This window comes from Pseudomonas sp. E315, assembly GCF_055406205.1.
Map to the genome: position 1 here is coordinate 1 of NZ_JBUZPJ010000002.1, position 57,671 is coordinate 57,671.

Genomic DNA, 57,671 nt, shown 5'->3' on the forward strand with positions numbered 1-57,671 from the left:
CGTCCGAATATGGCCCTCGGCGGCATCACCCCTAAACAGAAATTGGCCCTGGTGGCCTGACCTCTATTTCTGACGTGTATTAGAAATGGGGGGATTACCAAAGCAAAAAATCGGTTGGTAGTTATCTCAGGTTAACAGGCACCCAGATTGTGCCGGGGCCCCTGACGAATCTCCCTCGACACGGGACGAGTAACCCGCAGGAAATCGTTAGTGGCTGGGTTCCAAGGTTTGTTGACCACACTTGACCGGTTGACCCAGTTGACTCACCTAGGTGTTCACTATCAGCAACACATCCAGTGCCCTGCTGCGGGCCAAGACCCACCCCTCCTATTTTCTTCAATACCTTTCAATTTCAACGATTGAAACTTCAATAAGCTGGGTGCCCTGCTGCTAAAAAAATCCCGCGGGTTTCCTGCCCCGTGTAACTACAAAGCTCACAGGGTCCCCGGCACCTTATTAGGACTCAAGATCGGATGACCTCGGAAATCAAAACCCGGTAGGGCCCGCTCTAAATAGCCAACGGTGAGCGATTCTAAAATGGCTTTGGCATTAGGCAGCAGTGCATGTACCTCCCCCAGCGTGGGTGCTCTGTCCAACCGCTTGTCCTTCACCAGCTTAGCCAGCTCATGACGAAGACGATTAGCTGCCTGTTTTGGACCAATCCTCGCATAGACCGAATCTCTCACCAGAAATGTCGGGAACGCATCTTGGTAGACTTCAATCAACGCAGTCCAACGTGGGTCATGAAACTCTTTACCTACTAGTTCTTTCACTATTACAAACGCCTGCTTGTGCTTCTCTTGTGAAGCTTCCCAAGCGGCGGAGCTATCGGCCATGTACTGCGCATTCTGTTCGTCTTCAAGCTGACGACTACGGTTAATGCTGGCGAGGACCTCTTGTGCCTGGGTGATCAGTAAGGAGTCATTCGTAATGATTCCGACGTCCAAAGCAAGAAGAGCGGCGCCATGGGCGATGTCTTCGCTTTCGTAATCATCCTTGTCGTGCCGTTCGAAAGCGGCGAATCTAATTTGCAAAGCTTGGCTTACTGCCTGGTTGGAATGCATTGCTGAACACTCTTATCTTGATAATTGACAAGCGCCACACGGGCAGTGACCGGTTATAGCAGAACCGATCACCGGCGCAGCCACATTCGCTCATCCCTAAAAGCACGAGAGGGCCGCCATGCAGAAAAAACTCGACAGCTACAAAGGCCCGCTTTCCATTTCTCAAATAGCAAATGGAATGAACGCAGCATTACAAAACGCGGCACGGCTTACCAAGGATGCCAGACTGCTTCTTGATTCTGATCGGCTTCCGTCAGCTGTATCGCTAGCAATCCTATCCATTGAAGAAGCCGGAAAGATTTCAATTCTTCGCGGATTGGCCTTTGCCAAAAACGAGCAAGATCTGAAAGCGGAGTGGAGGAGATATCGGTCTCATACCAGCAAAAATCTAAAGTGGATTCTTCCACAACTGGTGGCAGCTGGAGCTCGATCTCTCGATAACATGCGCCCACTGTTTGGCGAGGAATCAGATCATCCACAGCTTCTGGATCAACTGAAACAAGTCGGTTTCTACACTGACTGTTTGGGGAGCAAAGCTCATTGGTCAATCCCGGATGAGGTCATCGACCTCGATCTGACAAAAATGCTCGTCAACACAGCAGAGACCTTAAGCTCCGGCGCTTTGACGACTGAGCGAGAGATCGCATTGTGGGTTGAGCATCTTGGGCCTGCTTGGAAGCAGAATGACCGACACATGAAGCAGGCTTTGGTCGATTGGTATGGAGCTATGCAAGCGGCAGGCTTGAAAGATGCCGGACCAAACAAAATGGAGCAGTTCGCTCTCGGTGGCATGGACAATTGACCTGTTCTCACGCCCAGCTCAGCCTTTTGTGTAGTACAGCACTTACGACTATGTATCCCTACCTGTATCCCTAACCGACAAATATCGCTACAGACCACGTTCTATATAGAACACACGAGTCTCCCTCGGGCACCATCTTAAAAAAAGACCTTGAAATTCAAGGTCTTTTTTTTCGCCTGTAGAAAAGTGAGTATTGTCGCCCAGCGGCACAACACAGGAACCTGCACCTTGGAAACGTCACTGGAGACTGTTGCCCTTTTCTCTTTGAAGTTGGCCTATGAGACAGAAGGTCAAAGCCCGATTCTGCGCGATGACTTAGTCATGGGTGACTATCAGAAAGACGTTTTTGCGTTGTTAGTACGTAATAGCGACGTCGAAGCCATTCAGCAAAAAGTCGCTGAGTGCATGAAGTTGGCCATGAACGCTTTAGGCGGCGAGGGCACGGTCATGGGGCGCGAGCTGCAAAAGCTGTCTACTGACGTCGACAACGCGCAAACCATTGCGCAGATGGCCGCCCCACTGGCTCTGCTCAAGGATTACTTGAAAGCCATTCAGTGATCATTGCGCCTGGAATGTTTCAAGGTAGGCCAGTAAGTTCTCGATTTTTTCCGGGTCGCTAATACCCCAAAAAATCATTCGTGTGCCGCTCACGACTTTCTTCGGCGCCTCGATGTAGGCGGCCAGCTTTTCCCGCGTCCAGACCACGCCTGAGTTTTTCATGGCGTCCGAGTATTGGTAGTCCTCAGTGGCGCCAGCAGGCCGCCCAATCACGCCCGTGAGCTGAGGGCCAAAACCACCCCGCGCATCCGGCCCAATGCTATGGCACCCGCCACAAGTTTTGCTGAATAACTTCGCGCCCGCCTCAGCATCACCCACCCCCGCAGCCGAGACGCTAAAGAGAGTGGCCGTGAGGGCCAGTGCGCTGGCCATTAAGGCGATGTGCTTCATTAGGGGGCGACTCCACTTCACGTTTTACATTCAGGTTCCGGCGGGGATTATGCCTGCTGGCCTGCACGCCTCCAAACACATGAAGTGACTTCTGCTTCTTACTCACCAGCGGCTAAGCAACGTGCTTGATGACCTGCTCGGTGAGCAATACTGCCGCGATGATGACCATCGCAACCCCCGACACGCGGCTGACATTTTTTGCGGCACTTGGCCGAGTTTGTAAAACCGCTTTGGCACCAAAGCCCACTAACAGATAGATCACGCCACAACTGAACGCATGCAGCGCGCCTAACGCGAAAATTTGCGTCGGGATAGACCACGTCGACAACGGGTCAGTAAATTGCGGCAACAGGGCCAAAAACAACAACAAGACTTTGGGGTTTAACCCACTGACACACAGCCCTTTCCAGGCACAGCGCGACCAGGAATCCGATGCCTGACCTACCCCCGACTCCGGCACGGGTGGATGCCTGAACATGCCGACGCCCAACCACAACAGGTACAAAGCCCCCGCCAAAGTGAGCACCGTCAAAATCATTGGATTGCGGCTCACCAGCCCTCCCACACCGGCCGCCACGATAACTGTGGCCAGCAAATGCCCCGAGAGCAAACCCGCCACGGCAGGCGTAACCAGACGCCCGCGCATCCCGGCAGAAATCGCATAGGCCCAGTCTGCGCCGGGCGTGATGATGAACAAAAACGACACCACCCAAAAGGCGGCCAAGACACTGAGAGTCATCGGATCTTTACCTTCTACGCTGCAAAAACGACGATTTTTTAAACAAACGAGCGGCGCGCGCCATGCCAGTAACAGCAAAGGCGGACAAGAGAAGAATAAGGAAATACTGCTAGGATTATCTTTCGTTTATCCCAATCAGCGTCCTACATAGAAGAAGGCTCTTCCAAATGGATCGAATAGACCGAAAGATTCTTGCTGAGCTGCACACGGACGGCAGACTCTCGCTCACCGAACTCGCAGATCGCGTAGGGCTGAGCCTTTCACCTTGCCATCGCCGCGTGCGGGCGCTCGAAGAGGCGGGTGTGATTCTGGGCTATCGAGCCGTATTGGCACCCAGTGAGTTAGGCCTGAATTTCTCGGCCATCGTTTTCGTGACGCTGCGCGAAGTGACTCGCCAAGCCATCGCAGACTTTGAAGCGGCGCTGCCTAATATTGCGCAGATCGTGAATGCACAACGGTTGTTCGGCGACCCGGATTACCTGCTGCATGTGATCACCAAAGACCTTCCCGCATTTCAACAACTCTACGATGAGCATCTAACCTCGCTACCCAGCGTGCAACGTCTGGTCTCAACCTTGGTGATGAAGCAAGTCATCCACGACCGCGTGCTCCCGCTCTAGCCGCACGAGGCAGCCTCTCCGCATGCTAATGCGCTTGATTAAGATAAACTGCGCCCCTCTCAACAATCGGCCAAGGCACGGCCCCTGCCAACGCTCATACAAGGACCGTAATGTTTAAGCTCCTCGCTCCCCTTATGCTCGCATCGCTCATGCTTGCGGGCTGCCAGTCAACCTCCCATGAACCCACACTCACGGCACAGCAAAAACAGGATCGCAAAAAAGCTCGCTCCCTGTTTGAAGCCAGACTTTCGTATGCGCTCAAACAAGCCGCTGATCCTGCCAACACGCAAGGGTTGAGTGGGGGATTCAACTTGTTGCTCACCGTTAACGACAAAAATGAAGTCATCGGCTGCGACACTCAGCCCACCAAATGGGTAGCACCGCAACATTTTCCTTACAACCCGCGCTTGGCCAAACAGCTGATGCCCATCTGCTGGACCACAGTACTCCCGGAAATACCCGCGTTCTTTTTCGACAAAAACAACCCAACACAGCAGGTCGTGGCACCGGTGCTGGTACACCCCTTGTTCGGCATGACTGCACAGAACACTGCTTTGCGTGCGGCCAAGCTTGAGGTGCAAGCCCAAAACGACTTTATGTTCAAACACCTGCTGGCCAATCAGCCCGTCGACAGCATCGGCATTGCCACGTTGCTTTTGATGACAGACAGCACAGGCCGCGTGCAGGAATGTGCCGCCAACCTGAGCCCTCACCCCTGGCGCCCAGAAGCGTTCAAGCAAAACGCGCCTTGGCTCGGTGACCTGATCAAGCAATGCAAACAACTGAATCTCAATGCTATGCCGGGCTTCTCGGCCAACCCCCAAGGCCTGACCAGCGTGGTCAAACAGGTGGAATACACCCCTTGGAAGGCCGGACTGAAAACCACGCCCGTTAAGTGCGACCCCGCTCAATCGCAAAGTTGCTCCAGGACTGACTGACAGGCATTAGCTCAAGGCTATTGATGTTGATGTGTGCCGGTTGGTTGAGCAGCCAGAAGATCGTTTCGGCAATATCTGCTGGCTGAATGGCTTGGGCACCCGCGTATAAAGCGTCGTATTTGCTCTGATCTCCGGCAAATCGCACCTGAGAAAATTCGCTCTCGCACAACCCTGGCTCAAGATTGGTCACGCGAACGCCAGTGCCTTGCAAGTCGCAACGCAGGTTCAGTGAAAACTGGCGCACAAAGGCTTTGCTCGCGCCATACACGTGGCTGCCGGGATACGGCCAATTGCCCGCAATCGACCCCAAGTTGACGATGCCCGCCCCTGCGCCGTGGGCAATCAAGCGCGGCAATAACAAGCGCGTGCTGTACAGCAAGCCCTTGATGTTGGTGTCGACCATAGTCTCCCAATCATCCAGCGAACACTGCTGCGCGGGCGTGGTGCCCAGTGCTAGCCCAGCGTTGTTGATCAACCCGCGCAAGCGGTTGAAGGTCGACGGTAGTTGTTCGATAGCCTGCTGCATGGCAACACGATCACGCACGTCAACGATCAGTGGTAGCACCTCGGTCTGTGCGCCAAGCTCATCGGCCAACGCTTGCAAACGCTCTGCCCGACGTCCGGTCAGCACCAACGCCCAACCTGCTGCCGCAAATCGTCGGGCACAGGCTTCACCAAAGCCGGATGTGGCGCCAGTGATAAAAACAGTCGCTTTCATACATCGCTCCTTTAACAATTCAGGACCACGCACGCCCCAACAGGCCTGCGCCTGCCAGCACCAGCAATAGCCATTGAGTAAAGCGGGCGGCTTGTTCGGGCTGAATGCGCAAAAACAATTGCTGCCCGATCCACAACCCAAGTAGCAACGCCGGCAGCATCAGCAACGCTTGCCAGCCCGTGTTGGCGGGGATCGCCCAAGCGCTTGCCAGCCCGACCAGCGCCGCAAGATCCACGGCGAAAAAAAACATAATCAGCGTTGCCCGCAACACGTGCGCCCGCAATCCGCAGTGGCTGAGCCAGGCCACCACTAAAGGCCCGCCAATGCTGAACGCGGCAATCAATGCGCCACTGCTGCCCCCCACCAACCATGCACCTGCGCGCCCCTCGCTCATCGGCAAGCGAATGCGTGCCAGGCCAAGAATCGCCAGCACCCCGACTAACAGGTAAACACCCACAGTCAGGCCGCCGCTGTCGATGCCAGTCAACAACCAAATCCCACAGGGCACGCCGCACGCGGCCGCCAGCACCAAGCGTCTGAGCAGCCGGTAATGCGCCGCACGCCAAGCACCGCGCAACAGCATCACGCTGGAGGCAACTTCTAAAATCAGCACCAGCGGCACGGCCTGTTTCAACGAGCCAAGCATCGCTAGCCCGACCACCGCAATCGCCGCAAAACCGAACCCTGTGAGCCCTCGCACCACAGCGGCAAGCAACACACACAGCGCGCTTAATGCCCAACTTGTTTCAAGGTTCATACGCGGCTCCGAAGTGCTCAGTGGCGCCACTTTAGTCAGGCCGGCACCCGCAGGTTTAGATCCAACCAGCGCTTTCGATGGTGCCAGAACTGGCTCTATCGAAAAGCTCATCTGGATCTAAGCCCTCGCCTTTACCGTGGCTAGGCTGCGAGCAACTGGCCGGTCTGGCCCCCTCAGGAGTGACACGCATGGCGACGAATCTGAATCACCAATGGATGCCTTTCACCGATAACCGCGAGTTCCAGCGTGCGCCGCAGTTGTTTGTCCGCGCCGAGGGCGTGCGCTACTGGAATGCTGAAGGACGCACGTTGCTTGATGGCAGCAGCGGTTTGTTTTGCTGCGCGGCAGGCCACGGCCGCACCGAGATTGCAGAAGCGGTATGCAAGCAGTTACTGACCCTGGATTTCACCCCTCATTTTCAGCGTGCTAGCCCTCTGTCCTTTGAACTGGCCGAACGCTTGAGCGAATTGTTGCCGACAGGTCTGAACAAGCTGTTTTTTACTAACTCCGGCTCCGAGTCAGTGGACAGCGCAATGAAGATTGCCCTTGCCTATCACCGTGCCCGAGGCGAAGCACAGCGCACGCGCTTTGTGTCTCGCGAATGGGCTTATCACGGGGTAAATTTTGGCGGCGTCGCACTGTCCGGGATGATGCGTAACCGGCAGGCATTCGCAACCGGCGGCTTACCTCACGTCAGCCATATGCGCCATACCTGGCAAGAAGACCAACGCTACCAATTAGGCCAGCCGCAGCAGGGTGAAGACTTGGCCAACGACCTGGAGCGGATCATCGCCATGCACGGTGGTGACAGCATTGCCGCCTGTTTCGTTGAACCCATCGCCGGGTCCATCGGGGTGTATGTGCCGCCTGTGGGCTACCTCAAACGCCTGCGCGACATCTGTGACAAACACGGCATTTTGCTGGTTTTCGATGAAGTTATTACCGGCTTCGGACGCACCGGCCAAGCGTTTGCAGCGCAAAGTTTCGAGGTAAAACCTGACCTCATCACTATGGCTAAAGCGTTAACCAACGGAGCCATTCCGATGGGGGCCGTGGCGGTCGACGAATCGGTTTATGACACTGTGGTCAATGCCAGCAAAGGCGCAGGCCCGGAGCTGTTTCATGGCTACACCTATTCTGGGCACCCAGTGGCCTGTGCGGCGGCATTGGCGTCGCTGGACATTTACCAAGACGAGGATTTGTTCAACAAAGGTGCACAGATGGCGCCTTATTTTCTGGAGTCCTTGAGCGCGCTGAAAGGCTTACCGCAAGTCAGCGACTTACGAGGTTACGGGCTGCTCAGCGGGATACAACTGACACCCGATCAAGCGCCGGGTGCTAAAGGCGCACGGGTTCAGCGAGCGCTGTACGAGGCTGGGCTACACGTAAAAACCACCGGTGATGCGATCATCTTCGCCCCCGCCCTGGTCACAGCCCGAGCCGATCTGGATTCGATGTTTGCAGTGCTCAAAGACACCCTTGGGCGTGAGGCTTTATAAACCGTCGAGCATTGCCCTCAAGCGCTTGAAGGCAGCGGCCACTTGATTGCCAAACAATCAAATGGCCGCGGCCCTTGGCTGCTCTTGCGGGTGTTGCGCAAGCTGCATCTGTCGCCAAGCCGCACCCAATGCTGCGATCCCCGGCTCGATCAGTTCCTCGGCAATCGCCCCGAACCCCAGCCGAAAACAGTTCAAGGGCCGCTTTTCACTCAAGTAGTGAATATCGCCCGGTTCTATCAGCACCCCATGTTTGGCGACCAGGCGCTGCAAAATCCACGCATCCACACCAACAGGGCAATTGACCCACAACGAAGACCCTCCCGCCATGCCACTGGCATGAAACTCGGGCAGGTGCTCAGCCATAGCACGGCTCATCACTCGCCATTTACGCGCCAGTCGGTCACGTAAACGTCGCGCATGAGCGTCGTAATACCCCATCGATAAAAACAGCGCCAAGGTTCGTTGGTTGTTCGATGGAGGGTGCCGATAAATGTAACGCCGCAACGCCCGCAACTCATGAATCAACTCCGCATCGGCCGCAATAAACCCCAGTCGCACACCCGGCAGCAGGCTTTTGGTCAGACTGCCCAGATAGATCACCCGCCCACTGTCATCAAAACTTTTGAGCGCCGGATGGTTGCTGCCCAAGAAGTTTTGCTCGTTTTCATAGTCGTCCTCGATGACTAATAAATCGCGTTCACGGGCGCTGGCCATCAGCTCCAGACGCCGATACAGCGGCATGGTCACGCCTGTGGGCGATTGATGGCTGGGGGTACAAAACACCATTTCGCAACCATCGAGCTGCTCATTGACCACTAACCCCTGACGGTCTATGCGCAGTGGTTTGAGTTCACAACCACTCAAACCAAAGATGTTGCGCGCATCCACATAACCAGGCTCTTCCAGGCCCATCACCAACCCCGGCCGCGCAAGCAATTGCGCCAGCATATACAGCGAGTTTTGGGTGCCGATGGTCACCAGAACTTCTTGGGGCGATACGCTGATGCCACGCTTGGGCAGCACGCGCGTGATGATTTGCTCAATCAACAACGGGTCATCGAGCATGACCTGATCATCGACCCAACTGCGCATATGCGCGCCAGTGCTGGCGATGCGCGAGCAGTCACGCCAGCGTGCCGCGGTTTGCTCGTCAGCCTCAACCTGCCCATAGATGAACGGGTAACGATATTCACGCCAATTACGCGGTTTGACGATAGCCCGCAACCTAGACGAACTGCTGTGCAGGCGTGCTTCCCAGTTTGGCGCGTGATCGCAGCGTTCAAAGAGTTGAGCCGTGGCCGGTTTAAGGCTGACGTTGAGTTGCTGACGCAGGTATTTCTCGTTGATGAAGTAGCCGCGTCGATCAGATGGGATCAAATAGCCATCCTGCACCAACTGCTCATAGACCAACACCACCGTGTTGCGTGACACCTTAAGCAGCTCACATAACTTGCGCGATGACGGCAATGGCTCGCTGGGCGGCAGTGCGCCGTCCAGAATTGCGCTGAGCAAGCTTTCGCGCAGTTGCTCCTGCAACCCACGCCCCGTTTCGAAGGGACGAAAATAGCGCTCCAACATAGTTCAGCCTCCTGACCCAACGCCCCGTTATGAAGCATCCAATGCGCTGTACCCCTCGGCCCATAAGGCTTGCATCGCCCTCTGGCACCACAAATTGCAGCAACTGGATCTAAAGCAAGCCGCGGGCCACCCCCTAAGATCGGGCTGACTTAAATAACGCCTTCCCTTCTCGGAGCCTCACCATGCTCAAGCCCCTGAATAAATGGATTCGTCGTGCTGTCTTGTTGCCGCTCACCGCTTTGACATTAGGCCTGACGGCCCATGCACAGGCGCAAACCGTCACCATCGGCGTGCAAAGCATGTTTGCCCCCTGGAAAGATGCCATCGCCCAGCAAGCCTTCGAGAAAGCCACCGGCTGGGATATTAAGTGGCGTAATTTCGACAGCGGCGGCGACGTGATGATGGCTATGGCTTCGGGAGACGTGCAGATCGGCGTGGCTGGCAGCAGCCCGATTGCAGCGGCCGTCAGTCGCGGAGTAGACGCGCAATTGTTCTGGATTCTCGACAACATCGCCGACGCCGAAGCGCTGGTGGTGCGTAACGGTAGCGGTATCGTTGCCCCACAGGATCTGGCGGGCAAAACCCTGGCTGTGCCGTTTGTTTCAACCACTCACTTTCACGCGCTGTTTGCACTGGAGCAATTCGGTCTGACGGGCAAGGTCAAGGTTATCAATCTGCAACCCTCGGACATTCCGGCGGCGTGGGAGCGCGGCGATATCGATGCGGCGTTTATCTGGGACCCGGCGCTGGGTCGCCTAAAACAAAGTGGCCATGTGCTGCTGACGTCCGGCCAATTGACCCGCTGGGGCAAGGCCACTTTTGACGGGCTGGTCGTGGATAAAACATTCGCCACCCAGAACGGCCCGGGCATGCAGGCTTTCACGCAAGTGCTGCAAGACAGCACCGCCAACTACGTGAATGCGCCCAACACCTGGACTGCCGATTCACAGTCAGTGATCAACGTATCCAAACAGTCGGGCGCAAAACCCGAAGAAGTGCCACCGGTATTGGCGCTGTACCAGTTCCCGCTTGCCCGCGAACAAGCCAGCGCAAGCTGGATGGGAGGTGGTGCGGCCAAAGCCCTGAGCGCCACGGCCGAGTTTTTGAAAGCACAAAAGAAAATCCCGGCGCTGCTGCCTGACTACAACGTGGCGATCAACCCGACGTTTGTGCAAAACACACAATAAGCCTCAACGCACTCTGCGATCACTACCCGAGGCTGCGCGCAATACATCGCAGCCGTCGCGGCTGCCACGCAGGCCAACTCTAATGCGAGGAATTAACCATGAGCCTCAGCCTTAAAATCCACGATGTTTCGGTGCTCTATCCAGGGCAGCAAAAAGGCCAGCCGGTAAGGGCCTTGTCCGGGGTCAATTTAGACATCGCCGCCGGGGACTTTGTGGTCGCTCTCGGTGCTTCAGGATGCGGTAAAACCACGCTGCTCAACTTAATGGCCGGGTTTATCCAGCCCAGCAGCGGGGTCATTACGCTGGGGGATTATCACGGCCAAGTGCCTGCTCATATCGACGGTGCCGAACTGCGCGATCAAGTCACGGGCCCAGGTGCAGAACGGGGCGTGGTGTTCCAAAAACACGCACTGCTGCCGTGGCTGAATGTCATCGACAACGTCGCTTTCGGCCTTAAATTGCGCGGTATCCCCAAACCTGAACGTTACGAGCGGGCCATGCACTTTTTGCAATTGACCGGGCTTGCCGAGTTCCGCAACCACGCCACGTATCAACTATCTGGCGGCATGCAACAAAGGGTCGGCATCGCCCGCGCCCTGACCAACGACCCCAAAATGTTACTGCTGGACGAGCCTCTCGGCGCGCTAGACGCCTTGACCCGCGAACGCTTGCAAGAGCTGATTCTGGAGATCTGGCAGCGCACGCAAAAGATGATGTTTTTTATAACTCATGACGTCGAAGAGGCGCTGTTCATGGCCACGCGCGTGATCATCATGTCGCCACGACCGGGGCGTATCACCCACGAGTTTGAGGTGGATTTCGGCCAGCGATTTCTCGCTTGCCGGGATGCACGCTCGGTCAAATCCAGCCCCGAATTTATTGCCCTGCGCGAGCAGATCCTGAGCATCATCCACGGTGATGAGGAGGCGGCGTAATGAGCCTTTTAGACGAAAAACAGCGCCATGCCGTGCTGCGAACGCTGAGCGAGCTACGCCGTGCCGCGCCCGCTAAACCCGGCGAGCAATACGGCGCCCCCGGCAATGGTTCAAGCCTGCTGCTCAGCTTTGGCACCGTGTGCGTGGTGTTTGCTCTGTGGTTCATGGCCACCAATCACGGCTGGATCAAACCGTTGTTTCTACCCTCTCCTCAAGCCGTGTGGGCGCAGATCATTGAAGTCAGCCGCGAAGGCTTTGCCGACGCCAGCCTGCTGACGCACATTGGCTGGAGCGCCTTAAGGGTGTTTGGTGCCTTTGCACTGGCGGTATTAACGGCGATTCCGGTGGGCATTTTGATGGGCGTCAATCGGGTGGCCCGGGGCGTGTTCGACCCACTGGTTGAGTTTTATCGCCCGTTGCCGCCGCTGGCATATCTGCCATTGGTCGTTATCTGGATGGGCATTGGCGAAAGCTCGAAAGTTTTGCTGATCTACCTCGCCATGTTCGCCCCGTTAGCACTGAGCGCACGGGCCGGGGTCAAGTCGGTGGCGATTGAACAAATCCACGCGGCCTATTCGATGGGCGCCAGCCGGGGCCAAGTGCTCAGGTACGTGATCATGCCGGCCGCCTTGCCCGAGATACTCACCGGAATGCGTATCGCCATCGGCTTTGGCTGGACCACCTTGGTGGCCGCTGAAATGGTGGCAGCCACTGCCGGGCTGGGCTTTATGGTGCTGACCGCCTCCAAGTTCATGGCCACCGATGTGGTGATCATGGGCATCTTGGTCATCGGTGTGCTGGCGTTACTGTTCGACTTGGGCATGCGCTGGTTGGAGCGCTCGTTGGTGCCGTGGAAAGGTCGGGGTTAGTGGGGCCGACATCTTCGCTGGCCAGTTGGCTCCCGCACACGGCGGGAACCGCCTGGCCCTTTATCGCACCAGGCCACGCAACAAAGTTTCTGTTTGTTCGCGCACGATTTTGATCAAGGTCGCATAACGCTCCGGGGTCAAGCTGTCCCAGCCCAGCGCCACGAGTGAGCTGGTGCGAGTCAGATGGAACGGCAGCAACTGCCCGGTCAGCGTCATGGAGCGCAGGATACATTCTTCATCGCTCACCCCCGGCCCTATCAGCCGCGAGATGATTCCGCTGGTCACGCTAATCAGGCGCTGGCCGATCTGCTGGCTGATTAACTCTTCGCCTGCGCTCGGCCCTAATCCCGCCTGCTCCCGTGCGTAAAACTTTCGCCAGCCATTGGTGCGGTTCGACACCAGCATGAATTCAGCGATTTTGCTCTGGATCGCACAGAAGGTTTCGATCAACTGCTCGGGGTCAGGCCGGCCACCCAACTGCGCCTGTGCCGCCTCAATGGTTGACGCCAAATAGCTCCAAATACGTTCCACCATGTACTCGGTGCAGGCGCGATACACCCCTTCCTTATTGTTGAAATAGTAATTGAGCGCAGGTGCATTGACCCCCGCCAACTCGGCAATGTCACGGGTCGAGGCGCCTTCATAGCCACGCTCGCCAAACAGGGTCAGCGCTGCTTCCACAATACGTGCGCTGGTTTCATCCCCACAGTTATAGCCGCCTTCGCTAGCGGGACGCCGCCGGTGAGTGCTGGTCATGGGTGCCTCCTTGATCGATGAAGACGCGAGTGTGCCTGAATTTATATCAGTTGACATAATTTTAACGATCGTAATAAATGTTACAACCGCTAACAATTGAGCACATCATGACTTCACATCAGCCGCTGGACGAATCGATCAAGGCCCGACACACGCGCCGGTCAGGTAAAACTCTGGTCTTGAGCCTGGCCGGGCTGGCTGCCGTGATTGGCGCAGCGGTATGGGGCGCGCACTGGTGGAGCGTCGGGCGGTTTATCGAAAGCACCAACGATGCCTATCTGCAAGCCGACAGCCTGACTGTTTCGGCCAAAGTGGCAGGCAGTGTGCGGGAGATCTACGTCAGCGATAACCAGACAGTCAGCGTCGGCCAGCCCTTGGTTCGTCTTGATGCCCGCCCGTACCAGGCCGCTCGGGAAAAGGCCGAAGCGGCCATTCGCGCCGCCGAGGCCGATATCGCCCGGGGCGAAGCGGAACTGGCTCAGCACTACGCCTCCATTGCCCAAGTGCACGCGCAACTGGACGGTGAAAGCGCCAACGAGCAGTACGCCGCCGCACAAGTAAAACGCTACACGCCATTGGCCGCGAGCGGGGCCGAAACCCAGGAGCGCATGGCCGAATTGCGCAACGCCTTGCAACAGGCCAGTGCCCGGCGGGCAGCCCAAGCTGGGGCTCTAGACGTTGCCCGGCGCCAGTTGCAGACCCAGCAAGCGGCCATCGAACAGGCCCGAGCACAATTGGCCAGCGCACAGGCCAGTACCCGGCAAACTCGACTCGACGAACAGGACACCGTGGTTTACAGCACTCTGGCCGGGCGGGTGGGCAGCCGCTCAGTACGCTTGGGGCAATACCTGCAACCCGGCACCCGACTGATGAGCATTGTGCCGCTGGACGAGGTGTACCTGAGCGCCAACTTCAAGGAAACCCAGATCGAACGCATGCACCCCGGCCAGTCGGTCGCAGTGCATATTGATGCTTGGCCGGGTGTGATCTTCCACGGCACAGTGCAGAGCTTGTCCCCCGGTACCGGTTCGCAATTCGCCCTGCTGCCCTCGAACAATGCCACCGGCAATTTCACCAAGATCGTGCAGCGGGTGCCCGTGAGGATCAGCCTGCACGACGACCCCGATACCCGTATCGAATTGTTGCCGGGGCTCTCGGCCACGGTCGAGGTCGACACCCGTAGCCACGCGGCCCAGCCTCGTGGCTAGCGCGGCGGCTGCCCCCGCAGCGTTGAACCCGCCACGGGTAAATGCCAGCACCGGCGACTGGATCGTGGTGTTGGCCGGCGCATTGGGGGCGTTAATGGCCACCCTGGATATCTCTATCACCAACTCGGCCCTGCCACAGATCCAGGGCCAAATCGGCGCGTCGGGCACCGAAGGCACGTGGATTTCCACCGGCTACCTGATGGCCGAAATCGTCATGATCCCGCTGACTGCATGGCTGACGCGGGTGTTCGGATTACGCAATTTCCTGATCGGCAACGCGATCCTGTTCAGCCTGTTTTCGATCCTCTGCGGCATCAGCGAAACCTTGCCGCAAATGGTTGTCGGACGCCTTGGCCAAGGCTTTGCTGGCGGTGCCATGATTCCCACCGCTCAAGTGCTGGTCGCCACGCGCCTGCCCCGCCATCAAATGCCGGTGGGCATGACCCTGTTCGGGCTGATCGTACTGCTCGGGCCACTGCTGGGCCCGGTACTGGGCGGCACCCTGACGGAAAACTTCAGCTGGCGCTGGTGCTTTTTCCTGAATATTCCGGTGTGTGCGTTGTTGCTGGTGATGCTCACCGGCCTGAACAGAAGCGCGTGTGACTGGCAGGCGTTTTTCAAGGCTGATTGGCTGGGAATCATCGGCCTCACGGTGGGCCTCAGCGCACTGACCGTGGTGCTGGAAGAGGGCAATCGTGAACGCTGGTTCGAGTCCTCCCACATCATCGCTCTGAGTCTGTTGGCGATGGCAGGCATTGCCTTGCTGCTGGTGGCGCAAAAGCGCTCAAAAGCCCCCATCGTGCGGCTACGCTTGTTGCTCAACCCGCGCTTTGCCAGCGTGATCGCCATTGTGTTTGTGGTCGGCTGCGGGCTGTACTGCGTAGCCTTTGTGCTGCCGCAGTTTCTGAGCAATATCGCCGGTTTTAACGCTCAGCAATCGGGCGCGGTCATGCTGATGTCGGGGTTGCCGGCCTTCTTGATGATGCCAGTCTTGCCACGCCTGATCGGCCGCGTGGACACACGGGTAATGGTCATGATCGGCCTGGGCTGTTTGGCCAGCAGTTGTTTTGTGGCCATGGGCCTGACCGCCGACAGCGTGGGTGACAACTTCACCCACAGCCAGTTGCTGCTGGGGCTGGGTCAGGTGCTGGCAATGATGCCGCTCAACCAAGCATCCATGAGCTGCGTGCCGCCCCATGAAGCCGGCGAGGCGGCTGGCATCTACAACATGGCGCGCAACCTAGGCGGCTCGGTAGGGCTGGCCCTGCTGGGAACCTTTATCGAGCGCCGCTCCAGTTTCCACGACGACACCTTGCGCGATGCCGTGAGCGTGCAATCAATCGAGGCACAGAACCAGCTGGCGGCGTCCACCCAAGGCTTCTTTGCCGAGCACGGCGACTTCGCCCACGCCCAACTTCAGGCCTTGAGCCAACTGGCCGGGCAGATCCAGGTGCAGGCACACGTGCTGACGTACAGCGAAACCTTTTACGTGCTCGGCATCGCGCTGTTGCTGTGCCTGCCCCTCAGTTTATTTCTGAAAAAACCGCCTGCCGGTACGCCCTTGAGCACAGGACACTGACCATGATCGCCTTCAAACCCTTGAGCCTGCTGTGCCTGCTTTTATTGGCAGGTTGTACCTTGGGCCCGGACTACCACAGCGCCCCCGACAGCCACGTACAGGGCAAGGCGTTTACACGCTTGGCTCCCGGCACGCAGGCGCAAGCCCCACAATTGGCGCAGTGGTGGCTGGCGCTCAACGACCCCGCACTTGAGCGCTTGATCGACAGCGCCCTGCGCCACAGCCCTGACTTGCACGCTGCCCGTGCCCGCCTGCGCCAGGCCCGTGCCGGGCTGTCTGAAAAACGTAGCGACCTGATGCCCAAAAGCTCAGCCACCGCTGCGGCGCTGTACTCCGGCTCGGGCGACAACTCTACCGCGGCTACGCACCTGTATCTGGGCGGTTTTGACGCCAGTTGGGAGCTGGATTTGTTCGGCGGCACCCGGCGCGCCATCGAAGCCGCCAGCGCCGAAGCCGAGGCGGTCGGCGCCGATCTGGCTGATGCTCATGTGCAACTGGCCGCCGAGGTGGGGCAGGCCTATATCGGCTTGCGCGATCAGCAACAGCGGCTGCGCATAGCCCGTCAGTCCGAAGCCCTTGAACGCCAGTTGTTGGACTTCACCGAGCAACGTCTGGCCCAAGGCACTGCTTCGCAACTGGACAAGGAGCGCATCGCCACCCAAGTCGAAACCACCCGTGCAGCCTCCATCGCCCTGGAGCTGGAGGTGATCGAGTCCCTTGATGAGCTGGCCCTGCTCAGTGGCCAGCCGCCCGGCGCAGTGGATGCTGCTCTGGGTCAGGCGGCTGACCTGCCCGCCCTACCCGCCACAGTCAACATTGGCGACCCTGCGCTGCTCCTGCAGCAGCGCCCGGACATCCGCGCTGCCGAGCGCCGTCTGGCGTCCAGCACGGCGCAAATTGGTGAGCGCAAGGCAGCGGCCTTTCCCAAGGTCAGCCTCTTTGGCTCCCTGAGTTTCAGCGCCAGTGAACCCGGGCATTTGTTGCGCAAAGACAACCTCAGTGCCCTGGGCGTGCCTTACCTGCAATGGAACTGGCTGGATTTTGGCCGCGTACAGGCCCAAGTCGAGCAGGCCGAGGCTGGACGTGACGAAGCCGGGGCCAATTACCGAGCCAGCGTACTCAATGCCTTGCGCGATGCCGATGTGGCACTGGCTCGCTATGGCAACGAGCGCCAGCGCCGGGCCACTTTGGGGCGGGTCGAAACCAGCGCCGTACGCGCCTCGCAACTGACCGAGCAACGCTACCGTGCTGGCACCAGCAGCGTGCTTGAGTGGCTGGACGCCGAACGCACCCGCTACCACGCAGAACAAGACCGGGTTCACAGTGACGGTCAGTTGATCAAGGACTACATAGCACTGCAAAAGAGTCTTGGGTTAGGGTGGCAACCCCCGACCGCGCTCTAGGATCTTTATGCGCTCCAGCCAGCATGATTTGATGTGGCGCCAGTTGCTGCCCAAGGTGCACAGGCATGATGAACCGCTGCAAGTGCAGCTGTGCACCGCCTTTGTCACGGCCATGCTGGAGGGCCGCTTGCCAGCGGGCACGCGCCTGCCGTCGAGTCGGGATTTGGCGATGCTGGCCGGGGTTTCACGCAACACAGCGGTGCTGGTGTATGAGCGCCTGGTGGCCGAGGGGTATGTCGACTCCCGACCGCGCGACGGCTTCTTTGTGTGCGGCGCCATCCCCCCAACGCAGCAGGCACAACCCTGGCCTGCGCCTGCTGCGCAGCCCCCCGACTGGTCAGCGCGCATGCACAGCGACAAACCACGCCTGGCGTGGGCCGACCGCCCTCCGACCTGGCGCCAGGTACGCTATCCCTTCATCTACGGTCAGTTCGACCCCAAGCAATTTCCGCTGTCGCAATGGCGCCAATGCAGCCGTCAGGCTCTGGAGTGGAAAGCGGTCAATCGCTGGTGGCAAGAGGGAGAGAACGTCGGCGAAAGCCAGCTCATCGACCAGTTGATACGCCGTGTGCTGCCCCGTCGCGGCATCGCGGCCACCCACGATCAGGTGCTGTTGACCTTGGGTCGGCAACAGAGCTTTTACTTGCTGGCGCGGCTGTTTGCGCGCCCAGGGACGGTAATCGGCGTTGAAGAGCCGGGTTTCCGCGACCCGCGCAATGCGTTCGCCCACGATGGCGCACACATGCTATCGCTGGCCATCGACGAACAAGGGCTGATGATCAGCCCCGCCCTCGCCCAGTGCGATTACCTGTACTGCACGCCCGCCTATCAATGCCCCACGGGTGTGACCATGAGCAATGCCCGGCGCCAAGAACTGCTCGAACATGCGCAACAGCACGATCAGGTGATTTTCGAGGACGATGACGACCCCGAAACGGAATATGACGGCCGCGCCCTGCCCGCCCTCAAGGCTATTGATCCGGCAGACCGGGTGATTTACCTCAGCAGCCTGTCCAAACTGCTGTCGCCCGGACTGGGCATCGGCTACATCGTCGCCCCGGCGCCGGTGATCGAGCAGTTACGTCAGTTGCAACGGCTGATGATTCGCCAGATCCCCGGCAACAACCAAATCACCGCCGCGCTGTTTATCCAGCAGGGCCACTACGACCGCTTGCTGCAACAAGCCCGGGAGAAACTCCAGCTGCGGGCCCAGTTATTGACCCGCGCCTTGCGCGAAGCCCTGCCCGACGCGCAGTTCAGCATGCCCGACGGCGGCGCGACCTTATGGCTCACCCTGGCAGGCGAGCATGACCTGCTCAGTTTGTATTACGCGGGAGTGGCCAAAGGCGTGCTGTTTGATCCAGGCAATGCCTTCTGCTTTGAGCCCGACACTCTGGCCCGACCCAGCGTGCGGCTGGGGTTTGGCTCCATCGCCCAAGAACTGATCGCGCCGGGTATTCGCGAGCTTGGACTGGTGATCAATGCTCACGCCAAACGACCCGCAATTGTGCGTTCCTGAGTAATTTGCCCCACAAGCGAGCCCTGATCAGTCACCCACCTGCTGAGGACGCGTGCTTGCCAGCGAAGCAGGCCGCAAGGTGTTTCAAGCACACCGCAGTGATGCCTTCGCCAGCGGGCAGAATCTCACAAGGACTTGGCGTCCAGACCTGGCCCTATCGATAAACCCCGTTGGCCCCATTCGCTGGTCATGAATATGCAGCATAAATGCTGACCACCAAACCTCTTGGCGTCGTCCTGAAAACAACACTTAAAGGATGGGAAGCTCTGACCATGTTCTACCCAAAATATCCGTTAGCTGTCAGCCTCGCCGCCTTGGCGTTTGCTCATCATGCACAAGCCACCGACGCACCCGCCGCTCCCGAATGCGCACAATACGAAAAGTTGCTGACCCGCGCCGAGCTGTCGTTCAAGAACGTGCCCATCTGCGCCCGCATCAACCCCGACCTATGGGGGCTGCGTAATGAATTGGCCGAGTATGGCATCGGCTTTACCGCCACCTCGTACAACGGCTACACCTATGACGTGCTGGGCAATAACGCGAAAAAACAGGTGTATAACGGGCAAAACCCTAGCTACAACACCTCGCTCAATCTGTACCTGACCTACGACCTGACCCGCATCGGCTTTGCCAATGACGCCCAACTGACCCTGGCCGGCAACTGGGTAGACTCGACCTACACCCCCGCCAATCCGCGGGTCAAAACCGTGTCGGTGTTTGCCATCAATCAGTCCTTCTTCAATCACCAGTTGGAGCTCGAATACGGGTTTATCCCCGGTGTACGCCTGTTCTACGGCATGGCACTTGGCGGCAGCGCCTCCACCGCGGCGCTGGGCCCAAGCAGCGTGGTGCCGTTTCAAGTCGGGATGTCGGCCACCGAACCGACGCCCACCGTGAACGTGATCGTGCGCGACCCGTCTTTGCACTTCTACAACAGCACCGCCGTGACCCGCAGTGTCAGCCCCGAAGGCATCCAGAAAGACATCGACCTCAACCCCAGTGGTCTGAGCTTCAAGGTCAAGGATGCACGGGCGATGGTTATCAACGAAGCGGGCTATAAACAAGGCCCGTCGGCGACCACCAACGCCATGTGGTTACGCGCCGGGGCGATGTACAACACCAGCCATTACACCGAGTTCAAAACCGGCGAACAGTCAGATAACAACTACGGCGTGTATCTGGCTGAAACCGTACAGGTCACCAAACCCTACAACGATGCCCGGGGCTGGTATGTGGACAGCAAGATCGATTACTCGCCGGACTCGGTGAACGCCATCAACAAGGCCTTTCAGGTCAGCGCCTTCAACCTGGGGCCGTTTGCCAGCCGCCCCGCCGACATGGCGGCCGTGGGCCTGACCAAAAGTTATTACAGCCGCGACCTGCGTGACGCCACTACCCGCTACGGGCTGGAAGCAGCCCCCTACACCCTGGCCGTAACCACCTCGTACGCCGCGCGGCTGTTCCCCGGGGTGTATTTGATCAGCGGTCTGACCTACACCAAAAACCCGGTGTTTACGCCGATCCACTCCGACGCCTTGTTGTTACAGGAATCGCTGAACTTCCTGTTTTAAGACGCCCTAAACCCCTTCACTTTGCCCTGTTCACGCTCAGGTCGAAGTGCGTTCGCGAGGCCATTTTTCATGAACCACGAATTGAACCACCTGCACCGCAACGATTATCTGGCACTGGACGCCACGGCTATGGCCGCCGCCGTTCACAGTGGCGAGATCAACCCCGGCGCACTGCTCAAGGCCGCACAGGCCCGTTGCGATGAGGTCAACTCGCGCGTCAATGCAGTCAACATGCGTCACGACGATCATGGCGCAAGGGTGCTGGCGGCACGGCGCACCGCAGGCACCGAGCGGCTGGGCGCACTGGCCGGGGTGCCGATGCTGCTCAAGGATTTGAATATCTATCTGGCGGGCACCGTGACCACCAATGGCTCGCGCCTGCTAGCCCAAAGCCCGCCGAGCCTCTACGACAGCACCTTGGTGCAGCGTTACGAAGCAGCCGGCATGCTGATTTTCGGCAAGACCAGCAGCCCCGAGTTCGGCCTGACCACTACCACCGAATCGGCCTTATGGGGTAAAACCTGCAACCCCTGGAGCTTGGCTCACAGCGCGGGCGGTTCATCCGGCGGGGCGGCGGCTGCTGTAGCAGCCGGTATCGTGCCCGTGGCTCACGCCACCGACGGCGGAGGGTCAATCCGCATCCCCGCCTCGTACTGCGGCGTGTTTGGTCTCAAGCCCACGCGTTACCGCACCCCGCAAGGCCCCAACACCTTTGAAGGCTGGTTCGGTGCCAGTTGCGGTCATGTGATCTCACGCAGCGTGCGCGACTCGGCGCTGCTGCTGGACATCAGCCACGGCCATGAACCCGGCAGCCCTTACTGGCTGGCACCGCAAGCCGTCAGCTTCAGCGAAGCGGTACAACGTGCTCCCCACTCCTTGCGCATCGGGCTGATCGAGCAAGCCATGACTGGCGTTGAACTGGACGCCGACATACGTTCAATTCTGCACACTACTGTTGAATTGCTGTTGGGCCTCGGACACCGAGTTGAGCCCTTGACCCTGCCGATTGATCCCCAGCGGGTATATGGCGCGCACGGAGCAGTTGGCGCCGCCGCGTTGCTGGCCGCCGTACGTGATCGCGAAGCAGCCCTCGGGCGCCCTGCGCGCAATGACGAACTGCAACCTGTAAGCCGCCATCTGGTCACCAACGCCACGTCCGCCACGGCTGAAAACCTGTACCGTGCGCGACGCGACTTTGAACACGTCGGCAGTTGCATGGAGCGCGTGTTCGACGATTACGACATCCTGCTCAGCCCGGTAACGTCCTGCGTCACGCCACCGTTGTCGCGGGCCAGTCTGGATCACCGCTACGAGGATTACATCCAGGGCATCGTAGGCAGTATCGGCTATAGCGTGCTGGCCAATGTCAGTGGTCAACCGTCAATGTCGGTGCCGTTGGGCTCCAGCCGCGAAGGGCTGCCCATCGGCATGATGTTCACGGCAGCGCTGTGCCGCGAAGACCTGTTGTTTCAATTGGCCGGACAACTCGAACAGGCCTGCCCTTGGGCTGCTCGACGCGCACCGCTGTAACACACTCAACCGATGAACCCTGCTCGATGGGATTGAAACCATGAATACCAAAGTCAGCGGATTGCGCCGTCATTACACCTTGTTTGTGTTGTTCCTCATTTCAGCGGTTAGCCTCATAGATCGTCAGGTCATGGGCGTGGTGATTGAACCGATCAAAGCCGAATTCCACGTTTCCGACACCCTGATCGGCCTGCTCACGGGACTGGCCTTCGCTCTGGTGTACTGCGGGTTTGCGATCCCACTGGGGCGTTACGCTGACCGCGCTCACCGGCGCAACCTGATCGGCTGGTGCTGCGCGTTCTGGAGCGTGATGGCCATGCTCTGCGGCATGGCCAACCACTTCTGGCAACTGGCGCTGGCCAGGGTCGGCGTGGCGGTGGGTGAGTCGGGCAGCGGCGCGGCCTCGATGTCGATCATCGCCGACCTTTACCCGCCGCATCAACGGGCCAAGGCCATCAGCGTGTTCATGCTCGGCGCGCCCATCGGCGCACTGCTGGGCATGAGCCTGGGAGCCTATATCGCCTATTACCACGGTTGGCGCGAAGCGTTTATCTGGATGGCGATCCCGGGGATCATTGCCGCCGTGTTGCTGCGCCTGACGGCCACCGAACCACTGCGTGGGCTCTGGGAACAGGCGCAACAAGCGCGGCCAGCCCTGCCCCACGAGAGCGTGATGCAAGTGATGCGCGTGGCCTGGCAGTCAACGACCTTTGTGCGCATTGCCGTGGCCGGAGCCTTGCTGGCATTTGCCAGTTACGCCTTCAGCATCTGGAGCACGGCGTTTCTGGTGCGCAGTCACGGGCTGTCGCTCAAAGATGCGGGGATCATCATGGGGCTGGCCGCCGGGCCGGGCGCCATTATCGGTTCATTGTCCAGCGGCTGGCTGAGTGCACATCTGGCCCAGCGCGACAGTCGCTGGCAGTTGGGCGTACCGATTGTTGGCGCACTGCTCGCTTGCCCTATGGCGGTGGCCTTTGCGTTGTACCCGGCCGGCAATCCCTGGGCATTGGGCGCGTTGCAAGTGCCGCAGGCAGCCATCTTCATGTTCGCCATGTCGGTGTTCGGCATGTGGTGGATGGCCCCCAGTTACACCGCCATTGCACAGCTGGTGGTTCCCGAGCGCCGGGCGACCATGATTGCGCTGTACAACTTCGGGATCATGGCGCTGGGTGCGGGGTTCGGGCCGCTAGCGGTGGGCGTTTTGAGTGATCATCTGACCCCGATGCTGGGTGCCGATGCACTGCGTTGGGCACTGGTGATTTGTGCCAGTGGTTATGTTCTGGCCAGTGGGCTATTGGTCAGTGTGTTACGCCCTTATGGCATTGCCTCAGGCATAACGAACAGAGTGCCCGCAATACCGATGGTCAAAGTGCCGACCACGGCCTGAGAGCCCAGCGACAGCAAGGGTTTTAGCGGGCAAAAAAATCCCCGCGCTTCTTTCGAAGGGCGGGGATTTTTTGTCTGGTTAACTCAGTGTGCGTAAGTCAGTAACAACTCGGCAGGCACTTTGAAATCCAAAGACATCATGACGCTCAGGGCGGTGATGGTGAAGATCGAGAACACGAACAACTTGCGTGCCCACACCTTGTCGTCGACAGCTTTGTAGCCCGTCCACGCCATGTACAGCCAGTACATGCCCATCGCGGCTGCTACGGCCATGTAGCTCATACCGGCGTAACCGCCGAGGGTGAGCATCAAGGTCGCGATCAGGAACGCGAGGATGTAAAGCAGGATGTGCTTCTTGGCAACCTTGATCCCGCGCTTCACTGGCAACACCGGAATCGATGCGGCCAGGTAATCGTTGAAGCGGAAGATCGCGATGGCGTAGGAATGCGGCATCTGCCACAGGCTGAACATCACCAGCAACGTCAGTGCGGCCAAATCGAAGCTGTTACTCACAGCCACGTAGCCAATCACTGGCGGCATTGCACCCGACAGACTGCCAATCAGCGTGCCGTGAACCGACTTGCGCTTGAAGTACAGGCTGTACAAGCCTACGTAGATCACAAAGCCAATCGCTGCGAACAAAGCCGCCAGCGGGTTAGCCACGCGATACAGCAGGGCCAGACCTGCCACCCCCAACAAGGTGGCGTAAATCAACGCCACCTTGAGGGAGATCAGGCCTTGCACCAGTACGCGGTTCTTGGTGCGATCCATTTTGATGTCAATGTCGCGGTCGATGCAGTTGTTAAACACGCAACCGGACGCAACCACCAAGGAGGTGCCGATCACCGCAGCCAGGAAGATGGCAAGATCGAAATGCCCCTTCGAGGCCAGGAAGAACCCGCCTGCCACAGAAAGCACGTTACCGAAAATGATCCCTGGTTTGGTGATTTGGATAAAGTGCTTAAAGGACATCGGGCTTACCTCACTTCGCCATCATTACAGTGTGGATGCTGAACATGATCCACAGGGACAAGCCCACCAGCAGCACAATAACCAGCGCGGCAAACACCAGCGCAGTGACGTTATTGCGTTGTGCAGGCGAACGGTCCAGGTGCAGGAAGTACACCAGGTGAACAATCACTTGCACGATGGCGAACAACAGTACGATCGCCAAAGTGGTTGCTTTAGGCAGCGATGGGTACATCACCAGCCCAAACGGAATGACAGTCAGGATCACCGACAAGATGAAGCCAATTGCGTAGGACTTCACGCTGCCGTGGTTCGCGCCGTCAGAATGTGCGTTAGCCATTTACAGAGTCCCCATCAGGTAAACAACGGTGAATACGCAGATCCACACCACGTCCAGGAAGTGCCAGAACAAGCTCAGGCAGCTCAGACGGGTTTTGTTGGTCGAGGTCAGGCCGTTTTTCTGCACCTGATACATCATGACCGCCATCCAGATCAGACCGCTGGTCACGTGAAGACCGTGGGTGCCGACCAGGGTGAAGAACCCGGACAGGAAGCCGCTGCGGCTAGGGCCGTAGCCTTCGGAGATCAACATGTGGAACTCGTTGATTTCCATGCCGATGAAGCCGGCACCGAACAGGAAGGTCATGCCCAACCAGAACAGAACCTGATTCTTTTTGCCCTTGAACAACGCCAGCATGGCGAAGCCGTAGGTGATCGAGCTGAACAGCAACAGGGCAGTTTCACCCAGTACGTAAGGCAGCTCGAAGATGTCGTGGCCCGACGGGCCACCCGCTACGTTGTTAACCAGTACCGCATATACCGCGAAGATCGATGCAAACAAAATGCAGTCGGTCATCAGGTAGAGCCAGAAACCAAAGATGGTTGTCTCGCCCGAGTCGTGGTGATGGTCATCGTGCCCATGGTCATGACCATGAGCGTGTCCAGCAGTGGTCGCTAAGTTCGACATGGTTTAAGCCTGTTCCAACTTGGTTTCAACACGGGTAGCCGGGATTGCTTTGGCGGCTACCAGACGCTTGTGCTGCTCGGCCTCGATGCGCTCGATGGTCTCAACCGGCACCATGTAGCCCTGGTCATCACGGGCAGCATGAAGGATGAAGTACCCAACGGTGCCAACCAGGCTAGCGATCGCCAACCACCAGATGTGCCAGATCATTGCAAAACCAAATACGGTCAGCAGTGCGCCCATGACCACACCTGTTGCGGTGTTGTTAGGCATGTGGATCGGCTCGTACTTGGCCGGAGCCTGGTACGCAGTACCGTTTTCCTTGGCTTCGGTGAACGGGTCGATACCTTCTGCTTTTGGCAGCACAGCAAAGTTGTAGAACGGTGGTGGCGACGAAGTCGACCATTCCAGCGTGTGAGCATTCCAAGGATCGCCGTGTTCACAGGCGTTCTGTGGCAGCTTGCGGTCACGGATACTGACGTACAGCTGGATCAACTGGCAGGCGATACCGATAGCGATCAGTACTGCGCCGAACAGTGCAACGTACAGGTAAGGCACCCACTCAGGGTTGGTGCTGGCATTCAGACGACGAGTCATGCCCATGAAGCCCAGTGCATAGAGCGGCATGAACGCGATGAAGAAACCCGAGATCCAGAACCAGAACGCAGCCTTGCCCCACGATTCGTTCAACTTGAAGCCGAACGCTTTAGGGAAGTAGAAGCTGAAGCCTGCGATATAACCGAATACTGCGCCGCCGATGATCACGTTATGGAAGTGAGCAATTACGAACAGGCTGTTGTGCAGTACGAAGTCAGCACCCGGAATGGCCAGCAGTACGCCAGTCATGCCGCCGATAGCGAACGTCACCATGAAGCCCAGCGTCCACAGAACCTGGCTGGTGAAGCGCAGACGACCCTGGTAGATGGTGAACAGCCAGTTAAATAGCTTCACACCCGTCGGGATGGAAATCAGCATCGTCGCCAGACCGAAGAAGGCGTTGACGCTGGCACCCGACCCCATCGTGAAGAAGTGGTGCAGCCAAACCATGAAGCCCAGAATCGAGATCGCGCCGCTGGCGTAAACCATCGAGTGGTGGCCGAACAGACGCTTGCCAGTGAAGGTCGAGATGACTTCAGAGAAGATCCCGAACGCCGGCAGAATGAGGATGTATACCTCAGGGTGACCCCACGCCCAGAACAGGTTGACGTACATCATTGGATTGCCACCAAGTTCATTGGTGAAAATGTGGAAATCCATGTAACGGTCAAGTGTCAGCAGAGCCAGGGTAGCGGTCAGGATCGGGAACGAAGCCACAATCAGAACGTTAGCCCAGGTGCAGGTCCAGGTGAAAATCGGCATGTCCATGATTTTCATGCCCGGGGTACGCATTTTCAGCACGGTTGCCAGGAAGTTAACCCCGGTTAACGTCGTACCTAGCCCCGATAACTGTAGCGCCCAGATGTAGTAATCCATCCCCACGCCCGGACTGTATTGCAGCCCCGACAATGGCGGATAAGCAACCCAACCGGTTTTAGCGAATTCACCGACGCCCAGCGACAGGTTGACCAGCACAACGCCAGACACCAGCAGCCAGAAGCTCAGGGAGTTCAGGAACGGATAAGCAACGTCACGCGCACCGATCTGCAGCGGCACTGCAAGGTTCATCAGGCCGGTGAAGAATGGCATCGCCATGAAGATGATCATGATCACACCGTGTGCGGTGAAGATCTGGTCATAGTGCTCAGGTGGCAAGTAGCCCGGCGAACCTTCGGTGGCCATAGCCAACTGGGTACGCATCATGATGGCGTCGGCAAAACCGCGCAGCAGCATGATCATGGCAACGATGATGTACATCACGCCAATTTTCTTGTGGTCGACTGACGTTAGCCATTCGGTCCACAGGTAGGTCCACTTTTTGTAGTACGTAATTGCTGCAAACAACGCCAGACCACCGAGCGCGATCATAGCGATGGTCACCATCACTATCGGCTCGTGGAACGGTATGGCGTCCAGACTTAATTTACCAAACATCGTTTACTCCTCTGCCCCGGCAGCTGAATGCGAATCCATGTCCAACCCTTCGGTCGTGGCCACTTCTTTCTTCTCGTGCTTCACAGGCTTGCCTGGTTTCATGCCTTCATACTTGTCGATGATGACTTGGAACAGGTTCGGTGTGACCGAGGAGAAGAGCTCAACGGGGTTGTTCTGGCTTGGCTTGGACAAGGCTTCGTATTGAGCGCTATCAAGCTGTTTAGGTGCCGCTTTGACTTCACTTACCCAGGCATCAAAGTCAGCCTGAGAAGTAGCGATTGCTTTGAATTTCATGCCAGTGAAGCCCGCACCGCTGTAGTTGGCAGAGATGCCATTGAGTTCGGCGTTCTTGTTGGCAATCAAGTGCAGCTTGGTCTGCATACCCGCCATGGCGTAGATCTGACCGCCCAGGCCTGGAATGAAGAACGAGTTCATAACCGTGTCAGAGGTGACGCGGAAATTGATCGGGGTGTTAGCCGGGAACACGATCTTGTTGACGGTGGCGATACCCTGTTCCGGGTAGATGAACAGCCACTTCCAATCCATTGCCACCACTTCGATGGTAATCGGCTTGACGTCAGACTCGATCGGGCGATACGGGTCCAGTGCGTGAGTCGACTTATAGGTGATCACACCCAGAGCGATGATGATCAAAATAGGCACAGTCCAGATCACAACTTCGATCTTGGTGGAGTGCGACCATTTCGGTGCATAGGTAGCTTTGGTGTTCGACGCACGGTATTTCCACGCGAAGATAAACGTCATCGCGATGACCGGGATCACGACCAAGAGCATGAGCAATGTTGCAGTGATGATCAGATTCTTCTCATCGATGCCGACCTGCCCTACCGGGTCGAGCAATGTCATATTGCAGCCTCCCAGCAACAACATGCCGAAAAGTGGCAATAAGCCAAAGAGTCTGGGGTACCTTTTTTTAGTCATCTCACGACCTCTAAAACAGCTTGCACAATGCAGTTGGTTTTATTCGCCAACACTTCACCCTGCCAAGGGTTGGCATTTTTCCGGAATTGAATAAGGGCCTGCTTCATCGCTGTGAGGCGAATGGGCAAATCCTGGGTTAGCAGTGATTTCTTATTCGATACGTGGTCAAAGGCCTTGTGTCAGACCAATTCCATTTGGTGCGGAACTTAGAAGGGTTGCCAGTACCTGGGAGTCGCATGGGACGTCTATCAGGAACTGCCCAGACGACCTTCAACTTCCCGCTTGGGCTCAGGGATGAGCAGGCTGGACGTTCAATGCGGGCGATTGTAGTTAGGTAGCTCTCTATAAACCATGTCTCATCTAGAAATAATTATTCTCGCTGCGAGTAACAATCCTTCACTATTATTACGCCCCGCGTTTAAGCACCCTCCTCTCTCGCGCTTGTAGCACGTCTTTACCCACGTTTGTAAGTGCCCCTATTGGGCGCACGCTTCCCGCCCTTGCGATACGCTAATACGCCCAAATAAAAAGGGCTTCAGCCGATTCCCCCTCAATGCACTCGTGCATAATTCAAGCCGCGGATCAGCGTCAAATCGCCTCAGGCAGACGCTGCGCACTGAGACGTTTCAGCCACCCATTGTTAGACAAAGACATGATTTGCGACACTCCTTGCGTGACAATATGTCGCAGTGTCGCATGGCCATTTTCGTTGTCGCTTCACAGCCCATTTACACTTTTGCGCGCACAAAAAAACGCCCCGCACTTCCAGGAGAAGAACGAGGCGGCTTTCGCCAAATTTAATGACTCAGCTGGTTTTTTTACGATTGCGGTAAATACCCAAAGGCACCAACACCGTAGTCAACACAAAAGCCACCAGCGCCCATTGCGCCAACGACAGGCCCAGTACTGGCGGGTAAGCGGTCGAGCAGAAACCATCCACCTGAAAGCCCAGCGGGAAGATGGCCGCCAGCGGCAGGCCGTCTACAATCGGTTGCAGTGCATCCAGACCGCAACTGACCGCAGGGTTGGCCAGAATGTAAGCGTGACGCCCGGCAGCTACAACACCGCCAATGGCGCTCAGCACGACCAGCCCCTCAAACAGGGTGATGCTGCGCGTGGTACGCATCGCGGCGCCGATAAAGGCAAAGAGCGCAATAAACAGCAAGGCATAGCGTTGCAGAATGCACAGTGGGCAAGGCGCCTCACCCAGCACGATCTGCATGTACAGCGCGCCACCAATGAGTGCCAGGCAGATTACCCCCAGCAAGACGAGGAAGCGTTTCTCACGCCCCAATCGCATCATGTCATCCGTCATTCCGCTTCCTTTTGCCTGGTTATCAAGCGCGCAGTTTACACCCAGACCTTTGGCATGGATGTAGGCTAAGTGTAGGAAGCGAATTAACAATGCCGAGGATTAAAGCGCGATTAAGGCAAGCCTTCTGTAGTCGCTGCCGCAGGCTGCGAAGGGTTGCGAAGCACCCGTTTACTTGAAGTGTCTAAGCCCCCTTCGCCCGCGACTAAAGATGGATTACTCCAACATCGCAGCCGGGCCGAAGAACTCGTAGCGGCTTTGTTTTTCAGGCACACCCAAGGCTTTGAGCTGGCGCTTGATTGCCCCCATAAAACCTTTAGGCCCCAAGAAGTAAGCGTCTACATCACGGTTTTCAGGCAGCCACTTCTCCAGCACATCAGCACTCAACAGGCCTACGTGATCGACAGAACTGGCTTGCTCATCATGTTCGGCGTAGCAGTAAAAGCGCTGCAGTTGCGGGTATTGCTCAGCCAACTCATCGATCCAGCCTCGGAACGCGTGAGCCTGCGCATTGCGGGCGCAATGAATAAAGTGAATCGGGCGCTTGGTCACCAAGGCCGCTTCGAGCATCGGCAATGTCGGGGTAATACCAACGCCGCCACTGATCAGCACCAGCGGTTTGTCGCTGGCCGTCAGAGTGAACTCACCAGCTGGCGGGAACAGCTCAACGATGTCACCCACTTGCAACTGGTCATGCAGGAAGTTGGACACCACCCCACCCGCCTCGCGTTTGACGCTGATGCGATAGCGCCCCACTTGAGCCAATGCCGACAGTGAGTAGTTGCGGCGCGCCTCAACCCCGTCAATGTCGAGTTTGATGCCAATGTACTGGCCCGGCTCAAAGTCGAGAATGGGTTGTTGATCCACCGGCCGAAAGTAAAACGACGTAATTTCGGCGCTTTCTTGAATTCGGGCCGCGAGTTTGAAATCACGCCCGCCACGCCAGCCACCCGGCGCTGCCGCTTTCTCGTCGTAAATGGCCGCTTCTGCGCCGATCAGAATATCGGCCAACTGGTTGTAAGCCGCTCCCCAAGCGCCCAGCACTTCAGGAGTCGCGATATCACTGCCCAACACTTCTTCAATGGCACGTAGCAAGCATTTACCAACAATCGGGTAGTGTTCCGGCAGGATTTGCAGCGCAACGTGCTTGTTGATGATCTTGGCCACCAAATCACCCAACTGGTCGAGTTGGTCGATGTGGCGCGCATACATCAACACACCATTGGCCAGCGCGCGCGGCTGGTCACCACTGGCTTGATTGGCCTGATTGAACAGGGGGCGTACTTCTGGGTATTGCGAAAGCATCATGCGGTAGAAGTGTGTAATCAGTGCTTCGCCGCCGCTTTCCAACAACGGCACAGTGGATTTGACGATGGCACGATCCTGAGCAGTAAGCATAAAGGTGACTCCTGAGCACTTAGGCAAAAATAAATTTCCAATTGCCAGTCAGGTATCAGTATTCATGCCAACTTTTAAAGCCTTTAAAATCAGCATCTTAAATAACAAATAGTCATTTTGACTCAGCCTGTTTTATAGTCACTCCGACTACACGAGGTCAAAATGACTGCAAAACTACTGCTCACAACCTTACTGCCACTGGTGGCCGACCTGTCCCGCGAACTGCCAGAAAGCGAACGTTACCGCCGCCTGCTGGAAGCCATGCGCGCCTTGCTGCCCTGCGACGCCGCCGCCTTACTGCGCCTGGACGGAGAATGGCTGGTGCCACTGGCGGTGGATGGCTTGAGCCTCGACACCTTGGGCCGTCGTTTTAAAGTCAGTGAACACCCGCGCTTTGAAGTACTGCTTAGCAGCCCCGGGCCGACGCGCTTCCCCAGCAATTGCGAGCTACCCGACCCTTATGACGGGCTGGTTGAAGGGTTGGCGGAGCATCTGGAAGTCCACGACTGCATGGGCTGCCCGCTGTTTATTGATGAGCAACCGTGGGGCTTGCTGACGCTTGATGCGCTCGACCCAAAACGTTTTGAGCCCGTCGAGCTGGATGCGCTGCAAGCCTTCGCTAGCCTAGCCGCCGCCACCGTTAATGTTGCCCAGCGTATTGAACGCTTGGCGTTGCGGGTTGAGGACGAACAGCAAAAAGCCGAACTCTATCGCCAAGCCCACGGCAGCCCGAATAAAGAGTTGATCGGCCAAAGCAAAGTCCACAAGCGCTTACTCGAAGAGATCGCACTGGTAGGCGGCAGCGACCTGACCGTGTTGATTACGGGCGAAACCGGTGTCGGCAAAGAACTGGTCGCCCAAGCCATTCATGTCGCTTCGCCGCGGGCCGACAAACCGATCATCAGCCTTAATTGCGCCGCTCTGCCAGACACGCTGGTCGAAAGCGAACTGTTCGGCCATGTGCGCGGAGCTTTCACTGGCGCGACCAATGAACGCCGTGGCAAGTTCGAGCTGGCCAATGGCGGCACCTTGTTTTTGGATGAAGTGGGTGAGTTGTCGCTCGCCGTGCAAGCCAAACTGCTGCGGGTCTTACAAAGTGGCCAGTTGCAGCGCCTTGGCTCGGATCAGGAGTACCAAGTCGACGTGCGCCTGATTGCAGCCACTAACCGAGACCTGGCCGAAGAAGTGCGCAGTGGCCGCTATCGCGCCGACTTCTATCATCGGCTGAGTGTTTACCCGCTCAAGGTGCCGGCTTTAAGAGAGCGCGGGCGAGACGTGCTGCTGCTCAGCGGTTTTTTTCTTGAGCAAAATCGCTCGCGCATGGGCCTTGGCAGCTTACGCCTGAGCCCGGACGCCCAAGCTGCACTGCTGCATTACGACTGGCCGGGCAATGTGCGGGAACTGGAACACCTGATCGGTCGCAGCGCCCTTAAAGCCTTGGGCAACTGCAAAACCCGACCACGCATTTTGACGTTAACGGCAGCCGACCTGGAGTTGCCCACCACTCAGCCCCTCGAAGTTGAACCACTGGCCGAGGCGGCATTACCCGTCGCAGCGGGTGATTTACGCCAAGCGACCGAGGCGTATCAACGGCACATCATTAACGCCTGCCTTGAGCGCCATCAACACAACTGGGCCAGTGCGGCGCGCGAGCTGGGGCTCGATCGGGCCAATCTGAGCCGAATGGCCAAACGCCTAGGCTTGAAATAACCCACAACCCCCGAAGCCGTTGGCGCAGGCTGCGTCCGATTGCAAAGCGATCATAAAACCTGACAACTCGCCTTATCTGAATATCGCGAGTCCACGCGTTGTGATGGAGAGGCCGTCTGACGCAGCACGCCCTGTAACAAGAGGTTCTGATTAGGATGTTTCCTAAAGACCGACTAAATTAGGTCGATAACCCGTTATTGCCCGCTAGCCGCTGCCCCAAGGCCTGCGAGCCTCTCTTTAAACAGAAGGTTTTTATGTCATCCAACAACGCCCGCGCAGATTCTCTTTCGCTTCTGCTGTTCACTTTGCGCAGCGGCAAGCTGATGGCGATTAACCTGCTTAAAGTCAGCGAAATCATCCCCTGCCCGCCCCTGACCAAAATGCCCGAGTCACACCCGCACGTGAAAGGCATTGCGGTGTTACGGGGTGCCCCGTTGTCAGTGATCGACCTGAGCCGTGCCATCGGCGAGCAACCGTTATTGGACCCGGCGGGCGGCTGCCTGATCGTGACCGATGTCAGTCGTTCCAAACAGGGCTTGCACGTACAGGCCGTGAGCAAGATCGTGCACTGCCTGAGCACCGATATTCGTCCACCGCCTTATGGTGCAGGCGGCAATCGCTCGTTTATCACCGGCGTCACCCGGGTCGACGACATGCTGGTACAAGTGCTGGATATCGAAAAAGTCATCCACGGCATTGCCCCCTCCAAAGTCATCGACGAGCCTGAAGCCGTCAGCACAGAAGAGGCCGAACTGCTGGCCAATGCGCGGATTTTGGTGGTCGACGACAGCCAAGTCGCCCTGCAACAGTCGGTCATTACCCTGCGCAACCTTGGCCTGCATTGCCACACCGCCCGCAGTGCAAAGGAGGCCATCGACCGCCTGCTGGAACTGCAAGGCACTGCGCAGCAAATCAACCTGGTGGTATCAGACATCGAGATGTCTGAGATGGACGGTTATGCCTTCACCCGCACACTGCGCGAAACCCCTGACTTCCAGCACTTGTATGTGTTGCTGCACACCTCGCTCAACAGTGCGATGAACAGCGAAAAAGCGCGCTTGTCGGGCGCTAATGCGGTGCTGACCAAATTTTCATCGCCAGACCTGACCAAGTGCCTGATTGATGCGGCCCGCACCGTTGCAGCTCAAGGCTATTGAATGCAATGAGCAACCACTGCTTATTGCTGCGCAAGGATTTACGCGGGGGTTTCCCCCTGGCGCAATGGCCACAAGGGGTGACGCTCAACCCCTTAAGCGAGGCGCTGTTACAACCCGTGCATGCACTGCTCAGCCAAGGCTATGCCCAGGGGCAAGGCTGTGTTGAACCACTGGCGCAGTGGCTGCACGCACTTGAGCATGACGCCGAGTACGACCCACTCCTGTGTTTTGTAGCCCTGCGAGATGAGCAGGTGGTGGGGGTTGCTCAAGCCTGGACCAGCGCCTACCTCAAAGACTTGGTGGTGCGCCACGATCAGCAACGTCAGGGTGTAGGCAGCGCGTTGCTGAGCCACGTGTTCGCGGTATTCAAGCAACGCGGCGAAGCCTGCGTCGACCTCAAAGTGATGGAGCACAACCTCAGGGCGCGGCGCCTGTATGAACAGCACGGCATGACCCTGATTCAGCGCCAAGCGCTCTAGGCGCTAAGCGGCTTTAGCGGCGAGCACTCACTCAGCGCCGCGTCTGCCAAAACTCCTGGGCCAGCGAGCGTAAGCCAGCCGCCAGCGCGGCCACATCACCTGAATTGCGATGGCTTTGTTGCCCAGCATCCACCGTGACTTCACACGCACTGCGAATGCCTGCGATGTTGCGATTGATGTCCTCGCTGACCACGCTTTGCTCTTCCACCGCCGAGGCGATTTGCACACTCATTTCAGTGATTTTTTTGACCTGCAAACTGATGCCGCTCAAGGCGCAGCTAGCCCGTTGCGTTTGGCTCACGCTGCTCTGCGCAAACTCGCTGCTTTGCTGCATAACCTGCACCGCGGCCCGCGCGCCTTCTTGCAACGTGCTGATCATCTGCTGAATTTCGCTGGTCGACTGCTGTGTGCGCTGCGCCAAACCTCGCACTTCATCAGCCACCACTGCAAAGCCGCGCCCTTGATCACCTGCCCGCGCCGCTTCAATGGCAGCGTTAAGCGCCAGCAAATTGGTTTGCTCGGCAATGCTGCGAATCACCTCCAGCACCGATGAAATGTCGCTACTGTGGCTTTCCAGGTGGTGCACCACCTCGGTCGCACGCTCCAGTTCCGTCGCCAGATGCTGTACCGAACTGCGGCTTTGCATCACCAGCTCATGACCTTCACGGGTTTCGTTTTCGACCCGATCAGCCGCCAGAGAGGCTTGCTGTGCATTGCTCGCCACCTGCGCCACACTGGCCGCCATTTCATTGATGGCAATAGCCACTTGGTCAGTTTCAAGCTGTTGGTGCAGCGTGCTGTTATGGCTGTTTTCCAGATGCGAGACCAACTCACTGGCGTGCCCGGCCAAACGCTGCGACGCATCGCCAATGCGCCCCACCACAGCCCCAACCTGGGCCTCCAGCATGTGCAACGCGAATTCGATCTGCCCCAGTTCGTCGCCACGCCCGGTATAGATCTGCTGGCTCAACGGGTTGTCACCCACGCCCTTGGCGCGACGAGCCAATGCATTCAAAGGCCGCAAAACCCAAGCAACCGCCGCGGCACTCAGCACACTGCCCGCCAGCCAAATCAGCACCCCGGCTTGCATATCAATCTGCGGCAACCACACCGTGCCCAAGGCGGTCACTGCGCCAAACACAGCACTGACAAACATCGCCACCTTGGCGACAAGCCCAACGCGTGCCAAACGCTGCAATGGCGACACACGCCCCGAACGCATACGCGCATAGCAGGCCTCTGCCACAGCCACTCGCTCGGGCGCTGGATGAGTGCGCACTGATTGGTATTCGACGGTCTCACCGTTTTTCATCACGGGGGTCACATAGGCGCTGACCCAATAGTGATCGCCGCTTTTGCAGCGGTTTTTCACCATCCCCATCCACGAACGGCCCGACTTGAGCGTTTGCCACATATGGCTAAAAGCCGCTGACGGCATGTCGGGATGACGCAGAAGGTTATGTGGGCTGCCCAACAACTCATTCAGCTCGTAGCCACTGACCTTTATGAAGTCAGAGTTGGCGTAAGTGATGGCACTGTTGAGGTCAGTGGTGGAGAGAATATTAGCGTCGGGAGCAAAATCAACAGGTCGGCCGGTTATCGGTAGATTGATTTTCATGACGGGCGCGCTCGATTAATAGGGAAGAGTCGGCAGGGCTGTCGACTCTAAGCGCACCTATTAACGAAATACTGATCTAGCGCAGGTCTGGACAAGTTAATTGGGCACACGCTGAAACTGGAGGACATGTGCCATTTTTTCGGCGCCAGAACTCAGCGTTTGCCCATAGTTTTACGGGTGCCGTGAGGCGGAGCGTCTGGAGTTTTGTGGTGATGACCGGTGCCACCCTTTTGGTAGTAAGGCTGGGCTGCGGCCTTGGCCTTGGCAAAATCAGAAGGCTTGAACGGGAAGCTGAACGCAGGAATAACCGGTTTTGCCGAACTGTCCACACAGGCTTCAGTGTCAGTCTGTTCAGTGCCCAAGGCATCAGGAGCAGTCGGTTGTGTAGGAGTAGTCATGAAAGCTCCGAAATACGGGGTAAGAATCAGGCCAGGTGGCGCAAGACCGCGCAGTATACCCGTCTCCTTTCCCCGCGTTGCACTCAGAGTTGACTTAGAGGTAGGAAATAGTCAGCACACCATTGCGTACGCCCTGCTCTTCGCTGTAAGCCGGGTTGTTGAGCTTCTTATAAGAAGCGACGAACGGCACCTCTCCACTGCGACAAGCATTACTTGCCATGTTCACTGCCAGCGCCACAGTGGGAGTGACTTGAATCAAACGCGTTTGCTGACCAAAACTCACGATGCCAGGTGGGCCATACTCGCAGCCAGCTTCCGTAATTTGACCGGTAAATTCGATAGTGCCGCCACTTTCTGTTGTCTCAGACAAGGCTTCATTGGAGAGCCCGAACAACACGCATGCCGCCAACCCCAACGCAAATAACTTCATCAATAGCTCCCCGTCTAGAGACGCTCCAGCGCCCCTCTGTGATAACTATCTCATCGGCCAATTCCATAATTTCTTTAGGTGTATCAACAGGTTTTCTGCCTAACTGTCAGGAATGTCAGTTTGACGTCACCGTACTGACCGACTAGATCCGCTATAACCCTTGGCAGGCTGCACACTCCCTCATTTCACGCACACGGCGTTTACCCGGCATGCGCACTCAAAACAAGAAAATACAGCTGAGCATTTTGATCATAGTTTTGATCGGTGCAGGCATCTGGCTATTGCAACGCCCAACAGCAAATAAGCCCGGCGCTGCAACAGCCGTCCCCTTGCGGGTTATCCAGGTGGTGCAGCAGGACGTGCCGCGCTCCATCAGCGCGATTGGCGCAGTGTTGTCACTGCACAGCGTGATGATTCGCCCACAAATCGACGGCATCCTCACTCAACTGCTGGTCAAGGAAGGCCAGACGGTTAAGGCCGGTGACTTGCTAGCAACGCTGGACGACCGCTCGATTCAGGCCAGCCTCAATCAGGCCAAAGCGCAGTTAGCGCAAAACCAAGCTCAGTTGCAGGTCGCGCAAATTGACCTCAAGCGCTACCAACTGCTCAGCGTCGACAGCGGTGTATCCAAACAGACGCTCGACCAGCAACAGGCGCTGGTCAATCAACTCAAAGCCACCGCCCAAGGCAATCAAGCCTCCATCGCCGCAGCGCAGGTGCAGTTGTCGTATACGCAAATCCGTTCTCCGGTCACAGGCCGGGTAGGGATTCGTGCCGTGGATCCCGGCAACTTTCTGCGCGTCAGCGATGCGCAGGGGCTTTTCTCCGTAACCCAAATTAACCCGATTGCCGTTGAGTTTTCGTTACCTCAACAACAGTTACCCATCCTTCACGACCTGCTTGAGGCCAAAGATTCAGCCCGGGTCAGCGCCTTTTTGGGTGACACCCTGCTCAGCGGCACACCACTGGGCGAAGGCCGCTTGAGTTTGATCGACAATCAAGTGTCCGCCACGACGGGCACGATCAAGGTCAAAGCACAGTTTGATAACGCCAGACAAACCCTGTGGCCCGGCCAACTGGTGAATGTTGAAGTGCAAACCGGGGTCGATCAAAACGCTTTGGTGGTGCCGCCGCAAGTTGTGCAGCGCGGACTGGACAGTTATTTCGTGTACCGGGTCAAGGGCGACACCGTCGAAACCGTGCCCGTGCACATGCTGTTTCAAGACTCCCGCTTGAACATCATCAGCGGCGTCGATGTGGGCGATACCTTGGTCAGCGACGGCCAATCACGGCTTAAGCCCGGTTCGCGCATTGAAGTCTTGAGCGAGCCCGCATTGAGCAGTGTGCCCAACGCCAATGCGGTGCAGCCATGAATGCTCGCGGCTCGCTGTCGGCTTGGTGCATCGATCACCCCGTAGCCACAGTGCTTTTGACGTTCGCTCTGGTATTGCTGGGTCTAATCGCCTTCCCGCGTTTACCCATTGCTCCGCTGCCTGAGGCGGAATTTCCGACGATCCAAGTCTCTGCGCAGTTGCCCGGCGCCAGCCCGGACACGATGGCATCGTCGGTGGCCACGCCGCTGGAGGTGCAATTTAGCGCCATCCCCGGCATGACCCAAATGACCTCCAGCAGCGCCTTGGGTTCGACCACCCTGACCCTGCAATTCACCCTCGATAAAAGCATCGACACTGCCGCGCAAGAGGTGCAAGCAGCGATCAATACCGCGTCCGGCAAGTTGCCTAAAGACATGCCCACGCTGCCCACTTGGAAGAAGGTCAACCCGGCCGACAGCCCCGTGTTGATTCTGAGCATCAGCTCGATGCAAATGCCCGGCACCGAACTCAGCGATTATGTCGAAACCCTGTTGGCGCGTCAGATCAGCCAAATTGACGGCGTGGGGCTAATCAACATCACAGGCCAGCAGCGCCCTGCCATTCGCATCCAGGCCTCGGCCGACAAGTTGGCGGCCATTGGTCTGACATTGGCGGACATTCGGCTGGCGATTCAACAAACCAGCCTCAATCTGGCCAAAGGTGCGCTGTATGGGCCGTCGAGCATTTCGACACTGTCAACTAACGACCAACTGTTTAACGCCGACGAATACAGCCAGTTGATCGTGTCGTACAAAGACGGCGCCCCGGTGCAATTGCGCGATGTGGCGCGCGTCATCGACGGCTCCGAAAACGACTACGTGCAGGCGTGGTCTGGGCACCAGCCGGGGCTCAATCTGGTGATTTCGCGCCAGCCCGGCGCGAACATTGTTGAGACCGTCGACCGTATTCAGGCGTCCCTTGCGGGCCTGCAAGCCATGCTCCCGGCATCGGTTGAGGTCAAGGTGCTCAGTGACCGCACCCAAACCATTCGTGCTTCGCTGCATGAGGTTGAAATCACCTTATTGATCGCCGTGCTGCTGGTGGTGGCGGTGATGGCGCTGTTTCTGCGCCAATGGTCGGCCACGCTGATTGTGTCGGCGGTACTGGCAGTGTCGTTGATCGCCAGTTTTGCGCTGATGTACGTACTGGGTTTCAGCCTCAACAACCTGACGCTGGTTGCGATTGTGGTGGCCGTGGGGTTTGTGGTGGACGATGCGATTGTGGTGGTGGAAAACATCCATCGCCACCTTGAAGCTGGCGACACCATGCGCGATGCGGCGATCAAAGGCGCAAGCGAGATCGGCTTTACAGTGATTTCAATCAGCTTCTCGCTGGTGGCGGCGTTTATTCCATTGCTGTTTATGGGTGGCGTAGTCGGGCGACTGTTCAAAGAATTCGCTCTCACAGCAACCTCAACCATTTTGATTTCTGTGCTGGTGTCCCTGACGTTGGCGCCCACCTTGGCGGCGCTGTTTATGCGTGCGCCGGTACACCACCCACAGACCAAACCCGGCTTTGGCGAGCGCCTGCTGGCGCTGTACGACAAAGGCTTGTTGCGAGCCCTTGCGCATCAGCGGCTGATGCTGGGCGTATTCGGCATTACGCTGGCGATGGCGGTGGCCGGTTATGTGTTGATCCCCAAGGGCTTCTTTCCGGTTCAAGACACTGGTTTTGTACTCGGCACCACCGAGGCCGCCGCCGATGTGTCGTACTCAGACATGGTGCAAAAGCATCTAACGCTGGCCAACATCGTCAGCGACGACCCCGCGGTTCAGGCGTTTTCGCATGCGGTAGGGGTGACCGGCAGCAATCAGACCATCGCAAACGGCCGGTTTTGGATTGCCCTAAAAGACCGCAACCAGCGTGATGTGTCGGCCAGTGAATTTATTGACCGCATCCGCCCGCAATTGGCCAAGGTGCCGGGGATTGTGCTGTACCTGCGGGCCGGTCAAGACATCAACCTCAGCTCTGGGCCAAGTCGTAGTCAGTACCAATACGTGCTCAAGAGCAATGACGGGCCAACGCTCAACACCTGGACGCAGCGCCTAACTGAAAAACTGCGCACCAACCCGGCCTTTCGCGACCTGTCCAACGACCTGCAACTGGGCGGCAGCATCACCCACATCAGCATCGACCGAAACGCAGCCGCCCGTTTTGGTCTCACCGCCACCGATGTCGACGAAGCGCTGTACGACGCTTTTGGTCAGCGTCAAATCAATGAATTCCAGACCCAAATCAACCAATACAACGTGATTTTGGAGCTGGACGCCCAGCAACGTGGCAAGGCCGAAAGCCTGAACTACTTCTACCTGCGCTCGCCGCTGACAGGAGAAATGGTGCCGCTGTCTGCGGTGGCCAAAGTCGATGCGCCCGTCAGCGGGCCATTGTCGATCAGCCATGACGGCATGTTCCCCGCGGCCAACCTTTCGTTCAACCTCGCCCCCGGCGTGGCGCTGGGCGATGCAGTGCTAATGCTCAATCAAGCAAAAAACGAAATCGGCATGCCAAGCACCATCAGCGGTAATTTCCAGGGAGCAGCGCAAGCGTTCCAAAGCTCACTGGCCAGTCAGCCGTGGCTGATTTTGGCGGCACTGGTGGCGGTGTACATCATTTTGGGTGTGTTGTATGAAAGCTTCGTGCACCCGCTGACGATCATTTCCACCCTGCCGTCTGCGGGGCTGGGGGCTTTGCTGATGCTGTGGGTGTGCGGGCAGGACTTTTCCATCATGGCGCTGATCGGGCTGGTATTGCTGATTGGCATCGTGAAGAAAAATGGCATTCTAATGATCGATTTCGCCCTCGACGCCCAACGCACTCGCGGGCTTACGCCTGAGCAGGCGATCCATGAAGCCTGCCTGACGCGGTTCAGGCCGATCATCATGACCACACTCGCCGCCTTGCTTGGCGCGTTACCGCTGATGCTCGGCTACGGCCCCGGCGCAGAACTGCGTCAGCCGCTAGGCATCGCCGTGGTGGGCGGCCTGCTGGTGAGTCAGGCGCTGACGCTGTTTACCACGCCCGTGATCTACCTGTGGCTTGAGCGTCTGTTCCACCGTTCTAAACCCGCCCGCTTGTTGGCGACTGATCACTGAGGCAGGTTATGCGCGTTCTGATTATTGAAGATGAAGAAAAAACCGCCGACTACCTGCGCCGGGGCTTGAGCGAGCAAGGCTACACCGTGGACGTGGCCCGCGATGGCATTGAAGGGCTGCACATGGCGCTTGAAAGTGACTACGCCGTCATCGTGCTCGATGTGATGCTGCCCGGCCTGGATGGTTTTGGCGTGCTGCGGGCGCTGCGGGCGCGCAAACAAACCCCGGTGATTATGTTGACCGCCCGCGAGCGCGTAGAAGACCGCATTCGCGGCCTGCGCGAAGGTGCCGACGATTATCTGGGCAAGCCGTTTTCGTTTTTGGAACTGGTGGCGCGCTTGCAAGCCCTGACCCGACGCAGCGGCGGTCATGAACCCGTGCAGATCACGGTGGATGATTTGTGGATTGACCTTATCAGTCGCAAAGCCTCTCGCGCTGGCGCTCGCCTGGAGCTAACCGCCAAGGAGTTTTCACTGCTCAGCGTGCTGGCACGGCGTCAGGGTGAAATCCTGTCCAAAACCTCGATCGCGGAAATGGTCTGGGACATCAATTTCGACAGCGATGCCAACGTGGTTGAAGTCGCCATCAAACGCCTGCGCGCCAAACTCGACGGGCCATTCGAGCACAAGTTGCTGCACACCATTCGCGGCATGGGTTATGTGCTGGAGCGACGCGGTGTTTAAGCAGCCCAACCGTTTGAATTCCATCGCCTTGCGTCTGAGCGCGATGTTCACGCTGGTGGCGTTGTTGGTGTTTGTGTTGATCGGTGGTGCGCTGTATCAGCAGGTCGACAAAGGCATTGGCCTGCTGCCTGACGCCGAGCTGGATGCACGATTCAGCGTGCTGGAGTCCTCGATCAATCGCTACGGCAATCCAGAACACTGGGCCAAAATGAGCACCAAACTCAAGTTGCTCAGCGAAGAGGACAAACGCATTCGGTTCTGGGCGATCAGCGACGACCCAAACTACGAGTACGGCAACCCGGATTCGACAGTGCGCGAGTTCGCCAAAGGCCCGCTAGGCGTGCGAGACCTGCAACTGCCCGAGGAGGCCTACCCGTTCAAGGTGCTGAGCAGCCAGATTCCGGCCAAGGAGCAACGCCCCGCCCTGCGCTTTTTGATTGCGATCGACACCCAAACCTTCCGTGAAACTCAGCACCACTTGCTCACGGCGCTGATTAGTTTGGCAATCATCGGCGTACTGCTGGCCTCTCTGCTTGGGTATTGGGTGGCGCGTATCGGCCTCAAGCCGTTGATCACCCTGTCTAAAGAAGCGCAAAAACTGGCTCCGCCGCGGTTGTCTGGCCGCTTGCGCCTGTCGCCGTTACCGCCAGAGCTGGATCAACTGGTCATCGCCTTCAACTCAACACTGGAGCGAGTCGAGCAGGCGTACACCCGACTGGAATCCTTCAACGCTGACGTGGCTCACGAGCTGCGTTCGCCGCTGACCAACTTAATTGGCCAGACCCAAGTCGCACTGACCCGCGGGCGTTCAGCCGAGCATTACTTTGAGGTGCTGCAATCTAACCTTGAAGAACTGGAACGACTGCGCAACATCATCAATGACATGCTGTTTTTGGCCAGCGCCGACCAAGGCAGCAAAGCCAGCAAACTAACCCGCGCTTCGCTGGCAGACGAAGTGGCAACGACGCTGGACTATCTGGAGTTCATTGTTGAAGACGCACGGGTATGGGTACAGGTCAGTGGAGATGCGCAGGTCAATATCGAAAAGGCGCACTTGCGACGTGCGTTGATCAACCTGCTGAACAATGCTGTGCAGCACACCCAGCCGGGGCAGCGGATTGAAGTGCTGATCGAGCAAACCGAGCATCAGGTCAGCATCAGCATCAGCAACCCCGGCCCGCCGATTACCGAAGAACACCTGCCCCGCTTGTTCGAACGCTTTTATCGCGTGGATGCCTCGCGCCACAACAGCGGTGCCAATCATGGACTGGGGTTGGCCATCGTCAAAGCCATTGCCCACATGCACGGAGGCGAAGTGTTTGTGCGAAGCGGCGAAGGGCGCAATACATTTGGCCTGTATTTGCCGGCTGAATCTCACTGATCCTACGCGCCAGAGTTGCTAGAGATCACAAATGCCCGCCCCCAGTGGGCGCAGCACAATGCGTCTAACTCGGCCCTCACCGACTTTGTTACCCTAAACGCAAAAGTCCTTATCCAGAGCAGGGCTTTTTCGGTGTGCGCTCGCGCTATATTTTGATCGCACCACACAGAACTTGCTCAGCAAGAAGGTCTTTGAAATGTCCAGCAGTATGGGTATGGCCAGCGTTTTCGTTATGTCGTCTTTGTTGTTGTCGCCTTTGGCCATGGCGGAAGAATCGCCAGCGTTCGTCGCACAAAATGAGGCCCGCGCCGCCGCCTTTGAGCAGCACCAACAAGCACTGACCGCCAGCCATAAAAACGATGTAAAGACTCAGCAAACACAGGTTAAAACCAACGTTACCGATGACGCTAAAGACAGCTGATCGAGCACTGACAGACTTCCCGACCCAGTCGGTCACGGCTTACAAATGTGACTGACTGTTTCAAAAGCCGCTACTATAGCGGCTTTTTTTTGTTTTAAAAAAACGCCGCGGCGCTTGGCGTAACTCGAACAAGAATTGATTTCTTAAAGAAAATAAAAACTGCCGTCACTTTCAAGGAGCAATTTACTCGTGAAGTACTCACTCAAACTTAGCCCGCTATTCATTGCCCTGGCTGCAACGATCCCAGCCTGTGCCTACGCAGATGACGAAGCCTCCAAAGAGGGCTTTATCGAAGGTTCCAGCCTCAAGCTAAACCTGCGCAACTACTACATGAACCACGACATCCGCAGCCCTAAAGCCGATGACAGCAAAGAGTGGGGGCAAGGTTTTATTGGCAAGTTTGAGTCTGGGTTCACTCAAGGCGTGGTGGGCTTTGGTCTGGATGCGTATGGCTTGCTCGGGTTGAAACTTGACGGCGGTGGCGGCACCGATGGCAGCAGCATCCTGCCGGTCAGTGATGGCAACGGCAAAGCGCCCACGGCGTTTTCGTCTGCCGGCGCAGCGCTGAAAATGCGCGCTTTTGACACCGAACTCAAAGCTGGTGACATGTTTTTGAACAACCCGGTCATAGCCGGTGGCGAAACACGCATGCTGCCGCAGACTTTCCGCGGTGTCAGCCTGACCAATAACAGCCTCGAAGGCTGGATGTTTGAAGGCGGTCAGGTGAGCTTCAACAAGCCTTATGACCAAAGCGGCATGCGTCGTCTGACCACCACCTACGGCGACATGGGCGACCAGAGCAGCAAACATCTGACCTGGGCCGGCGTGTCCTTCAGCGGTATTCCCGAGATCACCAGCAACCTGTACGGCGCTGAACTCAAAGATGTCTGGAACCAGTACTACTACGACTTTGACTACACCTATGAACTGAGCGATAGCATCAGCCTGAATCCGGGCCTGCATTTCTATCACACCCAAGACACTGGCAAGGCCCTGCTGGGGGACATCGACAACAACACCTTCAGCCTGCACTTTGCTGTAGTCATGGCCGGGCATACCGTGACGGCGGTGTATCAGCGGGTCAACGGCAACACGCCTTTTGACTACATCTACGAAGGTGACAGCGTTTTCCTCGACAACTCGCAGCAGTATTCGGACTTCAACGGCCCGAACGAGCGCTCCTGGAAACTGCAATACGAGTATGACTTTGCAGGTGTTGGCCTGGCGGGCCTGACGTCTATGGTCTCGTACTCACGTGGCGAACTGGACTTGACCAAGGTTGATCCCAACAGCGTGGGTTACAGCAGTTGGTACAACCCGCAAGGCAAAAACGCTCACCACTGGGAGCGCGACATGACCGTTAAATACGTGGTTCAAGACGGCGCGGCAAAAGACTTGGGCGTCGCCCTGCGCTGGTCTACCAACCGCGGCAACGAGGCCTATCAAGCCGTGGATAACAATGTCGATGAATACCGTGTGATCGTCGATTACCCACTGGATGTGTTTTAAGTCGTGAACGGCTGAAAAACGCATTTAAACGCGCAAAATCGCGTAATAAGAAGCAACGATTCGACGTTATCTTCAGCTATTCTTTCAGGGTGTTTCGCGCCGCGAATCAATGGCCAACGCTTGGTTGGTCTTTGATTCGCGGCGCGACCTTTAATGGGGCGCCACGTCCAAGGCTGAGGGTTTTGTCATTAAGCATTTACCCCGAGCACACGTCATCACGCGGCGCATGTTAATTGGTGCTACCACGCTCTGTGTCATGACCATCCTGAGTATCGTGAGCTACCTGTTGGTGCGCGAATATCGCAGCGCCGAGCAAGACGCTTCGCGCTCAGCCCTTAACATCGTGCAACTGATCAATCGCGACGTGCGCAACACCGTCGAGATTTACGATTCCGCCCTGAAAAATTTGATTTCAGTGTGGCAAAGCAATGAACTCAGCCCCCTATCACCCATCACTGAGCACTCACTGCTGTTTGGCAGATCCAGCGAAGCGCCCTCCAATGAAGGTTTCTTTTTGCTCAACGCCCAAGGCCAAGTCATCACATGGTCTGGCACGTCCTCGCTGCCCCATGAAAACTTCAGTGAGCAGCCCTTTTTTAACGTGCACAAACTCCTGAACAGTGGCCAGGTGTTCATCAGCCGCCCTTTTCAGTCGAGCAAAAAAGATGAGGACTGGAAGATCAGTTTCAGCCGTCGGATATCGGCCCCCGACGGCACGTTTGTTGGGGTCGCTGTGGGCCAGATGAAGCTGGACTACTTTAAAGGGCTGTTTAGAGGACTGGACGTCGGCACCAACGGCAACATCAATCTGATCAGTACCGACGGTTTTTTGCTGATGCAATACCCAGTGACCTTGCAAGCGTTTGTCGGCGTGGACTTGAGCCAGACACCAAACTTCATACGTTTTCTCAGTGAACGCTATGGCAGCTTTACAGCGATGTCCGGGCTTTATCGTCAAGAGCGCCTGTACAACTTTTCACAAGTCCACGATTTACCGATGGTAGTAGTGGTCGCCCTGTCCACCGAGAACATCTTCAGTAACTGGTGGCACACAACCTTATTGATTGGGGCCGCCACCCTGCTGTTGTGCTCGGGCTTGCTGTGGTTGACCTGGCTGTTGGTGCGCGAACTGCGCTTGCGCCAACATGCCGAGCGCGAGCTGGCAGGGCTCGCCTCCACAGACGCACTCACAGGACTTGCGAATCGTCGAACGCTGGACGCAACACTTGAGATGGACTGGCGGCGCTCGCAGCGATCAGGTAAACCGCTGTCGGTGATCATGATTGATATCGATCACTTCAAGGCCTTCAATGACACTTATGGCCATCAAATCGGTGATGAGGCGCTGCGTCAGGTGGCGCAGGTCATCAAAGCGCATGTACGTCGCCCTACCGATTTGGCGGCTCGATATGGAGGCGAAGAGTTCGCGGTGGTTCTCAACGAAGCCGACGCTGCCAGCACCCGCTTGCTTGCCGAAAACATTCGTCACGCAGTCGAGCACATGGAACCTGTAACAGCCGACAACAAGGTGCTAACCATCAGCCTCGGCACCTGTACGCGCTACGCCAAAGCTTTTGATTCGCCCTTGGCGATTATCAATACGGCTGACAAAGCGATGTACCAGGCCAAAAAGAGTGGTCGCAACCGCGTGGTCAACATTAATGAAACGGGGCTGATTGCATTCAAACCTAACGTTGCCCCATAAAAAAAGGCCACCCGAGGGTGGCCTTCAAAAACTAGAGAAAGAAGTTTTACTTAAACTGCCGCAACCGGACGCATGTACGAGATCGGTGCAGTGCTGGCGTCTTCAAAGGTCACGACTTCCCACGCATCTTTCTGCTCAATCAGCTTGCGAAGCAGCTGGTTGTTCAGTGCATGGCCAGACTTGAAGCCCTTGAACTCACCAATCAGGCTATTGCCCAACAGGTAGAGATCGCCAATGGCGTCGAGGATTTTGTGCTTCACAAATTCGTCTTCATAGCGAAGACCGTCTTCGTTCAGTACACCATCCGCATCGACTACGATCGCGTTTTCCACGCTACCGCCGAGTGCGAGGTTGTGCTTGCGCAGGTACTCGATGTCACTCATGAAACCAAAAGTACGGGCGCGGCTGACTTCTTTAACAAACGAAGTACTTGAGAAATCCACGCTTGCACTTTGGGTGCGGTTACGGAAAACCGGGTGATCGAAATCGATCTCGAAGCTCACCTTAAACCCTTCGAAAGGGACGAAAGTGGCGCGCTTGTCGCCATCTTCCACTGTCACTTCACGCAGGATGCGGATGAACTTCTTCGGCGCGTCCTGTTCTTCCAGGCCGGCAGATTGAATCAAAAATACGAAAGGTCCAGCGCTACCGTCCATGATAGGGACTTCAGACGCGGAGAGTTCGACGTAGGCGTTATCGATCCCCAGGCCAGCCATGGCCGAGAGCAAGTGCTCTACCGTGTCTACTTTGGTATCGCCGTTGACCAACGTGGTCGACATGGTTGTCTCGCCGACGTTTTCCGCGCGAGCAGGAATCTGCACCACAGGGTCAAGGTCTGCACGACAAAACACGATGCCGGTGTCCACAGGCGCAGGCTTGAGGGTCAGGTAGACCTTCTCACCGGAGTGCAGGCCGACACCTGTGGCACGGATAATATTTTTCAGGGTGCGTTGTTTAATCATGGCATTGGCCGCTTCAGCGCAAATTGCGAACTGGTATCAACAAAGGCTGGCGATAATAGCAGACCGAGCCTTTGCTGAACACCAATCACCTTAATACCCCTGATTGATTTCATTAATCAGCCTGACGACGCAGGAAAGCCGGGATGTCCAGGTAATCCAAATCGTCTTGCGGATTCAGCTTAGCAGCGGTTGTTGCGCCTTGCTGAGCCTGATTACGCATCACGGTCGGGCGATCCAGATCACGGTAGTTAACCACTGGCTGCTCCTGACGCTCTACGCGAGTTTCCTGACGAGAGGCCGTCTGCGACGAAGCAGGTGCGTAGGAAGTCTGAACGGTATTGTCGATAACCTTGACCGGCTTCTCGATTTTTGCGCCCAGGCCAGTAGCCACAACCGTCACGTGCAGTTCGTCACGCATGTCTGGATCGATAACCGTACCGACCTTGACCATCGCGTGCTCGGAAGCGAACGCCTCGATGATGCTACCCACGTCGGAGTACTCACCCAGAGACAGGTCAGGACCGGCGGTGATGTTCACCAGAATGCCGCGTGCGCCTTCAAGGTTCACGTCTTCAAGCAACGGGTTACGGATCGCTGCTTCGGTGGCTTCACGAGCACGGTTTGGACCGCTGGCGCAGCCAGTGCCCATCATCGCCATGCCCATTTCGCTCATCACAGTGCGTACATCGGCAAAGTCGACGTTGATCATGCCCGGACGCTTGATGATGTCGGAGATACCGCGAACGGCTCCGGCCAATACGTCATCAGCCTTGGCGAAAGCAGACAGCAAGCTTGCGTCTTTACCAAGGATGGTCAGCAGTTTTTCGTTCGGAATCGTGATCAACGAATCGACGCTTTCGGACAGCAGACGAATACCTTCGTCAGCGATCTGCATGCGCTTGCGACCTTCGAACGGGAACGGACGAGTCACCACTGCAACAGTGAGAATTCCCATTTCCTTGGCCACTTCGGCAATGATCGGCGCAGCACCGGTACCGGTCCCACCGCCCATGCCCGTGGTGATGAACACCATATTGGTGCCCTGCAACACTTCAGCAATGCGCTCGCGGTCTTCCAGCGCAGCCTGACGACCAACTTCTGGATTAGCACCAGCACCCAGGCCTTTGGTCACACCAGTGCCCAATTGCAGGATGGTACGCGCGCCAATGCTCTTGAGCGCTTGTGCGTCGGTGTTGGCGCAGATGAATTCCACGCCTTCGATGTTGCTCTTAACCATATGGTTAACAGCATTGCCACCGCCACCACCAACACCGATAACCTTGATTACCGGGCTTTGCGGGATGTTGTCTACGAGTTCGAACATTTTCCCTCTCCTTTCATTTCTCTAGTTTTTTCGCCTACTTCTACTGCTTTGAATCTGGTACTGCTTAAAACTTAAAAGTTGCCTTGTACCCAGCGCTTCAAACGCTCAAGTACCGGCGCCTTTTGTTCATCACTGCTGTAGCTTTCACGGCTGCTGATACCCGACAGGGAGATGCCGTCCGACTGCTTTTGCAGCCCGTACAGCAACAAGCCCACAGCAGTTGAGTAAATCGGGTTGCGTACAACGTCGGCCAAACCTTTGAAACTGTGCGGCACGCCCAGACGCACCGGCATATGGAAGATCTCTTCGGCCAACTCGACCGCGCCTTCCATTTTCGATGTGCCACCCGTCAGCACGATGCCAGCCGGGATCAGGTCTTCGTAGCCACTGCGACGCAGCTCAGCCTGAATCAAGGTGAACAGCTCGTCATAACGCGGCTCAACCACTTCGGCCAATGCCTGACGGGACAGTTCACGCGGAGGACGGTCGCCCACGCTTGGAACCTTGATGGTTTCACCCGCGCCTGCCAGTTTGGCCAGTGCGCAGGCATAGCGAATTTTGATTTCTTCGGCGTATTGAGTCGGTGTACGCAGCGCCATAGCGATGTCGTTGGTCACCTGATCGCCCGCAATCGGGATCACTGCCGTGTGGCGAATCGCGCCTTCGGTGAAGATCGCGATGTCAGTGGTACCGCCGCCGATATCCACCAGGCACACGCCCAGTTCTTTCTCGTCGTCAGTCAGTACCGAGTAAGCCGAGGCCAGTTGCTCAAGGATGATGTCATCCACTTCAAGCCCGCAGCGGCGCACGCATTTTTCGATGTTCTGCGCAGCATTCACGGCGCAGGTCACAACGTGAACCTTGGCTTCAAGACGTACACCCGACATGCCCAGTGGCTCACGAACGCCTTCCTGGTTATCGATTACATAGTCTTGCGCCAGGGTGTGCAGCACACGCTGGTCAGCCGGAATCGCAACGGCTTGAGCGGCGTCCAGTACGCGCTCAAGGTCGGCCGAGCTTACTTCGCGGTCACGAATCGCCACGATGCCGTGGGAGTTCAGACTGCGAATGTGATTGCCCGCCACACCGACAAATGCCGAGTGAATGCGGCAACCCGCCATCAGTTGGGCCTCTTCAACTGCGCGCTGAATCGACTGCACAGTGGATTCGATATTCACCACCACGCCCTTTTTCAGGCCACGGGATGGATGGGTGCCGATACCGACGATTTCTAACTGGCCATCGGCCGCGACTTCGCCTACCAGCGCAACCACCTTGGAGGTGCCGATATCCAGACCGACGATCATTTTGCCGCTTTGCACATTTGCCATGGGTCCTGCCTCTTCTTAATTCTTCGCGACAGCGGGTTGGGCCATCGTGGGTGCCACAGGTTCCCGCCAGCCGACGGCCAATCCGTTGGCATAACGCAAATCAATGCGCGCAATGTTTGTAATCTGTTCTTTCAGCGTTTTTTCATAGATGGCTATGAAGCGACGCATTTTCTCTACCAAGTGATCGCGCCCTAACAGCAGCTCGATCCCAGGCCCTGCACTGCCAGCTCCGGTGGTCAGGAACCAACTGCCCCTTTCACGCAATTCCAGCCGGGCAATTGAAAAGCCCATCGGACGCAGCATCTGGCTCAGCACCTGATACTGCTGCATAACCTGCTGCTGAGCCCGCTGCGGGCCAAACAGCTGTGGCAAATGTTCGTAATTGGCCAGCTCTCGCGGTGTGAAAGCCTGCCCTTGGTTATTGAGCAGGGCTTCATCGCCCCAGCGTGCAACCGGCAGTTGCTCTTCGAGGCGAATCACAACCTGATCCGGCCACACACGGCGTACTTCGGCGTGCGCAATCCAGGGCATTTGCTCAAGTTCAGTGCGCATGGCTTCCAGGTCGACTGTGAAAAAGCTGGCCGCCACGTAGGGAGCGATCCGCTGTTGTACAGCTTGCTGGCTGATGTAGGTCAGATCGCCCTGAACATTGATGTTGGTAATCGGCCGATCCGCGTAAGGCATTAATCGCTGAGCGCCTTCATACGTACCAAACCCCAACGCCACCAACAGCACAGGCCAAAAAAGAGCCTTCAAAAAGCCAAAGTTAGCTTTGGGCAGGCGCACCGACATCGGCTCTTTAGCCACCATTCGGCTGGCACCACGCGGCACCGGCTTGCGGCCGGGTGCAGGTGGTTGATGACGAACCGATGCGCCTTGCATGGCCTTAACCTCGCGCCTCTAAACTAGCTGCCAAGATCGACAGCACCAACTGTTGAAAATCCAGACCGGCCGCCTTGGCCGCCATCGGCACCAAACTGTGATCGGTCATGCCCGGCGCGGTGTTGACCTCCAATAGCCAAAACTGGCCATCGGTGTCTTGCATCACGTCCAGACGTCCCCAACCGGCAATACCAATCGCCTCACAGGCTTTGGCCGTGAGCTCCATAAGTTCTTGTTCTTTGGCGCTATCAAGACCGCACGGCACCCGATATTGGGTATCGTTGGCCACGTACTTGGCGTCGTAGTCGTAGAACGTATGCGGGGTGCCCAGTGCAATAGGTGGCAGCACTTGGTCACGCAGGGTGGCGATGGTGAACTCCGGACCAGAAATCCATTGTTCAACCAACACTTGCGAATCGTACTTACTGGCTTCGGCCCACGCGCTGATCAATTCCTCAACGCTGTTCACTTTGGCCATACCAATACTTGAACCTTCATGCGCCGGTTTGACGATTAAAGGGAAGCTCAGTTCCTTCGCTGCACAAATACAATCGGCTTCGCTGCTCAGCACTGCGTGGCGCGGGGTCGGAATGCCCAGGCTGTGCCACACCTGTTTGGTGCGCAATTTGTCCATTGCCAAAGCCGAAGCCAAAATGCCACTGCCGGTGTAGGGAATGCCCAAGCACTCCAGCAACCCCTGCATGCTGCCGTCTTCGCCGCCACGGCCGTGGAGGATGATGAACGCACGGTCGATTTTTTCGCTGGTAATACGGCTGATGAAGTCATCACCCACATCAATACCAAAGGCATTCACACCAGCGCTTTGCAGCGCTTTAAGCACGGCATTACCTGACTTGAGGGACACTTCACGCTCGGCGCTTTTGCCTCCGAACAACACCGCCACGCGGCCAAAATCGGCGGGGGCGATGGTCGAGAACAGATTGGCGTAGGCAGCAGTCATTTCAACTTCCCCTCGCTGGTCGCAACAACGGCACCGGCGAATAACGGACTGTTAATAAGTTGCGGTGCCAGACGGCCGATATCGCCCGCCCCTTGGCACAACAGGATGTCGCCCGCACGCAGCAGCGGCTTGACGATCGGCGCCAGCTCCACGCCGCGCTCAATGTAGATCGGGTCTAATTGGCCACGCTGACGAATGCTGTGGCACAACTGGCGGCTGTCTGCGCCCGGGATAGGCTCTTCACCTGCGGGATAGACTTCCATCAATAGCAACACGTTGGCATCGGCCAGTACCTGCACGAAATCGTCGTACAGGTCACGGGTGCGACTGAAACGGTGCGGCTGGTAAACCATGACCAAGCGGCGTTCTGGCCAGCCACCGCGTACCGCCTTGATAACGGCGGCCACTTCGGTTGGGTGATGACCGTAGTCGTCGACCAACATGACGCTGCCGCCCTCAACAGGCAGTTCACCGTAGACCTGAAAGCGACGGCCCACACCCTGAAAACCCGAGAGGCCCTGAACAATGGCGTCATCACTGATGCCCTCGTCCGAGGCGATGCAGATAGTCGCCAACGCATTAAGCACGTTGTGGTTGCCCGGCATGTTCACCGACACATCCAGCGGTTCGCGATCCGGGCGCAATACGGTAAAGAAGGTTTGCATGCCTTGCTGACGGACATTGATGGCACGTACGTCAGCGGTTTCGCTAAAGCCATAAGTGACAGTCGGACGCTTGACCAGCGGCAGAATTTCACGCACCACCGGATCATCAAGGCACAATACTGCCAAGCCATAAAACGGCAGGTTGTGCAGGAACTCGACAAAGGTTTTCTTCAGTTTGTTGAAGTCACCTTCGTAGGTCGCCATGTGGTCGGCGTCGATGTTGGTCACTACCGCAACCAGCGGCTGCAAGTGCAGGAAGCTGGCATCGCTTTCGTCAGCTTCGGCGATCAGGTAACGACTCGTTCCAAGCTGTGCATTGGTTCCTGCTGCATTCAGTCGGCCACCAATCACAAACGTTGGGTCCAGACCACCAGCGGCAAACACCGACGCGAGCAAGCTGGTGGTCGTGGTTTTGCCATGCGTGCCAGCAACGGCAATGCCGTGGCGATAGCGCATCAGCTCAGCCAGCATTTCAGCCCGCGGCACCACTGGGATACGACGTTCCAGTGCAACAGCAACTTCCGGGTTAGCCGGATTGATCGCGCTGGACACCACCAATACATCTGCATTGGCAGCGTTTTCGGCGCGGTGGCCAATGAAGATGTGCGCGCCGAACGTCTCTAGACGCTCGGTCACAGGCGATGCGTTCAGGTCAGAGCCCGACACCTGATAACCCAGGTTCAGCAACACTTCGGCGATACCGCACATGCCCACGCCGCCGATACCGACGAAGTGGATGCGACGGATACGGCGCATTTCGGGTTGTGGCATAGCTTTTTGATTCTCAACCATTGGCCACCTCCAGGCAGATATCGACAACGTTGCGGGTTGCATCAGGCTTGGCCAAGCGGCGAGCATTGGTCGCCATGCTGTTCAGTCGTTCCGGTTGCATCAAAACCTCTGTCAGGCGTGCAGCCAATTCGGCTGCGCCAGTCGTCGCTTGCGGCATCAGAAAGGCCGCGCCCTCCTGAGCCAAATAGTCAGCATTACGGCTCTGATGGTCATCAATCGCATGGGGCAAAGGCACCAGCAGCGATGGCAGACCGGCCGCAGCCAGTTCACTGACGGTCAGCGCGCCTGCGCGACAAACCACCAAGTCGGCCCAGCCATAGGCGTGGGCCATGTCTTTAATAAAAGGCTGCACTTGAGCCTCAACACCGACCGCGTTATAGCGCTCGGCGGTAATTTGGTCGTGTTGCTTGCCCGCCTGATGAAACACCTCAGGGCGAACATCAGCCGCTACCTTGGCCAATGCTTCAGGCAACAATTTGTTCAGTGGCTCAGCGCCAAGACTGCCGCCCAATACCAACAAGCGCGCCTGACGCCCTTGCAGGGGAGCACGCGATGCCAACGTGAATAACTCAGGACGCACCGGGTTACCGGTGGTACGCAGTTTGTCCGAAGCCTGGAAGGTCTGCGGAAAGGCTTCGCAGACACGGCTCGCCATCGGCACCAGCAAACGGTTAGCGGTGCCCGCTACGGCGTTTTGTTCATGAATAATCACGGGCACGCCACAGGTTTTAGCCGCCAAGCCGCCGGGGCCCGTGACGTAACCACCAAACCCAAGCACGCAGACCGGCTTGAGCTGACGAATAATTTTACGCGCCTGAAACAACGCCTTGAGCAACACAAAAGGGGCCTTGAGCAGCGACAGTTTGCTTTTGCCACGCAGGCCCGCAACGTTAATCAGGTGCAGGGTGAAACCTGCGGGTTTCACCAGTTCGTTTTCTATGCCTCGCGGGGTTCCAAGCCAGTGCACGGTGTAACCGCGTGCTTCAAACTCGCGCGCGCAGGCCAGCGCCGGGAACACGTGCCCGCCAGTGCCGCCCGCCATGATCAGCACATTAGCGCCCATGAGTCGGCTCCTCTGCGAAGTCGCTTTCTTTGAAGTCGGTCTCTTCACTGCCCAAGTGGGTTCGACTCTCCCACTCAATGCGTAGCAACAAGCCCATACACACACAGCAAATCACCAACGAGCTGCCGCCATAACTGAGGAATGGCAAGGTCAAACCTTTAGTGGGCAACAGACCAACGTTCACGCCGATGTTAATCAGGAACTGGCCGATCCACAGGAACGACAAGCCGTAGGCCATGTACGCTGCGAAATATTGTTTAGCGCGCTCGGCCCACAGCCCGATGTACATGCCCCGTACACAAACGAACACAAACAGGGCGACCGTTAGCAGCGAACCGACCACACCCAGCTCTTCAGCCAACACCGAAAACACAAAGTCGGTGTGGGCTTCAGGCAGGTAAAACTGCTTCTGAACGCTGTTGCCTAGCCCCACGCCAAACCACTCACCGCGACCAAATGCGATCAAGGCTTGGGTCAACTGGTAGCCAGAGCCGAACTGGTCAGACCACGGGTCAGTAAAGGTAATCAAACGCGCCATACGATAAGGCTGCGCCTGCACCAACACGAACACCGCACCAACCGCCAGAACCACCATCAAAGCAAATCGGAACAGCCCAACGCCACCCAAGAACAGCATGGCCGCTGCAGCACCCATCATCACGACGGTGGCACCGAAGTCGGGCTCCATCAGCAGCAAGCCAGCCATCGGCAGCAAGACGATGAAAGGTTTGAAAAAGCCCATCCAGCTTTCACGCACTTCTTTTTGCTGGCGTACCAGATAGCCCGCGAGGTAGATCACCACGAACACTTTGGCGATTTCCGAGGGCTGTACGTTAAAGAAGCTGAAACCGATCCAGCGCATCGAACCGTTAACCTCACGGCCAATGCCCGGCGTGAGCACCATCACCAGCAAACCAAATGCGCCGATCAGGAGCATCCAGCCCAAACGCTGCCATGTCGCAATCGGCACCATCAGGGTCAGGATGCAAGCACCCAGACCGAGCACGATGTAAAACAAGTGGCGGATCATGTGGTACAGCGTGTTACCCGATTGCAAGGCTGCCACTTCAGATGACGCCGAAGTGATCATTACCAGTCCCAGACCGAGCAGGGCCAGACAACCAGCCAGCAACGGGAAGTCGAGGTCAATGCCACGACCCGTGATCAGCGGTGAGGGATAAGGCTTGATAATGCCGAAGATCATGCCAAGGCCTCCACTGCGCGGGCGAACAAATGGCCGCGCTCTTCGTAGTTCTTGAACATGTCAAAACTGGCGCAGGCGGGCGACAGCAATACCGCATCGCCGGAATGCGCCAATGAACGGCTTCGGGCAATGGCTTCATCCAGCGAACCTGCACGCACCTGTGGCACGGCATCGCCCAAGGCTGTCGCGATCAGATCGGCATCGCGCCCCATCAACACCACAGCACGGCAATACTTGGCCACGGAGTCTCGTAAGCCGCTGAAATCAGCACCTTTGCCGTCGCCGCCAGCGATCAGCACCAGTTTGCCATTCATGTCAGCGCCCAGGCCGTCGATAGCGGCCAGTGCGGCCCCCACGTTGGTCGCTTTGGAGTCGTTGTAATAGCTGACACCGTCGAGTTCACGCACCCACTGGCAGCGATGTTCAAGGCCGGTAAACGTGCGCAGGCTCGACAGCATGGCGTCAAACGGCAAACCAACGGCATGCCCCAGTGCCAACGCTGCCAAGGCATTGGCCTGATTGTGCGCACCGCGAACTTTCAGCTCGCGCACAGGCATCAGGTTCTGGAATTCAAAGGCCAGATACTTCTCGCCGTTTTCTTCGCGCACACCGAATGCCTTGAAATCTGGCGCGCTCAAACCGAAGGTCCAGCACGGCAGACCTTCGCTCATCAGCGGGCGGGTCAGTGCATCCTGGCGGTTGACGACCACTTGTTTGGCACCACGAAAAATGCGGTGTTTTGCCAAGTGATACGCGGGCAGGCCGCTGTAGCGGTCCATGTGGTCTTCGCTGACGTTAAGCACGGTGGCGACTTCTGCGCCCAACTGGTTAGTGGTTTCCAGCTGGAAGCTCGACAGCTCCATCACGTACAACTCAACGTCATCGTTGAGCAAGTCCAGTGCGGGTGTGCCAAGGTTACCGCCCACCGCAACACGCTTGCCTGCGGCTGCAGCCATTTCACCGACCAAGGTGGTGACGGTGCTTTTGGCGTTGGAACCACTGATTGCCACAATGGGCGCTTTCGCGTTACGCGCGAACAGGTCGATGTCGCCAGACAGCTTCACGCCACGGGCAGCGGCCGCTTGCAATGCAGGTGTCGCCAAGGCCAGACCGGGGCTCACGTAGAGTTCATCGGCGCGGCACAAGAAGTCGACATCCAGTTCGCCACAACGCACTTCCACTTGCGGGTAGTCACGGCGCAGCGTGGCCAGCTCCGGTGGATTGTCCCGCGTGTCAGCCACAGCAAACGACACACCCCGTTGCGCCAGAAAGCGCACCAGAGACATGCCGCTCTTGCCGAGGCCGACAA

Annotated in this window: 51 protein-coding genes and 1 pseudogene (1 of these 52 running past the window's edge); 25 read left to right on the plus strand and 27 right to left on the minus strand. The window is 57.4% G+C overall.

Going from position 1 to position 57,671, the window contains the following annotated elements:
* Positions 1 to 434: 434 nt before the first annotated feature.
* Positions 435 to 1,064 (minus strand): hypothetical protein, encoded by a 630-nt coding sequence (locus ACZRJQ_RS03300; protein WP_463954987.1) that lies wholly within the window; start codon positions 1,062 to 1,064, stop codon positions 435 to 437.
* A gap of 118 nt (positions 1,065 to 1,182) precedes the next feature.
* Between ACZRJQ_RS03300 and ACZRJQ_RS03305 the strand changes: the two genes are divergently transcribed.
* Both ACZRJQ_RS03305 and ACZRJQ_RS03310 read left to right on the plus strand, forming a co-directional pair.
* On the plus strand, positions 1,183 to 1,866 hold the full coding sequence (locus ACZRJQ_RS03305) for an AbiV family abortive infection protein (RefSeq protein WP_463976997.1): 684 nt from the start codon (positions 1,183 to 1,185) through the stop codon (positions 1,864 to 1,866).
* A gap of 228 nt (positions 1,867 to 2,094) precedes the next feature.
* Positions 2,095 to 2,424, plus strand: coding sequence for a hypothetical protein (locus ACZRJQ_RS03310; protein ID WP_463976998.1), 330 nt, complete (start codon positions 2,095 to 2,097; stop codon positions 2,422 to 2,424).
* Here ACZRJQ_RS03310 and ACZRJQ_RS03315 read toward each other — a convergent pair whose 3' ends face one another.
* Entirely contained in the window at positions 2,425 to 2,814 is a 390-nt protein-coding gene (locus ACZRJQ_RS03315; RefSeq protein ID WP_463976999.1) for a c-type cytochrome, read from the minus strand. It lies immediately after the preceding gene.
* A 112-nt stretch (positions 2,815 to 2,926) separates the two neighbouring features.
* Complete coding sequence (locus ACZRJQ_RS03320) at positions 2,927 to 3,553, minus strand: LysE family translocator (protein WP_463977000.1); 627 nt, start codon at positions 3,551 to 3,553, stop codon at positions 2,927 to 2,929.
* 167 nt (positions 3,554 to 3,720) lie between these two features.
* Between ACZRJQ_RS03320 and ACZRJQ_RS03325 the strand changes: the two genes are divergently transcribed.
* Positions 3,721 to 4,173: an Lrp/AsnC family transcriptional regulator gene (locus ACZRJQ_RS03325; RefSeq protein WP_463977001.1), complete on the plus strand. Its 453-nt coding sequence runs from the start codon at positions 3,721 to 3,723 to the stop codon at positions 4,171 to 4,173.
* A 110-nt stretch (positions 4,174 to 4,283) separates the two neighbouring features.
* Positions 4,284 to 5,111, plus strand: coding sequence for a hypothetical protein (locus ACZRJQ_RS03330; protein ID WP_463977002.1), 828 nt, complete (start codon positions 4,284 to 4,286; stop codon positions 5,109 to 5,111).
* Here ACZRJQ_RS03330 and ACZRJQ_RS03335 read toward each other — a convergent pair.
* Positions 5,065 to 5,829 carry an SDR family oxidoreductase gene (locus ACZRJQ_RS03335; protein ID WP_463977003.1) on the minus strand — a complete coding sequence of 255 codons (765 nt, stop codon included), beginning with the start codon at positions 5,827 to 5,829 and terminating at the stop codon, positions 5,065 to 5,067. The genes ACZRJQ_RS03330 and ACZRJQ_RS03335 overlap by 47 nt on opposite strands.
* A gap of 19 nt (positions 5,830 to 5,848) precedes the next feature.
* A complete protein-coding gene (locus ACZRJQ_RS03340; protein ID WP_463977004.1) occupies positions 5,849 to 6,586 on the minus strand; it encodes a sulfite exporter TauE/SafE family protein in 738 nt (245 codons plus the stop codon).
* 188 nt (positions 6,587 to 6,774) lie between these two features.
* Here ACZRJQ_RS03340 and aptA point away from each other — a divergent pair, with 188 nt between their 5' ends.
* Positions 6,775 to 8,085 carry an omega-aminotransferase AptA gene (gene aptA / locus ACZRJQ_RS03345; protein ID WP_463977005.1) on the plus strand — a complete coding sequence of 437 codons (1,311 nt, stop codon included), beginning with the start codon at positions 6,775 to 6,777 and terminating at the stop codon, positions 8,083 to 8,085.
* A gap of 57 nt (positions 8,086 to 8,142) precedes the next feature.
* Here aptA and pdxR (ACZRJQ_RS03350) read toward each other — a convergent pair whose 3' ends face one another.
* The gene (pdxR, locus tag ACZRJQ_RS03350; RefSeq protein WP_463977006.1) at positions 8,143 to 9,663 is read right to left on the minus strand and encodes a MocR-like pyridoxine biosynthesis transcription factor PdxR; all 1,521 of its coding nucleotides are present in this window, start codon (positions 9,661 to 9,663) and stop codon (positions 8,143 to 8,145) included.
* A gap of 182 nt (positions 9,664 to 9,845) precedes the next feature.
* Between pdxR (ACZRJQ_RS03350) and tauA the strand changes: the two genes are divergently transcribed.
* The 3 genes from tauA (at position 9,846) to ACZRJQ_RS03365 (ending at position 12,654) form a co-directional block, all read left to right on the plus strand.
* Positions 9,846 to 10,850 (plus strand): taurine ABC transporter substrate-binding protein, encoded by a 1,005-nt coding sequence (gene tauA, locus ACZRJQ_RS03355; RefSeq protein WP_463977007.1) that lies wholly within the window; start codon positions 9,846 to 9,848, stop codon positions 10,848 to 10,850.
* A 98-nt stretch (positions 10,851 to 10,948) separates the two neighbouring features.
* The gene (locus ACZRJQ_RS03360) at positions 10,949 to 11,785 is read left to right on the plus strand and encodes a taurine ABC transporter ATP-binding protein (protein ID WP_463977008.1); all 837 of its coding nucleotides are present in this window, start codon (positions 10,949 to 10,951) and stop codon (positions 11,783 to 11,785) included.
* A complete protein-coding gene (locus ACZRJQ_RS03365) occupies positions 11,785 to 12,654 on the plus strand; it encodes an ABC transporter permease subunit (protein WP_463977009.1) in 870 nt (289 codons plus the stop codon). The genes ACZRJQ_RS03360 and ACZRJQ_RS03365 overlap by 1 nt, the downstream gene beginning before the upstream one ends.
* A gap of 60 nt (positions 12,655 to 12,714) precedes the next feature.
* Here ACZRJQ_RS03365 and ACZRJQ_RS03370 read toward each other — a convergent pair whose 3' ends face one another.
* Positions 12,715 to 13,410, minus strand: a complete 696-nt coding sequence (locus ACZRJQ_RS03370) for a CerR family C-terminal domain-containing protein (RefSeq protein ID WP_463977010.1) — start codon at positions 13,408 to 13,410, stop codon at positions 12,715 to 12,717.
* A 107-nt stretch (positions 13,411 to 13,517) separates the two neighbouring features.
* Here ACZRJQ_RS03370 and ACZRJQ_RS03375 point away from each other — a divergent pair, with 107 nt between their 5' ends.
* The 7 genes from ACZRJQ_RS03375 (at position 13,518) to ACZRJQ_RS03405 (ending at position 23,607) form a co-directional block, all read left to right on the plus strand.
* Positions 13,518 to 14,618 carry an HlyD family secretion protein gene (locus tag ACZRJQ_RS03375; protein ID WP_463977011.1) on the plus strand — a complete coding sequence of 367 codons (1,101 nt, stop codon included), beginning with the start codon at positions 13,518 to 13,520 and terminating at the stop codon, positions 14,616 to 14,618.
* The gene (locus ACZRJQ_RS03380; protein ID WP_463977012.1) at positions 14,611 to 16,197 is read left to right on the plus strand and encodes a DHA2 family efflux MFS transporter permease subunit; all 1,587 of its coding nucleotides are present in this window, start codon (positions 14,611 to 14,613) and stop codon (positions 16,195 to 16,197) included. Before ACZRJQ_RS03375 ends, ACZRJQ_RS03380 begins: the two co-directional genes overlap by 8 nt.
* A gap of 2 nt (positions 16,198 to 16,199) precedes the next feature.
* Positions 16,200 to 17,600 carry an efflux transporter outer membrane subunit gene (locus ACZRJQ_RS03385; protein ID WP_463977013.1) on the plus strand — a complete coding sequence of 467 codons (1,401 nt, stop codon included), beginning with the start codon at positions 16,200 to 16,202 and terminating at the stop codon, positions 17,598 to 17,600.
* Positions 17,601 to 17,607: 7 nt separating this feature from the next.
* Positions 17,608 to 19,119: a MocR-like pyridoxine biosynthesis transcription factor PdxR gene (pdxR, locus tag ACZRJQ_RS03390; RefSeq protein WP_463977014.1), complete on the plus strand. Its 1,512-nt coding sequence runs from the start codon at positions 17,608 to 17,610 to the stop codon at positions 19,117 to 19,119.
* Positions 19,120 to 19,391: 272 nt separating this feature from the next.
* A complete protein-coding gene (locus tag ACZRJQ_RS03395; protein ID WP_463977015.1) occupies positions 19,392 to 20,690 on the plus strand; it encodes a carbohydrate porin in 1,299 nt (432 codons plus the stop codon).
* 69 nt (positions 20,691 to 20,759) lie between these two features.
* Entirely contained in the window at positions 20,760 to 22,220 is a 1,461-nt protein-coding gene (locus ACZRJQ_RS03400) for an amidase (protein WP_463977016.1), read from the plus strand.
* A gap of 40 nt (positions 22,221 to 22,260) precedes the next feature.
* Positions 22,261 to 23,607 (plus strand): spinster family MFS transporter, encoded by a 1,347-nt coding sequence (locus tag ACZRJQ_RS03405; protein ID WP_463977017.1) that lies wholly within the window; start codon positions 22,261 to 22,263, stop codon positions 23,605 to 23,607.
* 83 nt (positions 23,608 to 23,690) lie between these two features.
* Here ACZRJQ_RS03405 and cyoE read toward each other — a convergent pair whose 3' ends face one another.
* The 7 genes from cyoE to hmpA form a co-directional block, all read right to left on the minus strand.
* On the minus strand, positions 23,691 to 24,578 hold the full coding sequence (gene cyoE, locus ACZRJQ_RS03410; protein ID WP_463977018.1) for a heme o synthase: 888 nt from the start codon (positions 24,576 to 24,578) through the stop codon (positions 23,691 to 23,693).
* Positions 24,579 to 24,588: 10 nt separating this feature from the next.
* Positions 24,589 to 24,915 (minus strand): cytochrome o ubiquinol oxidase subunit IV, encoded by a 327-nt coding sequence (gene cyoD, locus ACZRJQ_RS03415; RefSeq protein ID WP_463977019.1) that lies wholly within the window; start codon positions 24,913 to 24,915, stop codon positions 24,589 to 24,591.
* The gene (locus tag ACZRJQ_RS03420) at positions 24,916 to 25,542 is read right to left on the minus strand and encodes a cytochrome o ubiquinol oxidase subunit III (RefSeq protein ID WP_463977020.1); all 627 of its coding nucleotides are present in this window, start codon (positions 25,540 to 25,542) and stop codon (positions 24,916 to 24,918) included.
* A gap of 3 nt (positions 25,543 to 25,545) precedes the next feature.
* On the minus strand, positions 25,546 to 27,570 hold the full coding sequence (gene cyoB, locus ACZRJQ_RS03425) for a cytochrome o ubiquinol oxidase subunit I (protein ID WP_463977021.1): 2,025 nt from the start codon (positions 27,568 to 27,570) through the stop codon (positions 25,546 to 25,548).
* Between the two features lie 3 nt (positions 27,571 to 27,573).
* The gene (cyoA, locus tag ACZRJQ_RS03430; RefSeq protein ID WP_463977022.1) at positions 27,574 to 28,512 is read right to left on the minus strand and encodes a ubiquinol oxidase subunit II; all 939 of its coding nucleotides are present in this window, start codon (positions 28,510 to 28,512) and stop codon (positions 27,574 to 27,576) included.
* An 805-nt stretch (positions 28,513 to 29,317) separates the two neighbouring features.
* Entirely contained in the window at positions 29,318 to 29,827 is a 510-nt protein-coding gene (locus ACZRJQ_RS03435) for a disulfide bond formation protein B (protein WP_463977023.1), read from the minus strand.
* Positions 29,828 to 30,040: 213 nt separating this feature from the next.
* On the minus strand, positions 30,041 to 31,222 hold the full coding sequence (hmpA, locus tag ACZRJQ_RS03440; protein ID WP_463977024.1) for an NO-inducible flavohemoprotein: 1,182 nt from the start codon (positions 31,220 to 31,222) through the stop codon (positions 30,041 to 30,043).
* A 162-nt stretch (positions 31,223 to 31,384) separates the two neighbouring features.
* Here hmpA and norR point away from each other — a divergent pair, with 162 nt between their 5' ends.
* The 3 genes from norR to ACZRJQ_RS03455 all read left to right on the plus strand — a co-directional run bounded on the left by norR (position 31,385) and on the right by ACZRJQ_RS03455 (position 34,568).
* Positions 31,385 to 32,932 (plus strand): nitric oxide reductase transcriptional regulator NorR, encoded by a 1,548-nt coding sequence (gene norR, locus ACZRJQ_RS03445; RefSeq protein ID WP_463977025.1) that lies wholly within the window; start codon positions 31,385 to 31,387, stop codon positions 32,930 to 32,932.
* 254 nt (positions 32,933 to 33,186) lie between these two features.
* Entirely contained in the window at positions 33,187 to 34,089 is a 903-nt protein-coding gene (locus ACZRJQ_RS03450) for a chemotaxis protein CheW (protein WP_463977026.1), read from the plus strand.
* A 5-nt stretch (positions 34,090 to 34,094) separates the two neighbouring features.
* Positions 34,095 to 34,568, plus strand: coding sequence for a GNAT family N-acetyltransferase (locus ACZRJQ_RS03455; protein WP_463977027.1), 474 nt, complete (start codon positions 34,095 to 34,097; stop codon positions 34,566 to 34,568).
* A 31-nt stretch (positions 34,569 to 34,599) separates the two neighbouring features.
* On the opposite strand, the gene ACZRJQ_RS03460 is transcribed toward ACZRJQ_RS03455, so the two are convergent.
* The 4 genes and pseudogenes from ACZRJQ_RS03460 to ACZRJQ_RS03475 form a co-directional block, all read right to left on the minus strand.
* Positions 34,600 to 35,658, minus strand: a complete 1,059-nt coding sequence (locus ACZRJQ_RS03460) for a methyl-accepting chemotaxis protein (protein WP_463977343.1) — start codon at positions 35,656 to 35,658, stop codon at positions 34,600 to 34,602.
* 246 nt (positions 35,659 to 35,904) lie between these two features.
* A pseudogene (locus tag ACZRJQ_RS03465) lies at positions 35,905 to 36,186 on the minus strand (PAS domain-containing protein); the annotation flags it as partial.
* A gap of 152 nt (positions 36,187 to 36,338) precedes the next feature.
* Positions 36,339 to 36,584 (minus strand): hypothetical protein, encoded by a 246-nt coding sequence (locus ACZRJQ_RS03470; RefSeq protein ID WP_463977028.1) that lies wholly within the window; start codon positions 36,582 to 36,584, stop codon positions 36,339 to 36,341.
* Positions 36,585 to 36,678: 94 nt separating this feature from the next.
* Positions 36,679 to 37,014: a fimbrial protein gene (locus tag ACZRJQ_RS03475; protein ID WP_463977029.1), complete on the minus strand. Its 336-nt coding sequence runs from the start codon at positions 37,012 to 37,014 to the stop codon at positions 36,679 to 36,681.
* 209 nt (positions 37,015 to 37,223) lie between these two features.
* On the opposite strand from ACZRJQ_RS03475, the gene ACZRJQ_RS03480 reads away from it, so the two are divergent.
* From ACZRJQ_RS03480 to ACZRJQ_RS03510, 7 genes are all read left to right on the plus strand, one after another.
* On the plus strand, positions 37,224 to 38,387 hold the full coding sequence (locus ACZRJQ_RS03480) for an efflux RND transporter periplasmic adaptor subunit (RefSeq protein ID WP_463977030.1): 1,164 nt from the start codon (positions 37,224 to 37,226) through the stop codon (positions 38,385 to 38,387).
* Positions 38,384 to 41,479, plus strand: a complete 3,096-nt coding sequence (locus ACZRJQ_RS03485; protein ID WP_463977031.1) for a multidrug efflux RND transporter permease subunit — start codon at positions 38,384 to 38,386, stop codon at positions 41,477 to 41,479. Before ACZRJQ_RS03480 ends, ACZRJQ_RS03485 begins: the two co-directional genes overlap by 4 nt.
* An 8-nt stretch (positions 41,480 to 41,487) precedes the next feature.
* A complete protein-coding gene (locus ACZRJQ_RS03490; protein WP_463977032.1) occupies positions 41,488 to 42,162 on the plus strand; it encodes a heavy metal response regulator transcription factor in 675 nt (224 codons plus the stop codon).
* The gene (locus ACZRJQ_RS03495; protein ID WP_463977033.1) at positions 42,137 to 43,543 is read left to right on the plus strand and encodes a heavy metal sensor histidine kinase; all 1,407 of its coding nucleotides are present in this window, start codon (positions 42,137 to 42,139) and stop codon (positions 43,541 to 43,543) included. Before ACZRJQ_RS03490 ends, ACZRJQ_RS03495 begins: the two co-directional genes overlap by 26 nt.
* A gap of 196 nt (positions 43,544 to 43,739) precedes the next feature.
* Positions 43,740 to 43,964, plus strand: a complete 225-nt coding sequence (locus ACZRJQ_RS03500) for a hypothetical protein (RefSeq protein WP_463977034.1) — start codon at positions 43,740 to 43,742, stop codon at positions 43,962 to 43,964.
* Positions 43,965 to 44,153: 189 nt separating this feature from the next.
* Positions 44,154 to 45,473: an OprD family porin gene (locus tag ACZRJQ_RS03505; RefSeq protein WP_463977035.1), complete on the plus strand. Its 1,320-nt coding sequence runs from the start codon at positions 44,154 to 44,156 to the stop codon at positions 45,471 to 45,473.
* 256 nt (positions 45,474 to 45,729) lie between these two features.
* Complete coding sequence (locus ACZRJQ_RS03510) at positions 45,730 to 47,178, plus strand: sensor domain-containing diguanylate cyclase (protein ID WP_463977036.1); 1,449 nt, start codon at positions 45,730 to 45,732, stop codon at positions 47,176 to 47,178.
* 50 nt (positions 47,179 to 47,228) lie between these two features.
* Here the strand turns inward: ACZRJQ_RS03510 and lpxC are convergent, their stop codons facing one another.
* From lpxC to murD, 9 genes are all read right to left on the minus strand, one after another.
* On the minus strand, positions 47,229 to 48,140 hold the full coding sequence (gene lpxC, locus ACZRJQ_RS03515) for a UDP-3-O-acyl-N-acetylglucosamine deacetylase (RefSeq protein ID WP_048378142.1): 912 nt from the start codon (positions 48,138 to 48,140) through the stop codon (positions 47,229 to 47,231).
* 112 nt (positions 48,141 to 48,252) lie between these two features.
* Positions 48,253 to 49,464, minus strand: a complete 1,212-nt coding sequence (gene ftsZ, locus ACZRJQ_RS03520) for a cell division protein FtsZ (RefSeq protein ID WP_463977037.1) — start codon at positions 49,462 to 49,464, stop codon at positions 48,253 to 48,255.
* Between the two features lie 71 nt (positions 49,465 to 49,535).
* Entirely contained in the window at positions 49,536 to 50,795 is a 1,260-nt protein-coding gene (gene ftsA, locus ACZRJQ_RS03525; RefSeq protein WP_463977038.1) for a cell division protein FtsA, read from the minus strand.
* Between the two features lie 15 nt (positions 50,796 to 50,810).
* Positions 50,811 to 51,677, minus strand: a complete 867-nt coding sequence (locus tag ACZRJQ_RS03530) for a cell division protein FtsQ/DivIB (protein WP_463977039.1) — start codon at positions 51,675 to 51,677, stop codon at positions 50,811 to 50,813.
* Between the two features lie 4 nt (positions 51,678 to 51,681).
* Positions 51,682 to 52,638: a D-alanine--D-alanine ligase gene (locus tag ACZRJQ_RS03535; protein WP_463977040.1), complete on the minus strand. Its 957-nt coding sequence runs from the start codon at positions 52,636 to 52,638 to the stop codon at positions 51,682 to 51,684.
* Positions 52,635 to 54,095, minus strand: a complete 1,461-nt coding sequence (gene murC / locus ACZRJQ_RS03540; protein ID WP_463977041.1) for a UDP-N-acetylmuramate--L-alanine ligase — start codon at positions 54,093 to 54,095, stop codon at positions 52,635 to 52,637. Before murC ends, ACZRJQ_RS03535 begins: the two co-directional genes overlap by 4 nt.
* A complete protein-coding gene (murG, locus tag ACZRJQ_RS03545) occupies positions 54,088 to 55,158 on the minus strand; it encodes an undecaprenyldiphospho-muramoylpentapeptide beta-N-acetylglucosaminyltransferase (protein WP_463977042.1) in 1,071 nt (356 codons plus the stop codon). The genes murC and murG overlap by 8 nt, the downstream gene beginning before the upstream one ends.
* Positions 55,148 to 56,362, minus strand: a complete 1,215-nt coding sequence (gene ftsW / locus ACZRJQ_RS03550) for a putative lipid II flippase FtsW (RefSeq protein WP_463977043.1) — start codon at positions 56,360 to 56,362, stop codon at positions 55,148 to 55,150. Before ftsW ends, murG begins: the two co-directional genes overlap by 11 nt.
* Positions 56,359 to 57,671: the 3' portion of a UDP-N-acetylmuramoyl-L-alanine--D-glutamate ligase gene (gene murD, locus ACZRJQ_RS03555; RefSeq protein WP_463977044.1), read on the minus strand. The gene runs 34 nt beyond the window's last position; only the last 1,313 of its 1,347 coding nucleotides appear in the window; its start codon lies beyond the right edge, outside the window; its stop codon occupies positions 56,359 to 56,361. Before murD ends, ftsW begins: the two co-directional genes overlap by 4 nt.

Bases quoted from the DNA above. Each gene is read 5' to 3' on its own strand.
- ACZRJQ_RS03300 (WP_463954987.1), bottom strand. From the start codon at position 1,064: ATGCATTCCAACCAGGCAGTAAGCCAAGCTTTGCAAATTAGATTCGCC.
- ACZRJQ_RS03500 (WP_463977034.1), top strand. From the start codon at position 43,740: ATGTCCAGCAGTATGGGTATGGCCAGCGTTTTCGTTATGTCGTCTTTG.
- ACZRJQ_RS03320 (WP_463977000.1), bottom strand. From the start codon at position 3,553: ATGACTCTCAGTGTCTTGGCCGCCTTTTGGGTGGTGTCGTTTTTGTTC.
- cyoD (WP_463977019.1), bottom strand. From the start codon at position 24,915: ATGGCTAACGCACATTCTGACGGCGCGAACCACGGCAGCGTGAAGTCC.
- ACZRJQ_RS03475 (WP_463977029.1), bottom strand. From the start codon at position 37,014: ATGAAGTTATTTGCGTTGGGGTTGGCGGCATGCGTGTTGTTCGGGCTC.
- ACZRJQ_RS03375 (WP_463977011.1), top strand. From the start codon at position 13,518: ATGACTTCACATCAGCCGCTGGACGAATCGATCAAGGCCCGACACACG.
- ACZRJQ_RS03330 (WP_463977002.1), top strand. From the start codon at position 4,284: ATGTTTAAGCTCCTCGCTCCCCTTATGCTCGCATCGCTCATGCTTGCG.
- ACZRJQ_RS03335 (WP_463977003.1), bottom strand. From the start codon at position 5,829: ATGAAAGCGACTGTTTTTATCACTGGCGCCACATCCGGCTTTGGTGAA.
- ftsA (WP_463977038.1), bottom strand. From the start codon at position 50,795: ATGGCAAATGTGCAAAGCGGCAAAATGATCGTCGGTCTGGATATCGGC.
- norR (WP_463977025.1), top strand. From the start codon at position 31,385: ATGACTGCAAAACTACTGCTCACAACCTTACTGCCACTGGTGGCCGAC.
- ACZRJQ_RS03370 (WP_463977010.1), bottom strand. From the start codon at position 13,410: ATGACCAGCACTCACCGGCGGCGTCCCGCTAGCGAAGGCGGCTATAAC.
- cyoE (WP_463977018.1), bottom strand. From the start codon at position 24,578: ATGTCCTTTAAGCACTTTATCCAAATCACCAAACCAGGGATCATTTTC.
- ACZRJQ_RS03470 (WP_463977028.1), bottom strand. From the start codon at position 36,584: ATGACTACTCCTACACAACCGACTGCTCCTGATGCCTTGGGCACTGAA.
- ACZRJQ_RS03405 (WP_463977017.1), top strand. From the start codon at position 22,261: ATGAATACCAAAGTCAGCGGATTGCGCCGTCATTACACCTTGTTTGTG.
- ACZRJQ_RS03460 (WP_463977343.1), bottom strand. From the start codon at position 35,658: ATGCAAGCCGGGGTGCTGATTTGGCTGGCGGGCAGTGTGCTGAGTGCC.
- ACZRJQ_RS03535 (WP_463977040.1), bottom strand. From the start codon at position 52,638: ATGACTGCTGCCTACGCCAATCTGTTCTCGACCATCGCCCCCGCCGAT.
- cyoB (WP_463977021.1), bottom strand. From the start codon at position 27,570: ATGTTTGGTAAATTAAGTCTGGACGCCATACCGTTCCACGAGCCGATA.
- ACZRJQ_RS03400 (WP_463977016.1), top strand. From the start codon at position 20,760: ATGAACCACGAATTGAACCACCTGCACCGCAACGATTATCTGGCACTG.
- murC (WP_463977041.1), bottom strand. From the start codon at position 54,095: ATGGTTGAGAATCAAAAAGCTATGCCACAACCCGAAATGCGCCGTATC.
- aptA (WP_463977005.1), top strand. From the start codon at position 6,775: ATGGCGACGAATCTGAATCACCAATGGATGCCTTTCACCGATAACCGC.
- ACZRJQ_RS03420 (WP_463977020.1), bottom strand. From the start codon at position 25,542: ATGTCGAACTTAGCGACCACTGCTGGACACGCTCATGGTCATGACCAT.
- ACZRJQ_RS03360 (WP_463977008.1), top strand. From the start codon at position 10,949: ATGAGCCTCAGCCTTAAAATCCACGATGTTTCGGTGCTCTATCCAGGG.
- tauA (WP_463977007.1), top strand. From the start codon at position 9,846: ATGCTCAAGCCCCTGAATAAATGGATTCGTCGTGCTGTCTTGTTGCCG.
- lpxC (WP_048378142.1), bottom strand. From the start codon at position 48,140: ATGATTAAACAACGCACCCTGAAAAATATTATCCGTGCCACAGGTGTC.
- ACZRJQ_RS03495 (WP_463977033.1), top strand. From the start codon at position 42,137: ATGTGCTGGAGCGACGCGGTGTTTAAGCAGCCCAACCGTTTGAATTCC.
- hmpA (WP_463977024.1), bottom strand. From the start codon at position 31,222: ATGCTTACTGCTCAGGATCGTGCCATCGTCAAATCCACTGTGCCGTTG.
- ACZRJQ_RS03325 (WP_463977001.1), top strand. From the start codon at position 3,721: ATGGATCGAATAGACCGAAAGATTCTTGCTGAGCTGCACACGGACGGC.
- pdxR (WP_463977014.1), top strand. From the start codon at position 17,608: ATGCGCTCCAGCCAGCATGATTTGATGTGGCGCCAGTTGCTGCCCAAG.
- ACZRJQ_RS03365 (WP_463977009.1), top strand. From the start codon at position 11,785: ATGAGCCTTTTAGACGAAAAACAGCGCCATGCCGTGCTGCGAACGCTG.
- pdxR (WP_463977006.1), bottom strand. From the start codon at position 9,663: ATGTTGGAGCGCTATTTTCGTCCCTTCGAAACGGGGCGTGGGTTGCAG.
- ACZRJQ_RS03490 (WP_463977032.1), top strand. From the start codon at position 41,488: ATGCGCGTTCTGATTATTGAAGATGAAGAAAAAACCGCCGACTACCTG.
- ACZRJQ_RS03530 (WP_463977039.1), bottom strand. From the start codon at position 51,677: ATGCAAGGCGCATCGGTTCGTCATCAACCACCTGCACCCGGCCGCAAG.
- ACZRJQ_RS03385 (WP_463977013.1), top strand. From the start codon at position 16,200: ATGATCGCCTTCAAACCCTTGAGCCTGCTGTGCCTGCTTTTATTGGCA.
- murG (WP_463977042.1), bottom strand. From the start codon at position 55,158: ATGGGCGCTAATGTGCTGATCATGGCGGGCGGCACTGGCGGGCACGTG.
- cyoA (WP_463977022.1), bottom strand. From the start codon at position 28,512: ATGACTAAAAAAAGGTACCCCAGACTCTTTGGCTTATTGCCACTTTTC.
- ACZRJQ_RS03485 (WP_463977031.1), top strand. From the start codon at position 38,384: ATGAATGCTCGCGGCTCGCTGTCGGCTTGGTGCATCGATCACCCCGTA.
- ACZRJQ_RS03435 (WP_463977023.1), bottom strand. From the start codon at position 29,827: ATGACGGATGACATGATGCGATTGGGGCGTGAGAAACGCTTCCTCGTC.
- ftsW (WP_463977043.1), bottom strand. From the start codon at position 56,362: ATGATCTTCGGCATTATCAAGCCTTATCCCTCACCGCTGATCACGGGT.
- ACZRJQ_RS03305 (WP_463976997.1), top strand. From the start codon at position 1,183: ATGCAGAAAAAACTCGACAGCTACAAAGGCCCGCTTTCCATTTCTCAA.
- ACZRJQ_RS03480 (WP_463977030.1), top strand. From the start codon at position 37,224: ATGCGCACTCAAAACAAGAAAATACAGCTGAGCATTTTGATCATAGTT.
- ACZRJQ_RS03395 (WP_463977015.1), top strand. From the start codon at position 19,392: ATGTTCTACCCAAAATATCCGTTAGCTGTCAGCCTCGCCGCCTTGGCG.
- ACZRJQ_RS03455 (WP_463977027.1), top strand. From the start codon at position 34,095: ATGAGCAACCACTGCTTATTGCTGCGCAAGGATTTACGCGGGGGTTTC.
- ACZRJQ_RS03315 (WP_463976999.1), bottom strand. From the start codon at position 2,814: ATGAAGCACATCGCCTTAATGGCCAGCGCACTGGCCCTCACGGCCACT.
- ACZRJQ_RS03450 (WP_463977026.1), top strand. From the start codon at position 33,187: ATGTCATCCAACAACGCCCGCGCAGATTCTCTTTCGCTTCTGCTGTTC.
- ACZRJQ_RS03340 (WP_463977004.1), bottom strand. From the start codon at position 6,586: ATGAACCTTGAAACAAGTTGGGCATTAAGCGCGCTGTGTGTGTTGCTT.
- ACZRJQ_RS03510 (WP_463977036.1), top strand. From the start codon at position 45,730: ATGACCATCCTGAGTATCGTGAGCTACCTGTTGGTGCGCGAATATCGC.
- ftsZ (WP_463977037.1), bottom strand. From the start codon at position 49,464: ATGTTCGAACTCGTAGACAACATCCCGCAAAGCCCGGTAATCAAGGTT.